Annotated in this window: 52 protein-coding genes; 47 read left to right on the plus strand and 5 right to left on the minus strand. The window is 45.4% G+C overall.

Features of this window, described 5'->3' with window-relative positions:
* The first annotated feature begins 154 nt into the window (after positions 1 to 154).
* The 3 genes from HMPREF3093_RS01220 to HMPREF3093_RS01230 all read left to right on the plus strand — a co-directional run bounded on the left by HMPREF3093_RS01220 (position 155) and on the right by HMPREF3093_RS01230 (position 3859).
* The gene (locus tag HMPREF3093_RS01220) at positions 155 to 796 is read left to right on the plus strand and encodes an HD domain-containing protein (RefSeq protein WP_070755218.1); all 642 of its coding nucleotides are present in this window, start codon (positions 155 to 157) and stop codon (positions 794 to 796) included.
* A 3-nt stretch (positions 797 to 799) separates the two neighbouring features.
* Entirely contained in the window at positions 800 to 1981 is a 1182-nt protein-coding gene (locus HMPREF3093_RS01225; RefSeq protein ID WP_070755219.1) for a class I SAM-dependent rRNA methyltransferase, read from the plus strand.
* Between the two features lie 90 nt (positions 1982 to 2071).
* Positions 2072 to 3859 (plus strand): serine hydrolase, encoded by a 1788-nt coding sequence (locus tag HMPREF3093_RS01230; RefSeq protein ID WP_070755220.1) that lies wholly within the window; start codon positions 2072 to 2074, stop codon positions 3857 to 3859.
* A gap of 64 nt (positions 3860 to 3923) precedes the next feature.
* On the opposite strand, the gene HMPREF3093_RS01235 is transcribed toward HMPREF3093_RS01230, so the two are convergent.
* Positions 3924 to 4433: an FUSC family protein gene (locus HMPREF3093_RS01235; RefSeq protein ID WP_070755221.1), complete on the minus strand. Its 510-nt coding sequence runs from the start codon at positions 4431 to 4433 to the stop codon at positions 3924 to 3926.
* 133 nt (positions 4434 to 4566) lie between these two features.
* On the opposite strand from HMPREF3093_RS01235, the gene HMPREF3093_RS01240 reads away from it, so the two are divergent.
* The 4 genes from HMPREF3093_RS01240 (at position 4567) to HMPREF3093_RS01255 (ending at position 8048) form a co-directional block, all read left to right on the plus strand.
* Entirely contained in the window at positions 4567 to 5085 is a 519-nt protein-coding gene (locus HMPREF3093_RS01240) for a hypothetical protein (RefSeq protein ID WP_070755222.1), read from the plus strand.
* Between the two features lie 37 nt (positions 5086 to 5122).
* The gene (locus tag HMPREF3093_RS01245) at positions 5123 to 5815 is read left to right on the plus strand and encodes a glycoside hydrolase family 73 protein (RefSeq protein ID WP_070755223.1); all 693 of its coding nucleotides are present in this window, start codon (positions 5123 to 5125) and stop codon (positions 5813 to 5815) included.
* A 76-nt stretch (positions 5816 to 5891) separates the two neighbouring features.
* On the plus strand, positions 5892 to 7025 hold the full coding sequence (locus HMPREF3093_RS01250; protein WP_070755224.1) for an ATP-grasp domain-containing protein: 1134 nt from the start codon (positions 5892 to 5894) through the stop codon (positions 7023 to 7025).
* Between the two features lie 186 nt (positions 7026 to 7211).
* Entirely contained in the window at positions 7212 to 8048 is an 837-nt protein-coding gene (locus HMPREF3093_RS01255) for a DUF368 domain-containing protein (RefSeq protein WP_070755660.1), read from the plus strand.
* A gap of 31 nt (positions 8049 to 8079) precedes the next feature.
* On the opposite strand, the gene HMPREF3093_RS01260 is transcribed toward HMPREF3093_RS01255, so the two are convergent.
* A complete protein-coding gene (locus HMPREF3093_RS01260; protein WP_070755225.1) occupies positions 8080 to 8910 on the minus strand; it encodes an AraC family transcriptional regulator in 831 nt (276 codons plus the stop codon).
* A 259-nt stretch (positions 8911 to 9169) separates the two neighbouring features.
* Here HMPREF3093_RS01260 and HMPREF3093_RS01265 point away from each other — a divergent pair, with 259 nt between their 5' ends.
* From HMPREF3093_RS01265 to HMPREF3093_RS01395, 27 genes are all read left to right on the plus strand, one after another.
* Positions 9170 to 11380, plus strand: coding sequence for an alpha-galactosidase (locus tag HMPREF3093_RS01265; RefSeq protein WP_070755226.1), 2211 nt, complete (start codon positions 9170 to 9172; stop codon positions 11378 to 11380).
* 218 nt (positions 11381 to 11598) lie between these two features.
* Positions 11599 to 13710 carry a transglycosylase domain-containing protein gene (locus HMPREF3093_RS01270; protein WP_070755227.1) on the plus strand — a complete coding sequence of 704 codons (2112 nt, stop codon included), beginning with the start codon at positions 11599 to 11601 and terminating at the stop codon, positions 13708 to 13710.
* 177 nt (positions 13711 to 13887) lie between these two features.
* Positions 13888 to 15228 (plus strand): Mur ligase family protein, encoded by a 1341-nt coding sequence (locus HMPREF3093_RS01275; RefSeq protein WP_070755228.1) that lies wholly within the window; start codon positions 13888 to 13890, stop codon positions 15226 to 15228.
* Positions 15229 to 15247: 19 nt separating this feature from the next.
* Positions 15248 to 15919 (plus strand): type 1 glutamine amidotransferase, encoded by a 672-nt coding sequence (locus HMPREF3093_RS01280; protein WP_070755229.1) that lies wholly within the window; start codon positions 15248 to 15250, stop codon positions 15917 to 15919.
* Between the two features lie 264 nt (positions 15920 to 16183).
* Positions 16184 to 17275, plus strand: a complete 1092-nt coding sequence (locus HMPREF3093_RS01285) for a PTS sugar transporter subunit IIC (protein ID WP_035363925.1) — start codon at positions 16184 to 16186, stop codon at positions 17273 to 17275.
* Positions 17276 to 17303: 28 nt separating this feature from the next.
* Positions 17304 to 18335 carry a branched-chain amino acid aminotransferase gene (locus HMPREF3093_RS01290; protein ID WP_023391101.1) on the plus strand — a complete coding sequence of 344 codons (1032 nt, stop codon included), beginning with the start codon at positions 17304 to 17306 and terminating at the stop codon, positions 18333 to 18335.
* 199 nt (positions 18336 to 18534) lie between these two features.
* Complete coding sequence (locus tag HMPREF3093_RS01295) at positions 18535 to 19110, plus strand: thymidine kinase (RefSeq protein ID WP_070755230.1); 576 nt, start codon at positions 18535 to 18537, stop codon at positions 19108 to 19110.
* Between the two features lie 11 nt (positions 19111 to 19121).
* Positions 19122 to 20201, plus strand: a complete 1080-nt coding sequence (gene prfA, locus HMPREF3093_RS01300; RefSeq protein WP_070755231.1) for a peptide chain release factor 1 — start codon at positions 19122 to 19124, stop codon at positions 20199 to 20201.
* Positions 20185 to 21048: a peptide chain release factor N(5)-glutamine methyltransferase gene (gene prmC, locus HMPREF3093_RS01305; RefSeq protein WP_070755232.1), complete on the plus strand. Its 864-nt coding sequence runs from the start codon at positions 20185 to 20187 to the stop codon at positions 21046 to 21048. The genes prfA and prmC overlap by 17 nt, the downstream gene beginning before the upstream one ends.
* 19 nt (positions 21049 to 21067) lie before the next feature.
* Positions 21068 to 22090: an L-threonylcarbamoyladenylate synthase gene (locus tag HMPREF3093_RS01310; RefSeq protein WP_070755233.1), complete on the plus strand. Its 1023-nt coding sequence runs from the start codon at positions 21068 to 21070 to the stop codon at positions 22088 to 22090.
* A 50-nt stretch (positions 22091 to 22140) separates the two neighbouring features.
* Positions 22141 to 23370 (plus strand): serine hydroxymethyltransferase, encoded by a 1230-nt coding sequence (glyA, locus tag HMPREF3093_RS01315; RefSeq protein ID WP_070755234.1) that lies wholly within the window; start codon positions 22141 to 22143, stop codon positions 23368 to 23370.
* A 30-nt stretch (positions 23371 to 23400) separates the two neighbouring features.
* Positions 23401 to 24039, plus strand: coding sequence for a uracil phosphoribosyltransferase (upp, locus tag HMPREF3093_RS01320; protein WP_070755235.1), 639 nt, complete (start codon positions 23401 to 23403; stop codon positions 24037 to 24039).
* A gap of 165 nt (positions 24040 to 24204) precedes the next feature.
* Positions 24205 to 25380 (plus strand): ATP-grasp domain-containing protein, encoded by a 1176-nt coding sequence (locus HMPREF3093_RS01325; protein WP_070755236.1) that lies wholly within the window; start codon positions 24205 to 24207, stop codon positions 25378 to 25380.
* Between the two features lie 3 nt (positions 25381 to 25383).
* Positions 25384 to 26124: an esterase family protein gene (locus HMPREF3093_RS01330; protein WP_070755237.1), complete on the plus strand. Its 741-nt coding sequence runs from the start codon at positions 25384 to 25386 to the stop codon at positions 26122 to 26124.
* A 300-nt stretch (positions 26125 to 26424) separates the two neighbouring features.
* Positions 26425 to 27309, plus strand: coding sequence for an ROK family protein (locus HMPREF3093_RS01335; protein ID WP_070755238.1), 885 nt, complete (start codon positions 26425 to 26427; stop codon positions 27307 to 27309).
* Between the two features lie 12 nt (positions 27310 to 27321).
* Positions 27322 to 28155, plus strand: a complete 834-nt coding sequence (locus HMPREF3093_RS01340) for a MurR/RpiR family transcriptional regulator (RefSeq protein ID WP_070755239.1) — start codon at positions 27322 to 27324, stop codon at positions 28153 to 28155.
* Positions 28152 to 29450, plus strand: coding sequence for an ABC transporter substrate-binding protein (locus tag HMPREF3093_RS01345; protein ID WP_083316227.1), 1299 nt, complete (start codon positions 28152 to 28154; stop codon positions 29448 to 29450). Before HMPREF3093_RS01340 ends, HMPREF3093_RS01345 begins: the two co-directional genes overlap by 4 nt.
* Before the next feature lie 221 nt (positions 29451 to 29671).
* Positions 29672 to 30553, plus strand: coding sequence for a carbohydrate ABC transporter permease (locus HMPREF3093_RS01350; RefSeq protein WP_070755241.1), 882 nt, complete (start codon positions 29672 to 29674; stop codon positions 30551 to 30553).
* A 19-nt stretch (positions 30554 to 30572) separates the two neighbouring features.
* The gene (locus HMPREF3093_RS01355; RefSeq protein WP_023391088.1) at positions 30573 to 31406 is read left to right on the plus strand and encodes a carbohydrate ABC transporter permease; all 834 of its coding nucleotides are present in this window, start codon (positions 30573 to 30575) and stop codon (positions 31404 to 31406) included.
* Positions 31407 to 31414: 8 nt separating this feature from the next.
* A complete protein-coding gene (locus HMPREF3093_RS01360; RefSeq protein ID WP_023391087.1) occupies positions 31415 to 32101 on the plus strand; it encodes an N-acetylmannosamine-6-phosphate 2-epimerase in 687 nt (228 codons plus the stop codon).
* 32 nt (positions 32102 to 32133) lie between these two features.
* Positions 32134 to 32457, plus strand: coding sequence for a hypothetical protein (locus tag HMPREF3093_RS01365; RefSeq protein ID WP_023391086.1), 324 nt, complete (start codon positions 32134 to 32136; stop codon positions 32455 to 32457).
* A 29-nt stretch (positions 32458 to 32486) separates the two neighbouring features.
* Positions 32487 to 32930, plus strand: a complete 444-nt coding sequence (locus HMPREF3093_RS01370) for a NanQ anomerase/TabA/YiaL family protein (protein ID WP_070755242.1) — start codon at positions 32487 to 32489, stop codon at positions 32928 to 32930.
* A gap of 17 nt (positions 32931 to 32947) precedes the next feature.
* A complete protein-coding gene (locus tag HMPREF3093_RS01375; RefSeq protein WP_070755243.1) occupies positions 32948 to 33865 on the plus strand; it encodes a dihydrodipicolinate synthase family protein in 918 nt (305 codons plus the stop codon).
* A 114-nt stretch (positions 33866 to 33979) separates the two neighbouring features.
* Complete coding sequence (locus HMPREF3093_RS01380) at positions 33980 to 37501, plus strand: sialidase family protein (protein ID WP_070755244.1); 3522 nt, start codon at positions 33980 to 33982, stop codon at positions 37499 to 37501.
* A 152-nt stretch (positions 37502 to 37653) separates the two neighbouring features.
* Complete coding sequence (locus tag HMPREF3093_RS01385) at positions 37654 to 38301, plus strand: hypothetical protein (RefSeq protein ID WP_083316228.1); 648 nt, start codon at positions 37654 to 37656, stop codon at positions 38299 to 38301.
* 16 nt (positions 38302 to 38317) lie between these two features.
* Entirely contained in the window at positions 38318 to 39079 is a 762-nt protein-coding gene (locus tag HMPREF3093_RS01390) for a purine nucleoside phosphorylase YfiH/LACC1 family protein (protein WP_070755245.1), read from the plus strand.
* A 16-nt stretch (positions 39080 to 39095) separates the two neighbouring features.
* The gene (locus tag HMPREF3093_RS01395) at positions 39096 to 39680 is read left to right on the plus strand and encodes a uracil-DNA glycosylase family protein (protein ID WP_070755246.1); all 585 of its coding nucleotides are present in this window, start codon (positions 39096 to 39098) and stop codon (positions 39678 to 39680) included.
* Between the two features lie 25 nt (positions 39681 to 39705).
* Here HMPREF3093_RS01395 and HMPREF3093_RS01400 read toward each other — a convergent pair whose 3' ends face one another.
* Positions 39706 to 40221 (minus strand): NusG domain II-containing protein, encoded by a 516-nt coding sequence (locus HMPREF3093_RS01400; protein WP_070755247.1) that lies wholly within the window; start codon positions 40219 to 40221, stop codon positions 39706 to 39708.
* Positions 40222 to 40384: 163 nt separating this feature from the next.
* Here HMPREF3093_RS01400 and HMPREF3093_RS01405 point away from each other — a divergent pair, with 163 nt between their 5' ends.
* The 3 genes from HMPREF3093_RS01405 to serS all read left to right on the plus strand — a co-directional run bounded on the left by HMPREF3093_RS01405 (position 40385) and on the right by serS (position 42859).
* On the plus strand, positions 40385 to 40663 hold the full coding sequence (locus tag HMPREF3093_RS01405; protein ID WP_070755248.1) for a hypothetical protein: 279 nt from the start codon (positions 40385 to 40387) through the stop codon (positions 40661 to 40663).
* Positions 40664 to 40750: 87 nt separating this feature from the next.
* Positions 40751 to 41278: a tRNA (uridine(34)/cytosine(34)/5-carboxymethylaminomethyluridine(34)-2'-O)-methyltransferase TrmL gene (gene trmL / locus HMPREF3093_RS01410; RefSeq protein WP_070755249.1), complete on the plus strand. Its 528-nt coding sequence runs from the start codon at positions 40751 to 40753 to the stop codon at positions 41276 to 41278.
* Positions 41279 to 41578: 300 nt separating this feature from the next.
* The gene (gene serS, locus HMPREF3093_RS01415) at positions 41579 to 42859 is read left to right on the plus strand and encodes a serine--tRNA ligase (protein WP_070755250.1); all 1281 of its coding nucleotides are present in this window, start codon (positions 41579 to 41581) and stop codon (positions 42857 to 42859) included.
* A 100-nt stretch (positions 42860 to 42959) separates the two neighbouring features.
* Here the strand turns inward: serS and HMPREF3093_RS01420 are convergent, their stop codons facing one another.
* On the minus strand, positions 42960 to 43466 hold the full coding sequence (locus HMPREF3093_RS01420; RefSeq protein ID WP_023391075.1) for a PTS sugar transporter subunit IIA: 507 nt from the start codon (positions 43464 to 43466) through the stop codon (positions 42960 to 42962).
* A 131-nt stretch (positions 43467 to 43597) separates the two neighbouring features.
* Between HMPREF3093_RS01420 and HMPREF3093_RS01425 the strand changes: the two genes are divergently transcribed.
* On the plus strand, positions 43598 to 44440 hold the full coding sequence (locus HMPREF3093_RS01425; RefSeq protein WP_180363248.1) for an undecaprenyl-diphosphate phosphatase: 843 nt from the start codon (positions 43598 to 43600) through the stop codon (positions 44438 to 44440).
* A 50-nt stretch (positions 44441 to 44490) separates the two neighbouring features.
* Here HMPREF3093_RS01425 and HMPREF3093_RS01430 read toward each other — a convergent pair whose 3' ends face one another.
* Positions 44491 to 45516: a lactonase family protein gene (locus HMPREF3093_RS01430; RefSeq protein WP_070755251.1), complete on the minus strand. Its 1026-nt coding sequence runs from the start codon at positions 45514 to 45516 to the stop codon at positions 44491 to 44493.
* Between the two features lie 119 nt (positions 45517 to 45635).
* On the opposite strand from HMPREF3093_RS01430, the gene HMPREF3093_RS01435 reads away from it, so the two are divergent.
* The 9 genes from HMPREF3093_RS01435 to HMPREF3093_RS01475 all read left to right on the plus strand — a co-directional run bounded on the left by HMPREF3093_RS01435 (position 45636) and on the right by HMPREF3093_RS01475 (position 57668).
* Entirely contained in the window at positions 45636 to 46841 is a 1206-nt protein-coding gene (locus HMPREF3093_RS01435) for an AI-2E family transporter (protein WP_070755252.1), read from the plus strand.
* A 7-nt stretch (positions 46842 to 46848) separates the two neighbouring features.
* A complete protein-coding gene (locus HMPREF3093_RS01440; protein ID WP_070755253.1) occupies positions 46849 to 48288 on the plus strand; it encodes a DUF4352 domain-containing protein in 1440 nt (479 codons plus the stop codon).
* A 183-nt stretch (positions 48289 to 48471) separates the two neighbouring features.
* Positions 48472 to 49014: a biotin transporter BioY gene (locus tag HMPREF3093_RS01445; protein WP_070755254.1), complete on the plus strand. Its 543-nt coding sequence runs from the start codon at positions 48472 to 48474 to the stop codon at positions 49012 to 49014.
* Positions 49015 to 49110: 96 nt separating this feature from the next.
* Complete coding sequence (gene mutY / locus HMPREF3093_RS01450) at positions 49111 to 50274, plus strand: A/G-specific adenine glycosylase (protein ID WP_070755257.1); 1164 nt, start codon at positions 49111 to 49113, stop codon at positions 50272 to 50274.
* Positions 50271 to 51962: an ABC transporter ATP-binding protein gene (locus HMPREF3093_RS01455; RefSeq protein WP_070755258.1), complete on the plus strand. Its 1692-nt coding sequence runs from the start codon at positions 50271 to 50273 to the stop codon at positions 51960 to 51962. Before mutY ends, HMPREF3093_RS01455 begins: the two co-directional genes overlap by 4 nt.
* Positions 51959 to 53677, plus strand: coding sequence for an ABC transporter ATP-binding protein (locus HMPREF3093_RS01460; protein WP_070755259.1), 1719 nt, complete (start codon positions 51959 to 51961; stop codon positions 53675 to 53677). Before HMPREF3093_RS01455 ends, HMPREF3093_RS01460 begins: the two co-directional genes overlap by 4 nt.
* A 129-nt stretch (positions 53678 to 53806) precedes the next feature.
* Entirely contained in the window at positions 53807 to 54358 is a 552-nt protein-coding gene (locus HMPREF3093_RS01465; RefSeq protein WP_023391066.1) for a nucleoside tri-diphosphate phosphatase, read from the plus strand.
* A 657-nt stretch (positions 54359 to 55015) separates the two neighbouring features.
* Positions 55016 to 56821 (plus strand): glutamine--fructose-6-phosphate transaminase (isomerizing), encoded by a 1806-nt coding sequence (glmS, locus tag HMPREF3093_RS01470; protein WP_035363909.1) that lies wholly within the window; start codon positions 55016 to 55018, stop codon positions 56819 to 56821.
* Between the two features lie 340 nt (positions 56822 to 57161).
* Positions 57162 to 57668, plus strand: coding sequence for a hypothetical protein (locus HMPREF3093_RS01475; RefSeq protein WP_070755260.1), 507 nt, complete (start codon positions 57162 to 57164; stop codon positions 57666 to 57668).
* Positions 57669 to 57671: the final 3 nt, after the last annotated feature.

Below are 57671 nucleotides of genomic sequence, written 5' to 3' on the forward strand. Positions count from 1 at the left end.
AAGCGACAGATGAAGACTAAAGCCTAGTCAAAATCCCTCAGCCTTCTTAGCAAGGACTGAGGGATTTTTTCTGCTTAAGCAAGTAAACACTAGGGGCTAGCTAGCCTTGAGCAGGACTCTTGTGCTAGAATACAAGAAAGGAGTGTGACAGGGAATGGAGTTAGGAATCATTGAAGCTTTTGTGCGTCAACGTATGGCGCAAGATAAGACGGGGCATGATATTCAGCACCTTGAGCGTGTGGTTGCCAATGCTCAACGTTTGATGGCAGCTGAATCACAGCCCATAAAAACCTCCATTGTGCTAGCTGCCGCTTGGTTGCATGATGTCATTGATGATAAGGTGACATCGAATCCAGCTCAAGCGCGTAGAGAAGTAGCAGAGCTTCTAATACAAGCAGGAGCAACTTTACCGGAACGAGATGCTATTTTAGAAATTATGGACCGCCAGTCTTTTAGTAAAAACCTGCAAGAAAGGCAATCTCTATCACTTGAAGGGCAAATCGTACAGGATGCAGACCGATTAGATGCCTTAGGGGCAATTGGTATCGCTCGTACCTTCTATTATGGAGGTTCACGAGGACATGATCTCTATAATGACTTGCCTCCTCGTGATTTGTCCCAGTTAAGTCAAGAAGATTATCGTCAAAATCAGAGCAGTCTTGCGCATTTTGATGAAAAATTATTAAAGTTGGCTGACTTGATGAATACCGCATCAGGCCGTGCTCTAGCCCAAGAGAGAACTGCTTTTATGCGCCAATACCTGGCACAATTCTGGGCTGAAATCAAAGGAGAATAATAGATGGATACACTAATCGTGAAGAAGAAAGCCAGTCAAGGGCTAAAAAAGGGCAAGGCGCTGATTCAGTTAGCTGACGTCATGGAGCCAGAAGTAGCTGAGCGTCTAGCCGAAGGAAGCATAGTAGGCTTAAAGTCGGTGTCGGGGCAGTGGCTGGGACTTATGCTAGTCGGGCGCCAACAGAAGGGCTTAGGCTGGTTGTTAACTCAGAATAGTCAGCTAGACGCTAACTGGTTAGAGCAACGGGTTCAAGCTGCCTTGTCTCAGCGTCAGTCCTATTTTAACCGTTCAGACTTAACGGCCTTTCGCCTTATCAATGGAGAAGGAGATGGCTTGGGCGGAGTAACAGTGGATTGGTATGCAGGATTTATCCAACTTAACTGGTATTCTCAAGGGATTTATCATTACCGCGATGAGCTAGTATCAGCTCTTAAAGCTAATATTCTCAATATCTTAGGAATCTATGAAACCCAGCGCTTTGATCAACAAGTGGCTGAACAAGCTATTAACCATCTTGAAGGGCAACTTGCACCTGCCCCAGTCATTATTCGTGAAAATGGTATTCACTATGCTATCCATCTCGGACAGGAATGGATGACCGGACTCTTCTTGGATCAACGACAGGTGCGAGACTACGTCATGCAGGGAGCTGCTGGCAAAAGTCTCTTAAACCTCTTCAGTTATACAGGTGGTTTCTCAGTAGCGGCCGCAATGGGGGGCGCAAGCCAAACCGTTAGCGTAGATGTGGCTAATCGTAGCCTAGCTAAGACCCAGGAAAACTTCGCGCTGAATGGGATAGAGACGCCTAGCCAAGCGCATGAAATTCGTGTCATGGATGTCTTCGACTATATCCGCTATGCTAAGCGAAAAGGACTGACCTTTGATCGAGTTGTATGTGACCCACCTAGTTTTGCGCGAACGAAGAAATATACCTTCTCTGCCCTTAAAAATTATGGCCGGCTTGCGGCAGATCTTTGGTGTTTGGTGGCCCCAGGTGGTCAATTAGTCTTATCTACCAATCACTCAGCCTATTCTTTAGAGGACTTTAAAGCAGATTGCTTGGCAGCTTGTCCAGACGCTGAACTATTGGCTAGTTTTGGCTTGGGAGAGGATTTCCCGCGGTCAGAAGATGAGCGCAGTGACTACTTGAAAGTATTAGTCCTGGCCAAGGGGACCAAGGGCTAATTATTGTGATAAGGCGCTTTAATTTTTAGCTATTCTATGATAGAATTGTAGGGAATAGGTAGCAACCTAATTAGAGGAGGGATTTAAGATATGCAATGTCCAAACTGTGGCAAGCCAGTCAGAAGTAAGACGCACTGTGCCCGTTGTGGTTATTCATTTGCGGATAAAAAAGTGGTGAGGGAACCACATTATGAGAATGATGAAGCATTCGATTCGAATACAGTTCTGCCTCATGATGATTTACACCAGACAACGGAGTATGAAGCGTGGCGTAATACCCAAGAAATTCAGAATTTTGATTTTTCATCCCAAGATGATGAGGAAGAATTAGTTCCTGAATTCAAACCAAAACGTCGTCGTGGTTTCATGCGAGTTATCTTCAGTATTCTACAGATGGTGCTTGTTTTAATTCTTTTATTCTTGGCTTTCTTATATGGTCCGGAGTTACCTAAGTACTTACCACAAGCCTTGAATGCCGTGGGAATTAAATGGGGAAATCAAAATACTGAAACACCAACATCATCAAGCTCTAGCCAAGTAGCGCAGGAGTCCAGCAAGGAAGAATCAAGTAGTACGCCAAACCTTCAAGCCAAAAGTAAACAAGCAGATCTTTCTGCCTATCCTTTTGTGACGGTCACTTTGACTTTTGAGCAACCATTAGAGAATTTGACCCGTGATACATTCAAGTTTTCCGTAGATGGTAGCGACTTAACAGACTACTCTTTAGTCAAGGAAGCTAACAATTTAGTCTTACGTTATGTGGACCCAAGCTATCAAATTACTAAAGCAACTGGTAGTAAGGTGTCCTTGGCCATCAAGGCAGACAGCCTTAACTACACCGAACAACTTGAATATCAAACACCGGATTTAGGTCTGAGTCAAGATCAAGTGAAAGCTTTAGAGGCAGCCTTCAAGTCCGATGGTAAACAAGTCCTGGCTCTTCAAGAAGTCGGTGGCAAAGCTCCTTACTTATCAAGTACTAAGTCTAGTGACGCATCTAACCTTTTTGCATGGTTTGTATTAGCACGGACCTATCAATTGATTGATGAGAAAAAGTTTGAACTAACAACTGAAGTTGAAATTCAAGAAGCTCTCCGTGTAGGGACGGGAGAGACAGCTATGGCAACACACGCTATTGGTTCGAAGATTACTATCCAAGAATTAATTGATGCAGTAGTGGTAGCCCAAGATGCAACAGCCATGAATTACTTAATTCAACAAGTAGGTGGCGCAAATGAATTGAATCTCTGGCTTAATAGCCAAGGCTACTATTCAACAAAGATTAGTGCTAATCTAGCATTGAATGAGGCGGGTGATATTACAGGTGTGACCACAAGTGCCTATGACTTGGCTAATTTGTTGAATCAGCTGGCCCAAGATAAGTTAGTTAATAATAAGGTGAGTGCAGCGCTTAAAGAAGCCGTTCTTAAGACTCCGGTTTCCACCAAGTTCCCAACAGACCTGAAAGATGTAACACGACGTTATGAAATGACGACACCTGATCAAGTGGGGAGTATGCACCATTATGCGGCAATTATTGAGATGAACGGAAAATCCGTGATTGTTGTAGTTCTTGGTGCACCTGGCGAAGGAGAAACCGCGAATACTAATGTGGCTTCAATCGTGAAGACCTTAGTGGAGTTTGCCCAAGGCCAAACTAATGCAACTGAATCAAGTGCTTCAAGTAGTGAATCATCAACTGCGAGCAACTCATCTGCTCCTGAGTTGCCTACTCAGGCTGAACTTAACAACCCTAACGTAGAACCTGCACCTGTTTTTGATTATTTCGATGATGATGGTGACGGTGTCCTCGATTCTACTCCACGTCAAGGACGTTGGTATTGGGATACAGGTCGCGGTACCTGGCTCTATTACTAAGATAAAAAGCTGAGACAGTAGTAATAGCTGTCTCAGCTTTTTTTAGTCTAAGTTGGCAAATTCTCTAGGCCTCTTTCTTGACATGAGGATTGGGAAGCAAACGGTTGACTATAATGGCAATGGCGGAACCGATGATAGCGTCCAAGATGCGATTAGCGCCATAATCTAAGAGGTGTTCCTTGGGGGTGTTAAGGAAGACGACGAAGAAGGTAGCACTTGAATTAACGACACTAGCGGGGTGGTTGAAAGCATTACAAAAGACGATAACTAAGAGAATCCCCAAGCTAGCTCCTAAAACCCGATAGATAGGTAAGGGCAGATTCATCCAGAGGGCAATCTGAGTCAGCAGAATAGCAATCACTACACCTAACGTATTGCCGAAGAGGCGGATGCGCCCAAATTTAACAGAGGTTTCATGTTCGGTCCTCAAGGTGAAAACTGCTGCAATAGCCGCCAAAACGGCAGGTTGACGATTCAAAAGTTCGAAAAGAGTGATAGTCAAACCAACCGCAATAGTAGTCTTGAAGGTCCGCATGCCCACTTTAAAGGATTTGAGGTCGAGATTAAGTTTCATATAGGGTATCTTCCTTTGTCAGACTTTCTTAGGCTTAAGTGTACCAAAAAAAGAACTTAGGGACAAACCATTTGATAGTTCACCTAAAAGGTGTATAATGGAAGGCAAGTAATCCATTAACGAGGTGATAAAAATGAACCAGGCCCTTATCAGCATTGTACTCAATGCCGTCAAAGAAAAATATGTAACGGAGAAGGCCTTTTATACAGATAAACTCGGTATCAGCGCTCAGAGCTGGGATCGCTTCAAAAAAGGGGAGCAAGGTCTCAAATATGAGAATGTTAAAATTCTGTCGACCCTTTTTACAGATTATGAATGGATGCTAGTTCAAAAGGTGGTTCGTAATGCTGAACGTCTGAGTGATGTCATGGCCAATCCAGTCAAAGAATACCAGTACCTCAAGTATCAGATAGCCCGCCGTTGGATTCATCAAGGCATGGCCCGTATGGAGTGGCACCACAGCGAACCTAATGAGGAAAGCTCAAATCGCAAATCCAACATGATGATTTTACAAGTAATTGCTGATTATCATATCTGGGGTTATAGTGATGTCTTAGAATTACGGTTACCAGGCATTATTCGTCAGCAAATTGAGGGCGATGAGATTAAACTCTTGGAATGGTTTGATAACCAATTGAATGGACAGCTGTAGCAACGATTAAGTAAATCAAATCCCAAGGAGGTGACCCATGACTAAAAGAGGTAAAAGCTACTATGCTAAAAAGAAAAAGAAGAGTAGCAAGTGGAGCTGGAAAAAAATAAAGACTCGTTGGCGCAAATTCCGCTTAGCTCTCTATCAAAAATTAGGCAAGGGAACCGTTATGGGGATTGGACTCATGCTGGTATTGTTCTTGACCTATCAAGTTATCCAAGATCGAAGCGGTCAACCTGACAACAATACTCAGATTCAACATGTTAGCCGTGAATCGTTTGTTCAAAAGTTAGTTCCTACGGCTCAACGTTTACAGAAAGAGTATGGAGTTTTGGCTAGCGTTTCCTTGGCCCAAGCCATGGTTGAGTCAGATTTCGGCCAGAGCCAGTTAGCGGCTAATTACTACAATCTCTTTGGTGTCAAAGCCGCAGCAGACGATCCTAATGGCGTGGATTTAGAGACTAAGGAGTATGTCAATAATGAGTGGATAACCATCGTGGATCGTTTCAAAGTTTATAAATCTTGGGAGGACTCCTTGGTTAAGCATGCTGAACTAATTTTTTATGGAACTTCTTGGAACGCTAAGCAGTACCAGGCGGTCTTAGAGGCAAAGGACTATCAGTCCCAGGCTCGCGGTCTGCAGTCGTCAGGTTATGCGACGGATCCAGATTATGCTGATAAATTAATTGCAATGATTGAAGAATGGCAACTAACTCAATATGATCAATAATTTTAAAATTGTGTAGGTTTCAGTTATAAAGTATGGTAAACTAGTAAGGTGTGAATGAGATAAAGGAGGTGGCATTGTGCCAGAAAAACACTATCCAGGTGAAACAGTAGGGATAATTGGTTCTAGCATTCATGCTGCCCTTCTGGCTCAAGCGGCAGGGAAATTAGGCTACCGTGTAGCGAGCTTAGTTCTAAATCCAGATAATTTAGTGCGGCAATTTGCAACTTGGCAGACAGTGGCCGAAGCATATGATGAAGCAACCTTGAGATTTTTCGCTGGGCGTATTGATACCGTAATTGTAGAGCCGGGACTCTTGTCTAATTTGGCATTTAAGGTTTTAGCCGATATTACGGATGTTACGCTATCGGAAGACTTGCGGGCTATTGCCACAGACCGTCTGATTGAAAAGGCCTATCTAGATGAGAAACGTTGCTTGGTGGCGCCTTTTGCTATGGTGACTTCGCTAGAGGATGTCAAGGAGGCAGTGGAGTTTATCGGCTTCCCTTGTTATCTCAAATATACCCAACGGCACATTGAAGCTGTGAGCAGCCATCTCATTCTTTATAGCGAGGCTGACTATGAAGCTGCTCAAGACAAAATTGCCTTGGGAACCTGTATACTTGAGGCTTGGATTCCTAGCGAAAAAGTAGTCTCCTTGTCGGTGGTTCGGAACGAACGAGGGGAACTCCTGGTCTATCCACCATTTGAACAAGTTCAATCTAGTGCGGTGAGTGGAACGCAGGTCCGCTACCCAGTCAAACTCCATGAAGAAGTTGAGCGAGAAATCCGTCGCTTGGGGCGCTATTTAGTCGAGACTTTAGCCTTAGTGGGCTGTATGACCATTGATTTTCTGGTGACTTCTGCTGGCGTGGTCTATATTAATAGTGTTGAGATAGGCGCTAAGGACGCAGCCATGTTTACTCTAGGCGCCATGTCCTTGTCCTGTTATGAAGCCATGGTGCGCTCAGTAGTCGGATTACCTCTGCCTAGTCTAGTACCTTTGGCTGATGCGGCCATCGCCTTACCTCTAGAAGCCTTAAATGCTGAGCAAGTCATGACCCAATACATGTTACGGACTGACTGGGGTTTCGCTCTCTTTAATCCAATGGGACGTAATCCTCTGGATTTAGAAGGACAAGTCATTGTCACGGGGGAAAGTTTGGCTCATTGTCAACGTCAGATTGAGTTGACGGATATCTTGAAAAAATAAGAAATAGGTAGCCTTATGGCTACCTATTTTTGTTTATAAGTGTCAAGAAGTCATTTCTAGCCTTAAGAAAAAATCCGCCAAACTTAGCCCCAGCCTTGCATTCTGAGCTAATTCACGCTAGACTAGAGAACAGGGGTTTCAGGTCCAGCCTGGAGCGACAGATTGTATAAGGAGGGTTTCCATTTGGTGGAACATCAAGAAGAAAAACAACAACCTTTTCTCTATCGCTTTTTGGTAGGGATACTGATTGGCTCTGGCTTTATTGTGCCAGGAGTTAGTGGCGGGGCGCTTGCTGCTATCTTTGGAATCTATGAGCGCATTCTTGGTTTCTTGGCCAACTTAACCAAGAACTTCAAAGAAAATATCCTCTATTTTATTCCGGTAGGACTGGGGGCGCTTTTCGGTATTGTCCTCTTCTCCTTTGGGGTCAGCTACCTATTAGCTAACTATGCTACTATCGTTTCTTGGTTCTTTGTCGGCTGTATCCTTGGATCCGCGCCTGCTTTATGGCGGGAAGCTGGTAAAGAAGGGCGCAGCCACAAGGACTTATGGGTCTTAGCTGGATCTTTTATCTTTGGGATTGTGCTTTTACAGTTTGGTAGCCATCTCTTTAATGGCCAAGTCGAGGCTAACTTCATTTCTTGGTTTATCTCCGGGGCGCTGATTGCTTTAGGGATTCTAGTACCTGGCCTTAGCCCATCTAACTTTATCCTTTATATGGGACTCTATGAAAAAATGGCGACAGGATTTAAGCAGTTAGACTTAGCCGTTCTGATTCCAATTGGCTTGGGTGGCTTGGCGACCATTATCTTGCTTTCTAAGTTAATTGAGCGTATTTTCCGTAGTCACTATAGTGTCTTCTTCCATTTTATTTTTGGGATTGTCCTTGCTTCAACGATTGAGATTATTCCAAGAGAGTACATTGGCTTTGGTTTACTCCAATACCTACTCTGCTTCCTTACTCTACTTTTGGGGACAGGGATGGGTTGGTGGATGGCCCAGCTTGAAGAAAAATATAAGTAAAACAAAAGCCCGGGAAACCGGGCTTTTTTCTTTAGGCATAGAGCTTGCGCCAATCGTAGGGAGCCAAACTTTTGACGCGTTTAAAGGCAGCAGAAAAGTTGAATTGATTGGTATAACCGACTTGCTGGGCAATAGATTGGATGGATAATTGGCGATTAGTTAGGAGCTGGCAGGCAATATTCATGCGGTAGTTAAGAATAAATTGAGAAGGAGTTAAGCCCATTTCCTGTTTGAATAATTTACTAAAGTAATTACGATTCAGGTTGCAATGTTGTGCGATATCATCAATCGAGATAGACTCGGCAAAATGATCTTGAATAAAACGAATGGCCTCGCGAATATAAAAGTTGTGAACATCATTCTGAGGTAGCAATTGCGTATGATTAGAGTAACGAATCAGGGCATCCATGACTAGGTAGAGTTGGCCAATTAAGAAAGACTCATGTTGTTTAGGGTTATTAATCAGTTGCATGAGGGGGGCCATGATGTTATCTTGCACAGACTGCTGCTTAGGTTTAAAGAGATAATTAGAAGCATTAAAGCCCGCTTCCTGTAAGAAGTGCTTAGCTTTTAGCCCATTAAACTCAATCCAACAATAGGTCCAAGGGTCGGATTCATCCGCTTCATAGGCACAAATGCAGTCGGGCGTCATCAAGAAACCCTGCCCAGCAGAGAGTGTTTGTGCCTTCTGACCTACCAGTGAGAAGCGCCCTTGGCCAGATAGAATGTAATGGAAGAGATAGTTATGGGTTTGCGTGGGTCCCATGCGATGCAAGGGGGCGCAAGCCTCGCGACCAAATTGAATAGGATAAAGTTCAATAGACGTTTTGTTGTGGAAGACATAGAATTCTGCTCGGCTCATAGGGATCCTCCTTTTCTCAATTATAGTAAACGCTTTAATAATTAGTCAAACTTTATATTCGCTAAAGCGCTATTATATATCTGAAAATCATCTTATAACTTAAAAACGAATAAAGGAAGTGACATTTAACTATTCGATGGCTTGGAATGACATGTTATAGTTAGCTTAAACAAAGTTCATTATGACAAGGACTTACTTATCAATTATTCTTGGATTAGGCAACCCTAGAAACTCATTTTTTGAAAGGAGCACATAAACAATGGAAGTTATTTTCGATAGTAGTCAACAAGTCTTCCACTTACGCAATAAGAAGCTGTCCTATCTGATTCAGTTGGAACGTTTTGGTTATGTCACTCATCTCTATTTTGGCCAGCGCTTGGAACATTACAGTGGCATAGCGGCTTATCCACGGATTCATCGCGATTTTGAAGTGGAGTCGGTCGAGTTTGGAGCAGATGTACGTGATTTCTCGGTTGGGAATTTGCTTTATGAATATAGTCAATATAATCGTGGGGATTTCCGGCACCCAGCCCTAGTCTTACGTCATGCTGATGGCTCCACGGTCAGTGATTTTCGGTATGACCGTCATGAAATTGTGGCGGGCAGTCCAACCTTGGAAGGTCTCCCTCATGCGAAAGTAGATGGAGGTCAAGAGGCCGTCACCCTCAAAATCTACCTTAAAGATGCACTTAAATCGCTAGAGCTCGTCTTGTCCTATACGATTTTTGAGGGGCAGACAATAGTGGTGAGGTCAGCTACTCTTCACAATAAGGGCAGTGAGACAAGTCGGATTGAGAAAATTTCCAGTTTTCAATTGGATTTGCCGCCAAGGCAAGCAGAACTTATCCACTTAAACGGTACCTGGGCTCGGGAGCGATTCGTGGAGCGTGAGGCCATCCATCACGGCATCAAAGTTCTAGATAGTAAACGAGGAACCAGCAGCCACCACCAGAGCCCTTATATGGCCATCGTAGCGCCTGAGACGACTGAACATTTAGGTCAGGCTTTGGGTGCCCAGCTCATTTACAGTGGCAGCTTTGAGATGTCTGTTCAGATGGACTCCTATAATCAAATTCGGCTTCAGGCAGGCATACAATCGCTAGGATTGGATTGGGAGTTGGCTCCTGGGGAAAGCTTCCAAACTCCACAGGTTGTCTTGGCTTATAGTAATCGTGGTTTGAATGGCTTATCCCAAGCTTACCATGATTTTGTCAGTCAGCATTTGATTCCTAGTCGCTTCCGTGGTGTGGAAAGACCGATTCTCATAAATAACTGGGAGGCAACCTATTTTGACTTTGATCAACCTAGATTGCACGCCTTGATTGACCAAGCAGCTGACCTCGGAGTAGAGCTCTTCGTCCTAGATGATGGTTGGTTCGGGCAACGAAACCATGACAATAGTTCGCTGGGTGATTGGTTTGAACAGGAAAGTAAATTGCCACAGGGCTTGGTAGGTTTATCGGATTATGTCCATGGAAAAGGGATGAAGTTTGGACTCTGGTTTGAACCTGAGATGATTTCAGAAAATAGTAATCTCTTTCGAGAGCATCCTGAGTGGGCCATCCAGACACCCGGTCGAAGTTTGACACCTGGTCGTCAGCAGTTAGTCTTGAATATGGCCAATCCAGATGTCCGAGATAACCTATTCCAACAGATTAGCAAAATCCTGAATCAAGTACCGATTGACTATATCAAGTGGGATATGAACCGTCATCTTACTGAAGTCTATGCTCTACATTTACCTGGCCAAGCTCAGGGACAGGTAGCTCATCGTTATACTTTGGGGGTCTATGATCTCATGGAACGGTTGACTAAGGCCTATCCTCACATTCTATTCGAAAGTTGTTCAGGTGGGGGAGGTCGTTTTGACTTAGGCATTCTCGCCTATATGCCACAAACCTGGACGTCGGATAACACGGATGCTGTAGAGCGCCTGAAGATTCAGTACGGGACCTCTATGATGGTGCCGCAGCACACCATGGGAGCGCATGTATCCGCAGTTCCTAACCATCAGACACATCGTGTGACCCCTCTCGCGACTCGGGCTCAGGTCGCCTACTTTGGTGATTTTGGTTATGAGCTTGATTTAACCAAACTGCCAAAAGAAGAACTTGAAAGCATTCGACAACAAGTGAACTTCTACAAGCAACATCGTGCTCTCTTCCAGTTTGGTCGCTTTAGTCGCCTGCTAAGTCCTTTCCAGGATAACCTGACAGCCTGGATGGTTGTCAGCCCAGAGCAAGACCAGGCAATGGTCTTGTTGGCTCAGACTCTAACTCAAGCTGCCATGCCTTTGCAGGTGCTTAAGTTACAGGACTTGTGTCCAGAAAGGCGCTATCAAGTGAAATCAGAGGAGCAGGAATTTGTCGCTACTGGGGCAGAACTGATGCAAGTAGGCTTCTATGTCTTTCCACAATTGGTGGGTGACTATGCAAGCCGACTCTACCACGTCAAGGCATTAGTAGATTAAGAATTAGACATTCAGCACCTGATTTCAGGTGCTGTTTTTTTAGGTCTTGAGGTAAAAATAAACTTCCCATTATATCATATATGATATAATGGGAAGTTTTCTTATTAGCCGTTTTCTAAGAAATACTTAAATTTTCACGCTTAGCAGTCAAAATTCATAAGAAATTCGTAATTTTCCAGTATAATAAGGGATATGAATGAAGTAATGAGGTGATCATAATGGCCAGTCAAGCAAGTTTTAGAAGCCGGATTTGGCAAGGCTTCAAAGGCATCTGGCGGTATTACCGTGGCTGGAAATGGTTAATCCTTATCGGCATGTCAATCATGCTAGTCATGTCGACCTATCTGGTTTTTATCGCTAAGACGACCAATGTGGCTATGCTACAAGATGCACTCAAGACGGTTACGACCATCTATGATAAGAATGACCAAGAAGCTGGGACACTGAGTGCCCAGAAGGGAACTTATATAAATTTAGACCAGATGTCTACTACTATACGTGAAGCGGTAGTGGCAACGGAAGACAAGCGATTTTATCAGCATAACGGATTTGATGCCCAAGGGATAGGGCGCGCTCTAGTGCGATTTGTAATCAATCGCAATACTTCTGGCGGGGGCGGCTCGACCTTGACCCAGCAACTGGTTAAGAATGCCTTCTTGACCTTAGACCAAACCTTGCAACGTAAGCTTAAGGAATTCTTCCTAGCCTTGGAAGTCGAGAAGCAATTCAGTAAAGACCAGATTCTAGAGATGTACCTTAACCATGCCTACTTTGGTAATGGGGTCTGGGGTGTCGAAGATGCCTCGCAACGTTATTTTGGTCACTCGGCAGCTAGCCTGTCTTGGAATGAGGCAGCGGTTCTGACAGGTATTCTCAAAGGGCCGTCGCTCTTTAACCCTATTGATGACTACGAGGCGGCAATCGAACGCCGTAACGTAGTGGTTGGCCTCTTGGAACAGGAGTCAGTGATTGATAGTCAAACGGCGCAGTCAATTAAATCTTCAGGTATTGAACTTCATGATGCCTATGTGGCTAAGGAGCAGGACCAATATCCGGCCTATTTCGATGCGGTGTTAGATGAGGCGGTAGCTGAAACAGGGATTCCTGAAGCGGACTTGCTAGCTAAGGGCTATAAGATTTATACCTACCTGAATCCTGAATATCAAAATGCGTTGGATTCAGCCTATCAAGTGCAGGGGATTTTCCCAGATGATAATACGGGCACCCCCTTAGTACAGAGTGCCTCAGTTGTGGTAGAACCTTCAACAGGTGGTGTGATGGCCATCTACGGTGGGCGAGGTGACTACGTTCACCGTGGTTTTAACCGGGCAACTGACATGAGACGCTCGCCGGGTTCTACAATCAAGCCACTGGCGGTCTATGAGCCAGCGCTTGAAGCAGGTTATAAAATTAATAGTCAGGTACCTGACCAGGTAAGAGCCTATGGTAACAATCATTATGCACCCGAGAACTATGATCGTCAGACGGATCCATCTGGTCAAGTCCCACTTTATTATGCCTTAGCCCAAAGTAAGAACACTTCGGCCGTCTATTTAATGGACAAACTGGGGATTGGTAAGTCAGTGCAAAAATTAGATCAATTTGGTCTCAAGATTCAAGCTCAAGATCAACAACTCACCTTGGCCTTGGGAGCTCTCAGCCAAGGAGTATCGCCTTTGCAGATGGCTAGTGCCTATGCAGCCTTTGCCAACAAGGGGATTCGTAATGACAGCTACTTAATCCGTCAAATTAAAGACGCCAGTGGCCATATTATCTATCAGAATACTCGCCCAACTAAATATATGGTAATGACACCACGAGTAGCAGCCGACATGACCAGCATGATGCTGGAAACTTATGGTGGTAATGGGACCGGTTATGGTGCCGGAGCTAGTTTTGGTCAAATCGCGGGTAAAACAGGGTCAACGGAAGTATCGGACGGCAACATGGCAACTCGTGATAAATGGATGATTGGCTATACACCAGATTTTGTTATTGCTTCTTGGGTAGGCTTAGATAAGTCTGGGGAGCAATCACTGGATGATTTAATGCCTAGTGGTATGCGCCAGCTCTTCTCTATTCAGACTACTAATCTCATGTCGGCATCACCACAGACTTCATTTGGTCTAGAAATGGCTTCACAGATGACAACTGATACCAACCCAATTGCTGATGCGGTTCAGCACTATAATGTTGGAGAAACAATTGATCAGGGCGCTAAATGGGTTAACCAAAATGCAGGTAACCTATGGGACGACATTGTCTTCACCACCAAGGAAGCTGTGCGTGGTGTGGGTGATTGGTGGCGCTCGATTGACTGGCCATTTTAAGAGAAAGAGTCAAAGAAAGCAGGGACCTCGGTCCTTGCTTTTTGCTGGCTAGGGGGATAAAATAGAAAATGAGTTTTGCGTCTCAAATTCTATGATGCGCTTGTCTTATTAGGTCCCTCTGCAGGCCTATTTATTAGCTTAATGAATCCAAAATTTTGAAGTTGAAGGAGTCTCTTTATGACCTTACGAAGTAAATTAGCGACCGGAGTAGGTCGCTTAACCCGCTGGGCTCTCACGACCTTTACCAGTGGTGGTTCTAGCCTGCCAGGTAAACTGGCCCTAGCCCTTGATCCGAATCTTCTGGCCGAGTTGGCGAAGAACTATGATGTGGTGATTATTACGGGTACAAATGGTAAAACCTTGACCACAGCTTTGACAGTCCATGCCTTGGCTCAGTCTTACGACCACATCCTGACTAATCCAACAGGTTCTAATATGAAGCAAGGGATTGTGTCCACCTTCCTGTCTGCGTCTGCCTTACCTAAAGGGCAACGAGGTGTAGCCGTTCTGGAAGTCGATGAGGGCTCCCTTAAACACGTGGTTAAGGCACTAGCTCCTAAGGCTTTTGTCCACACCAACGTCTTTCGAGATCAAATGGACCGCTATGGCGAAATCTATACTATTTATAAACTCATGGCGGACGCTGCTAAGCAAGTTCCAGAAGCGACTGTGATTGCTAATGGGGATTCACCACTCTTCAATTCAGTGGCTTTGCCTAATCCTCGAGTATACTTTGGTTTTGACCATGAAGAGGACCATGAGGTAACACCTCACTATAATACGGATGGTATTCTCTGCCCAGAATGTCAGCATATCCTTCGCTATCACAGCAATACTTATGCCAACTTAGGGAAGTACTATTGCCCACATTGTGGTTTCAAACGTCCAGATTTAAGCTATCGTGTAACAGCTCTGGAAGAATTAGCGCTGACGCATTCTCGTTTTGCCATTGAAGGACATGAGTATGCTATTCCAGTAGCAGGGCTCTATAATATCTATAATGCCTTAGCAGCCTATAGTGTGGCTCGTGAATTTGGTGTATCTCCTGAGGCCATTGAAGCTGGCTTTAAGCAAGCAGAGCGAGTGTTCGGCCGTCAAGAGTTCTTTCAAGTAGGGGATAAGAAAGTTTTACTTAATTTGGTTAAGAATCCAGTCGGCTTGGATCAGGTCTTAGCGCTTATTAAATTAGATCCTGAACCTTATAATTTAGTGGCCATTCTCAATAACCGCTATGCGGATGGGACAGATGTCAGCTGGATTTGGGATGGTCATTATGAACAGATGGTTGATTTTCCAATCCAAGAAGTCTATACGGCAGGGATGCGGGTTAAGGATATGACCAAGCGTCTTGAGGTAGCAGGACTTGATTCAGAACGCATCCATGAGTTAGATAGTCTTGAGGCGGTTGTTGCGGCTATTGAAGCGAGCACGACACCACATATTCATATCTTGGCTACCTATACCGCCATGTTAGATTTACGTAAATTACTAGTAGCCAAGGGCTACCTGAAACAATAAAACGGGAGGGCTAGATTGAATGAAAACTTTACGAATCTGCCATCTCTATGGCAATCTCTTGAATACCTATGGAGATAATGGTAATCTCCTCATGCTGCAGTACCATGCCAAACAAGCCGGCTACCAAGTAGAAACCGATTTGGTTAGTTTAGGTGATGACTTTAAGGCGGATGACTATGATATTGTCTTTATTGGCGGTGGGCAGGATTACGAGCAGGGGATTATTGCGCGCGATATTGGTCGTCTAAAGACTGAACTAGAACGTTACATTGAATCGGATGGTGTCTTACTCGCAATTTGTGGTGGCTTCCAATTTTTGGGTCAATACTATATGACAGCAGAAGGGCAGAAAATTGAATGCCTAGGTATTTTTCCACATAAGACAGAACGCCAAGAAGGCACTCGCTTCATCGGGGATATTGAAATCTATGATGAAGTCAATCAAGTGACTTATTATGGCTTTGAAAATCATAATGGGGTGACCACGCTAGGTCCCAATCAAGCACCGCTTGGTCGCGTAGTGACCGGTCATGGGAACAATGGCCAAGACAAAACCGAGGGTATGCACTATCGCAATACTTATGGTAGCTATTTCCACGGCCCGCTTCTAGTACGGAATGAAGGTTTAGCAAAACATTTGGTAGCATTGGCTATTGCCAATCATGAAGCTAAGAAGGCTTCAAAAGTCTGAGCCAGCTATAAAGGATTAAAGAGAGACTAGTTGCCTAGTCTCTTTTCTTGTGCCTTAAGTAAGAGGTGATGGCGGATCTCTGAAGAAATTTCACAAACATAATCTCAGGATGTAGGTGATTAAATGAGAAGTTCGTGATAACTATTTACTAGCTTTGACTTCTGTGTTCGTCCTTCTAGGGATTATTTTCAGAAAAATGAAAAACTACCTTGCAATAAGATTAGAAATACGTTAAAATTATGGCATCCTAAAAAGAAAAGAGGTATCTCTATGACGAATGAAAAGACCAAATCGTCTGCCTATAATTTTATAAACAATGTATTGAATGGGACAGCCATTGCTATCGTAGTAGCTTTGATTCCTAATGCAGTCTTGAAGGCGGCGCTCACAGCCCTTCAGAGCAATTACCCTGCTATTAAGCCATATTTAGTGGACTACTTAAATATTATTACCATCTTCCAGTTCTTCATTCCTGTTATGGCCGGGTTCTTGATTGCACATCAATTCAATATGAAGCCAATGCAGATGATTGCGGTCGGTGGGGCTACCTTTATCGGGTCTGGCGCTTGGAAAGCGGTTGAAGCAACCATCGGTGACAAGACAGGCCAAATCTTCCAACTTGCCGGGACAGGAGATTTGATTAATGCTATGGTAACGGCAGCTCTTGCGGTAGCTGTCATCCAGTTAGTGGGTCACCACTTCGGTGCGCTAGAAATTATCCTCTTACCAATTGTGGTAGGTTCCGGAGTCGGTTTACTTGGTTACAAGCTCCTTCCATATGTTAAACAAGTGACAGATACGATTGGTCACGTAATTGAAACCTTCGTACAATATCAACCATTCGTAATGAGTATCTTAATTTGTATGTCTTTTGCTATCTTAATCTTAACCCCAATTTCAACCGTCGCGATCGGCTTAGCTATTTCCTTGACTGGCCTATCAGCTGGGGCGGCCTCTATGGGGGTCGGGACTACGGCTCTATACTTAGTCTGGGCAACTCATAAGAAGAATAAGCCAGGTGTTCCAACAGCGATTGCTTTGGGGGCTATGAAAATGATGATGCCTAACTATCTGACTCATCCAATTATGTCAGCCGGGCTTCTCTTATCTTCAGCTATTACAGCTGTTTTGGTTCCAGTCTTTAACTTGACAGGGACACCACAAACCTCTGGTTTTGGTTTAGTTGGTTTGGTTGGCCCAATCGCTTCCTTACCAAGTTTAGGAAATAACTTCTTGCTCATGCTCCTCATCTGGGTGGCTGTGCCAGCAGTGGTAACTTTCCTAGTTCACTTCCTCTTCACCAAAGTCTTGAAACTCTATGATGAAGAAATTTTCGTATTCAAAGGTTCTAACTAATCTCATTATTATATTGGAGGAATAGACAATGACAACACCAGAACAAATGGACTGGAATAATCTTGGTTTCGGCTATACCGATACCGGCAAACGTTACCGTGCATACTACCGCAATGGTGCTTGGGAAAAGGGCGGCATTACAGAAGATGCCACCATTACCATGAGTGAAGCGGCTAACGTTTTACACTATGGTCAAACATGTTTTGAAGGTTTGAAGGCTTACCGCACCAAATCTGGTGAAATTAACCTTTTCCGCGTTGATCAAAATGCGGCGCGTATGCGCCGTTCTGCTGAGCGTCTCTTGATGCCGGCCTACCCAGAGGATTGGTTTGTTGAAGCAGTTAAAGAAGTGGTAGCAGCTAATGCGGATTGGGTGCCACCTTATGAATCAGGCGCGACACTTTATATCCGTCCTTTCCTCATCGGCTTGGGTGCATCAATTGGGGTTTCACCTGCAGATGAATACCTCTTCGGAATTTATGTATCTCCTGTAGGTGCCTACTTCAAGGGCGGCTTAACTCCAAGTAACTTTGTTGTATCGGATTATGACCGTGCAGCGCCACAAGGGACAGGGGCTGCTAAGGTAGCAGGTAACTATGCTGCCAGCCTCTATCCAGGTAAGAAGGCTAAATTAGATGGATATACTGACGCTATCTATTTGGACCCAGCAACCAAGACTAAGATTGAGGAGGTTGGGGCAGCTAACTTCTTCGGGATTACTAAGGATAACAAATTCGTTACGCCATTATCTCCTTCTATCTTGCCATCTATTACCAAGTATTCACTCTTATACTTAGCCAAAGAACGCTTGGGCTTGGAAGTAGAAGAAGGCGATGTCTATGTTGATCAATTAGATCAATACGTAGAAGCTGGTGCTTGTGGGACGGCTGCCGTTATCAGCCCAGTTGGCTCAATCACAGTTGGTGATAAGAAGTATGTCTTCCATTCTGAAACAGAAGTGGGGCCAATCACTAAACGTCTTTATGATGAATTAGTGGGCATCCAATACGGAGATGTTGAAGCTCCAGAAGGCTGGATTCAAAAAGTACCAGTTAAATAATCAGGATTAGGGGGCAGGAACTCAAGTTCCTGCCTTTTTGCTATGGAAAAATTATAGGTTCAGAAGAATAGAATTTCAGATGGGTTGAGCTAGCTAGCTTTGCTGATTCTTTGATTGACTATTGAGCTCTTTTCCCTTATCATTACTAGTTGGGACAGTGAAATTTGCGCTTAAAAATACCCAAGAAAGGATGCTTAGTGTGGCACAGTTTTATTTTAAGTATGGCGCCATGAATAGTGGGAAATCGATTGAGATTATTAAGGTGGCCCATAACTACGAAGAACAAAATAAACCGGTTGAACTTTTTACCAGTGCCATTGATACGCGCGTTGATATAGGAATTGTCAATAGTCGGGCAGGTTTCCAACGCCAAGCCACGCCTATTACAGAGGACATGGACCTATTTGAGACCATTAAGGATTTGACGCCTAAGCGTTACTGCATCTTAATTGACGAATCGCAATTTCTCAGCAAAGAACACATTTTGCAGCTAGCGCGAGTAGTGGATGAACTTGATATTCCAGTCATGTGCTTTGGCCTTAAAAATGACTTTACCAATGAACTTTTTGAAGGGTCAAAATATCTCTTGCTCTACGCTGATAAGATTGAAGAAATTAAAACCATCTGTTGGTTCTGCCACCGCAAGGCCATAATGAATTTGCGGATTTCAGATGGCAAGCCTGTTTATCAAGGTGAACAAATTCAAATCGGAGGCAACGAGTCTTACTACCCGGTTTGCCGTCGCTGTTACAAGAATCCCGGATTAATTAAGTAAAGGAGACCACTATGTTTGAACAATTGGATGCCCTCATTTTTCGTTTTGAGGAATTACACGAATTACTCAGTGACCCAGAAGTCATCTCGGACTCCAAACGTTTGCGGGAACTGACTATTGAAGAATCGGACCTGAGCCCTAAGGTAGCAAAGATCAAACGCTACAAGCAGGTCCAACAAGAAATTAAAGATACCGAAGATATGCTAGGTGAAGGCTTAGACGCTGATATGGCTGAATTGGCTAAAATGGAATTGGCAGAATTAAAGGCTGAAAAACCTCGTCTAGAAGAAGAAATTAAAGTCATGATGTTGCCTGAAGATCCAAATGATGGCAAAAATATTATCATGGAAATCCGTGGTGCAGCGGGTGGGGATGAAGCGCAACTCTTTGCCGGTGACCTACTCAATATGTATACGCGATACGCTGACAGTCAAGGTTGGAAGGTTGAAGTCTTAGATGCTAATATTACTGGTATCGGAGGCTATAAGGAAGTCAGCCTCATGATTACAGGGCATAAAGTTTATAGCAAGCTTAAATTCGAAAACGGGGCTCACCGTGTTCAACGGGTACCCGAGACGGAATCTCAAGGCCGCGTGCACACCTCTACCGCAACCGTAGTCGTGATGCCTGAGGCAGAAGAAGTCGACTTAGACCTCAAGGATGCCGATATCCGGGTAGATATCTATCATGCTAGTGGGGCCGGCGGTCAGCATGTTAACAAGACTGCCTCTGCTGTTCGCTTGACTCACTTACCAACTGGGGTGGTCGTTGCGATGCAAGATGAGCGGAGCCAACTTAAGAACCGGGAGAAGGCCATGAAGGTCTTGCGTGCTCGTGTCTATGATATGCTCCAATCAGAAGCTCAGGCAGAATATGATTCTAACCGTAAATTAGCTGTCGGTACTGGTGACCGTTCTGAACGGATTCGGACCTACAACTACCCACAAAACCGGGTAACAGACCACCGCATTGGCTTAACTATTCAACAACTCGATGCCATTATGTCGGGGAAATTAGATGAAATTATCGACGGGTTAGTTCTGTTTGACCAAACCCAAAAATTGGAGGAGCTAAATGGCCCTCAAATCTAATGCAAGCCTGGCTGAAGTACTCAAGAGTGCTTCAGTTTTTTTGGAGGAAAGAGGGTTTGATGGCACCCTAGCCCAGTCTTATTGGTTGCGTGTCTTTGATTGGACTTTAACGGACTTGGTCAGACAGCTTCATCAGGTTCCTAACCAGGAGGTCTATGAGGCCTTTCAAGAGGTTTTAAATCGCCTAGTGACACATGAGCCCTTGCAGTATATTTTGGGTTATGAAGACTTTGATGGTCACCGTTTTAAGGTGACACCTGCCGTCTTAATTCCCCGAGAAGATACGGCAGGCATCTTAGATTTGGCGGCCACCTGGTTAGAAAAGCATCCAGATGCTAGTCAAGCTCTGGATTTAGGGACGGGATCTGGTATTCTAGCTATTAGCTTGGCTTTGCGCCATCCACAACTTCAATTGACCGCGGGCGATTTATCGCCTGAAGCCTTAGCTATTGCCAAAGAAAATGGCATAAATCTTCAGGCCACTGTGGATTGGCTAGTAACGGATGTCTGTCAAGGTTTGCCTCGAGATAGAGCTTATGATTTAGTAGTATCAAATCCTCCTTATATTAGTGAGACAGAATTAGATTTAATGGATGAGTCGGTTAAACGTTATGAGCCATCTATGGCATTGTTTGCTGAGCAAGGGGGCTTGGCTTTCTATCGCCAACTGGCTAAGCAAATTGGGTCCTATCTCAAGCCGAGTGCTTGCTTGATTCTAGAGATTGGTTTTCGACAAGGTCAGACGGTCGTGGACATTTTTCGTCGAGCCTTCCCACAAGCCAAGGTTAGTTGCCATCAGGATTTGAATGGCCGAGACCGCTATGTCCAAGTAGAGATTAATGAATGAAAGGAGATGACCGCCTAAAATGTTAACCAAGAAATTTCGTTTGGGAGAATTGGATGAAGCGGCCGCTCTCTTAAGAAGAGGAGAGCTAGTCGCCTTTCCTACCGAGACAGTTTATGGTTTAGGCGCCATCGCGACTAAGGAACAAGCAGTTGCTAAGGTCTTTCAAGCAAAAGGTCGTCCTAGTGATAACCCACTCATTGTTCATGTCAAGGATGCACAACAAGTCTTTGACTATGCGGCAGAGGTGCCTAAATTGGCTAAGGATTTAATGGAGCGCTTTTGGCCAGGCCCTTTAACCATTATTCTGCCTGTTAAGCCTGGTGTTTTTCCGGCAAACGTTAATAATGCCCAAGAAACGGTTGCTTTCCGCATGCCTAACCAGCATTCAGCCTTACGTCTAATCGACTTAGTGGGGGCGCCGCTAGTTGGGCCAAGCGCTAACTTATCGGGCAAACCTAGTCCAACAAGCGTCGACCATGTCATGCAGGATTTTGATGGAGTCATCGCTGGCGTAGTGGCAGGGGATACGGATCAAGCCCAAATCGGAGTGGAGTCGACGGTGGTCCGCCCTATGTCAGACCGTTTAATCATTCTGCGGCCAGGTGCTATCACCCAATCCATGCTGAAGCAAGTATGTCCAAAGGTTCAAGAATTTTCAGTAGCAGAGCAATTAGCTGCTCCTCAGATCCAATCACCAGGCGTTAAATATCGCCATTATAGCCCTAAACAAGCTGTGTTTTTGTTTGAGTCTTCTGAAGATCTCGCCAACCTTCATGCAAAGCTAGTTGCTAAGGGAGGAAGAGTCGGTTTGTTGGCAGATGAGTCTATTATCCAAGCCTTAGGTCAGCAAAGTCCAGTTGTAGCGACCTACTCTTTAGGTCAGCCTAATGATGCGGACAGTGCTACCCGTCAACTATATGCCGGCCTGCGGGCTTTGGAGGCGAGTGATTGTGACTGGATTTTAGCTCAAGCAGTGCTAGAATCAGAAAAATATCATGCCTATATGAATCGGTTGAACAAAGCAGCCACAAGTATGCTATAATAGAAAGCAGAACATAGGTTGGCGGGAGTCAACCAAGAAGGAGGTTACCTATGACTGAGAGATTACATGATGCCTTGGTTTTTGATACTATTGAACGTGAAGAACGGCGACAATTAGAAGGAATTGAATTGATTGCCTCAGAGAACTTTGTTTCACCTGCAGTCCTTAAGGCACAAGGGAGTGTCTTAACCAACAAATACGCCGAAGGTTATCCAGGTCGACGCTATTATGGTGGCTGTGAATACATTGATGTCATTGAACAAGCAGCGATTGATCGAGCGAAAGAACTTTTTGGTGCAGAATACGCCAACGTGCAACCCCACTCCGGTTCATCTGCCAACCTTGCTGTTTATCGGGCTTTCCTTAATGTAGGCGATCGTGTCTTAGGTATGGACCTATCACAAGGTGGCCACTTAACTCATGGTTCGCCTGTTAATTTCTCTGGCCAGTCTTATGAGATGCATGCTTATGGTGTAGACCCTGTTACTGAATTGATTGATTATCAAGCGCTAGAAGCTCAGGCTGAGGCTGTCAAACCTAAAATGATTATTGCAGGGGCATCTGCTTATTCTCGGACCATTGACTTTGAACGTATTGGTCAAATTGCTAAGAAAGTAGGGGCTATCTACTTTGTGGATATGGCCCATATTGCTGGCTTAGTTGCGGCAGGTCTCCATCCTAACCCAGTGCCTTATGCGGATGTGGTGACAACGACTACTCATAAAACCTTGCGGGGTCCTCGTGGTGGCTTGATTTTAGCTAAGGCCCAGTATGCTAAGCAACTCAATATGGCTATTTTCCCAGGAATTCAAGGAGGGCCACTGGAGCATGTAGTAGCCGCTAAGGCGGTTGCCCTCTTGGAAGCCTTGCAACCAAGTTTCAAGACTTATGCAGCGCAAGTTATTAAGAACGCTCAAGCCATGGTGGAGGTTTTCTTAGAAAGTCCTCTGCGTGTCGTATCTGGTGGGACGGATAACCACCTCTTCAATCTTGATGTGACACCACTGGGTGTGACAGGGAAAGAGGCCCAAGAGCGTCTGGATCAAGTAGGGATTACCGTTAACAAGAATTCGATTCCTAACGACAGCCGTTCCTTTATCGATCCAAGTGGTATTCGGATTGGGACATCTGCTATTACGACGCGCGGCATGAAAGAAGCGCAAGCTCAGACTGTTGCCCGTCTGATTCTCAAGACCTTAACAGCTTCTGACGACCAATTGGCGGCTATCCGTCAAGAAGTCAAAGAACTCGTTGCTGGTTTACCACTTTATCAAGCTTAAATTGATTGACTCAGAAAAGGAGAGACTAAGATGGCAAAATGCGTAGTAATTAACCACCCACTGATTCAGCACAAACTAACCATTATTCGTGATAAAAATACCTCTACCAAGGCTTTTCGCGAAGTAACCAACGAAATCTCTATGCTTATGGCTTATGAGATTACACGTGATTTGCCAGTAGAAGATGTGGTCATCGAAACGCCCTTAGTTGAAACCACTCAAAAGCGGATTGCCGGGAAGAAAATGGCGATTATTCCAATCCTAAGAGCTGGCTTGGGCATGGTCGATGGGATTTTGGACTTAGTGCCTGCTGCACGTGTGGGGCATATTGGTCTCTATCGTGACCACGAAACCCTAGAGCCAATTGAGTACTTTGCTAAATTACCACAAGATATCGAAGAACGTCATGTCTTTGTGGTGGATCCAATGTTAGCGACAGGTGGTTCAGCTATTGCTGCGCTAGACCTTCTGATGAAAAAGTATGGCGTCAAGCCAGAAAATATCACCTTTTCTTGTTTAGTTGCTGCACCAGAAGGGGTAGCAGCTTTACAGGCGGCGCATCCAGATGTGGATATCTATATGGCGGCGCTAGATGAACGCCTCAATGAGCACGGCTATATCTTGCCAGGGCTTGGAGATGCGGGTGACCGTATTTTTGGTACTAAATAAGGAAGAAAGGCTAGGAAGAGATTTCCTAGCCTTTTTATTATGCAATTTGTTACGCGTTCCGAACATTTGGATCAAGAAATTGGCCTTTTCTTACTTTAGTACTTGTATTCATTCAAAATACATGATATTCTAATTTATATTTAATAATTATACTGAGGTGAAACTATGAATTACTTGATGATGTCCCCCCATTTCCCTAAAAACCTCCAGAATTTCGCAATTCGACTTAAAGAGCGTGGTGTGAATGTATTGGGGATTGGCACAGAGCCCTATGACTGGCTCTCACCAGAGTTACGTGAAAGCCTCACTGAATACTACCGTGTCGAGGATATGGAGAACCTTGATGAAGTGAAGCGTGCGGTAGCTTTCTTAATTTATAAGCATGGACCAATCGATCGTCTAGAATCTAATAACGAATACTGGCTAGAATTAGACGCTGCCTTGCGCGAGCAATTCAACGTACCTGGGGTCAAACCTCGTGACTTAGAAAAAACCAAGTATAAGTCAAAAATGAAGAAATTATTTGAGAAAGCTGGCGTTCCAGTGGTGCCAGGCTATCTAATCAAGAATGAGAGTCAACTCAATAAAGCTTTGAAGGAAGCTGGCCTCCCTGCAGTAGCAAAACCTGACCGTGGGGTAGGGACTGCAGCAACCTATCGACTTGAGACCAAAGAAGATGTTGCAACCTTCTTGTCCGAGTGGGACCAATCCATTCCCTATTTTGTGGAGCCTTATGTCTTGGATGCGGAACTCTGCACATTTGATGGTTTAGTTGATGAAAAAGGACAGATTGTCTTCTCAACGAGCTTTGTTTATTCCTTGCCAACCTTAGAATTGATTGAGGGCCAGTGCGATTACACCAACATTGTCCAAAAGGATGTAGAGCCTAAGTTGGCTGAATACGGCCAGGCAGCAGTTAAGGCCTTTGGGATGAAGGAACGCTTCTTCCATATCGAATTCTTCCGTCGTAAAAAGGGAGACTATGTAGCCATCGAGTATAATAACCGACTGGCTGGCGGTTACACAATCGATCTCTATAACTATGCTTATGGTTGTGATCTCTATGCTATCTACGCCGATATCGTAACTGGAAGGCTAGAAGAAACTCCAAGCTATGATCGACATTACGGGGTAGGTATCTCACGTCGTGACGAGTTGGCGTATGAACATAACGTTGATGAGATCCGAGCAAAATACGGTGACCGTGTCAAAATGGTTGATCGCTTGCCAGATGCTTTTTCGGCTATTATGGGGAATGAGTTCTTAGTCATTCTAGCGGATACGCAAGAAGAAGTTGAAGAAGTAGGTCATTATGTACACAAGAAACAAGGAGGACAATAATAAATGCACGTAGAATGGTTAAGTCACTGGAGTGGTCAACTCAATCGCGAAATGCCCCTCAACCGCTATGGTCATGCTGGACTACCAATTGTGGTTTTTCCTTCATCAGGCGGAACCCACAATGAATATGCCGACTTCGGCATGATTGATGCCTGTCGCGATTCCATTGAGGCAGGACGGGTTCAATTTTTCACCTTGGCTAGTGTGGACAGTGAGAGCTGGTTGGCTGACTGGAAATACCCTCACGATCGGGCTGAAATGCATCGGGCTTATGAGCGTTATGTCATTAGCGAGGCGATTCCTTTTATTAAGCATAAAACGGGCTGGTTTGATCCAATGATGACGACAGGTTGCAGTATGGGGGCCTACCATGCGCTCAACTTCTTCTTACAGCATCCAGATGTTTTCCGCGGGGTGATTGCCTTGAGTGGGGTCTATGATGCACGTTTCTTTGTAGGGGAATATGGCGATGACGTGGCAATCTATTCTAATTCGCCGAGTGATTATGTCTTCAATCAACACGATCCTTGGTTCCTGGACCAATATCGACAATCCAATATTATTGTCTGTACCGGGCATGGGCCTTGGGAACACGATGGTCTGCCATCCTTCTATAAGGTAAAGGAAGCCCTAGAAATGAAGGGAGTGCCTGCTTGGTTTGACGAGTGGGGCGGCGATGTGGCCCATGACTGGCCATGGTGGCGCGTGCAGATGCCATATTTCTTAAGTCGTTTAGGTTTATAAGATAAATGAGGCTAGGGGTCTTTCCTAGCCTTTTTAGTTTGCCTCTTTATTCTTAAAATAGGGTAGTTAATCGGCTGATTTGGAAAAGGAAGATAAAAACAGCTAGAATAACGGATGTAAATCAATGAAAAATAGATGGAGATTTCATGTAAATGCCATGGCTACAATATCTAAAAATGGAGCTGTCAGAAAAATAGGAATGAAAATAATTTTCTTCATAAAAACACTTGAAAAATATTTTCTTTGGTGTATAATGAAAGCGTAATCAGTTGAAAGACAGAAAGAGAGGTGACAAATTGGATGAATTACTTGTGCTTTGATATTGGCGGGACCTTCATTAAATATGGTCTCTTCAATGAAAAGGGGGAAGCGCTAGGCCAGACTCAGAAGGTCAAAACTAGCGTTGACCAGTATTCTAATCAGATATTGCAACAAGTTCTTTCGATTACAAAGCAGGTTCAATCCCAGGAAAGCCTATCGGGCGTGGCGATTTCAACTGCTGGAGTGGTTGATTCTCGTGACGGGTCTATACGATTTGCAGGGCCCACTATCCCAGGTTATACGGGGACGCCACTGAAAGCTGAAGTGGAAGCACTCACTGGTCTGCCTTGCTATGTGGTAAACGATGTGAACGCAGCTTGTTTGGGTGAATGCTGGCAAGCCAGTCGAACAGGCCAGCCACCTAAGTCCATGATATGTTTTACGATTGGTACAGGTGTAGGGGGAGCCATTGTTTTAGATGGACAACTGCTAACCGGTGTGAGCGACATGGCCGGAGAGGTGGGCTACTTGCCTATTGGCAAAGCAGCCTTTCAGGAATTAGCCTCAACAACCGCTTTGTTAGAACAGGCGGCTCAAGCGACAGGCGAAAATCTCAGTGGGGAGGCCTTCTTTGACCGCTTGGAAGCAACAGGAGATCCAGTCTTAAGCCAAGTACTCGACCAATTTCTAAATCATTTAGCCACCGGACTTTTATCAGCGATTTATCTGCTGAATCCAGAAGTCCTTGTCCTAGGGGGAGGAATTCTAGCGCGTGCTGATCTCATTATGCCACGTCTAATGGCAATCTTGGAGCAACGTGTGATTGATCCTCGCTTCCTCATAACAGAGATTCGACCAGCCCAGTCAGGTAATGATGCTGGAATGTTAGGTGCGCTATCTCAACTCATTAAGCTAACTCAATAAGGATGTGATCCCATGGGAGTATTAGAGCGAATTGAAGCCAACTTCGTTCATCTATCACCAAAGGAACAGCTCCTTGCAACCTATATTATGCAAGAAAGTCCCTATTTTACTAACATTACCATTAGCGAGATGGCCAAAGAAACGGGTGTTTCAGCTGCAACGATTACGCGCTTTTGTCGTAAAGTAGGGTGTGAGAGCTTTGTCGATTTGAAAATTCAACTGCAAGCCAGTGAAGGGGAGTCGGCAAGTAATCACCAGAAACATGATATGTTCGATACGGTTAGTGAATTCTATAACCGTATCATTCAACGAACGTCAGAATTACAATCAGAATATCAGCTCCGTCAGTTAATTCAAGTTCTCTCTCAGGCCAACCGAATCATGGTTTATGGGATGGGATCCTCGGGGTTAACGGCTCGGGAATTGGCTATTCGTCTTTCGCGTATGGGACTACCAGCCACGAGCGAGACGGACTCACATATGATGATTATCTCCAGTACGGTGACACGTTCCAGTGACGTGGTAATTGCCATTAGTAATTCTGGTGAAACAAAGGATGTGATTGATGCTTTAGGCAATGCCAAGCAAAATGGCGCTATTTTGGTGGCCATAACTAGCATGAAGGGAAGTAGTTTGGCTAAGCTAGCTGATGAGACCCTTCTGGTACATAATAGCCGGTTTGTCAATAGTGAGTTTTTTGTCAATACGCAACTACCAATTTTTTTCCTGATCGACATCATTACCCTGATGATGTTGGAAGAACCAGTCTTCAATCAGAATATGCAGAAGACAATTCAAGAAATTACTTCTATCAATCAAAAATTACAAATGGGGGAACCATCATGAAATTATCAAAAGTTTTTGCAGCTGCCTTATCTTGTGGGATTTTATTAAACACAGTTGTGACAGCGGTACCAGTCGATGTGCGTGCTGAAGAGACAGTAACCATCAAATACTGGAACTTCCCTAACTTTACCAGCGACTCAGAATTCAAGACTTCTGAAGAATACGATGCAGCCTTGATTAAAGCCTTTGAAGCTAAGAACCCAGGTATCAAAGTAGAATACCAAAAAATCGACTTCACAGACGGTCCAGCTAAAATTGAAACAGCAATCCAATCTAAGACCAACCCTGACGTAATCTATGATGCACCAGGTCGTATCATCGACTGGGCAAGCAAGGGTTACTTGGCACCATTCAAAGACGTTGACACTTCAAAATTAAATGAATCAGCTGTTAAGGCTAGCTCCTTCGAAAACGAATTATATCTCTACCCTCAAGGGATTGCGCCATTCTTGATGGCAGTTAACACTAAGTTGACTGATAAGTTAGGCGTGACAGACCTCTTGCCATTCGAAAAAGAAGGACGTAACTGGACGCCTGAAGAATTCCAAAAATTCTTAGAAGCTGTTCATGAAAAAGACAAAGACTTAATTCCAACCGTTGTGTATGCTAAATCTGCAGCTGGTGACCAAGGTCCTCGTGCCTTTGTCTCTAACCTATACGGTTCTTGGATTACGAACGATGAAGTAAATAAATACACCATCAATGACGAAAACGGGGTAAAAGCCCTTCAATGGATTCGCGAACAAGCACCTAAAGGTATTATCGGCCAAGGGGCCGCTTTAGAAGCAAAAGATGCTTTGGAATACTTCAAGTCTGGTAAGTCTCCATTAAGTATCTTGGCAAGCCCAGGTCTCTACGCTCAATGGAAATCAGTAGAAGACTTAAACGTTCGCTTCTTACCATTCCCAAATGCTAACAAATCACCTAAGTATGAATACTTAGTAGCAGGTCCTGCAGTCTTCGATAACGGTGACGACAAGAAGATTGAAGCCGCTCAAAAATTTGTAGACTTCATGATCAACGACCCAGAATGGGGTACTCGTACCTTGAAGGCAACTGGTAACTTCTCTGCTCAAAAAGGCGTGAAAGGCCTCTATGACAACGAAGAGTTGAAGTTTGCTGAAGGCTTATCAGATCACTTCGGTGCTTACTACAACACCATTCCAGGTTACGCTAAAATGCGTCCACTTTGGTTCCCAATGCTCCAAGGGGTATTGTCTGGCCAAGGTGATGTAAAAGAATTAGTGGACAGCTATGTAGAACAAGCGCAAGCTACCTACGAAGAAGCAAAATAAGCCACACTATAATCTGAATTCAGAGAGTGCTCGATTTACTGGGACAAATCTAGCGCTACCCGGACCAGGTTCTCGCGTGCGACTAATATAAACATCCTACTCCCAAGCGCCCAATATTTTGGACTAGCGGGAGTTTGGGAGTAGTCGTTTATAGTGATCGCGACCTAGGGTAGCCGATTTGTCCCTTTTATTATGAATTATTCTCTCGAAAGGAGATCTCTATGTTAGCCAAATTAAGAAGAAAGTACGACTTTAGCGCCTATCTGTTCATTGCACCTGCTATGGCCTTCTTCCTGACTTTCGTACTCTATCCAATGTTACGCGGGATTTACATGTCCTTGCTCAAGTATAGAGGGCGGAGAGTTAGCTTTGTAGGCTTAGACAACTACACTAAGCTCTTAGGCGACCAGACTTTTATTAAGTCCTTAAGTAACACTATTTTTATCGTAGCAATTGCAGTGCCAATTGTAGTAGTCTTATCCCTCTTCATCGCCATTAACATCTATAACAAATCAGCTCATGTACGGAGCTTCTTCCGTGGCGTTTTCTACTTGCCAGCTGTATCCTCAGTTGTTTCGATTACAGTGGTATGGTTGTGGATTTATAACCCAGACTTTGGGATTCTCAATTATATTCTCAAATCCATGAATGTCATTGAAGGTAATGTCCAATGGTTAGGAAACGCCTCTACTGCTATTTATGCAGTCATTGCCGTTCTAATTACGACCAGTATTGGTCAGCCGATTATTCTCTATATTGCAGCTTTAGGGAACGTTCCAGTGGAACTGCTCGAGTCTGCTAAGATTGACGGCGCCAACAACTGGACCATCTTCAAAAACATTATTTGGCCATTGATTATGCCAACGACCCTTTATATCGTGGTTACAACCACCATCAACAGTTTCCAAATCTTTGCCTTAATCCAATTGATGACTTCTGGTGGTCCTAACTATGCGACAAGCACTATCATGTACCAAGTCTACGAGATGGGGATTAAACAGCAATCCTTTGGCCAAGCCTCTGCATGGGGTGTTGTGCTAGCCTTGATTATTGCTTTAATCTCGGCTGTTCAATACAAATACTTCAACCGCGATATTGATTAGGAAGAGGTGACGATTTAACATGGAATTCAAAAAATTCGGTCTCTACAACATTATTTCCTTCACATTGTTGGCATTCTTGACCATTTTCTTCATCTTCCCATTCTATTGGATTGCAACAGGTGCCTTTAAGGTTCAAGACGTCGCCATTGCCATCCCACCAGAATGGTTCCCGATGAGCCCAACTTTAGATAACTTCAAATCCCTCCTAGTGCCGTTAACTGCACGTTGGTTCTTCAACTCTGTATTTGTTTCAGTGGTAACAACCATCTTGGTCTGCACGACGGCTTCCTTAGCTGGCTATGCCTTAGCTAAGAAACGTTTCCCAGGCGCTGGCTTACTCTTTGCCGTATTTATCGCGGCCATGGCCTTGCCAAAACAAGTTATCTTGATTCCTTTGCTTCAATTGATTACTGATCTCAAGCTTATGGATACCTACCGCGCCTTGATTTTGCCTGCTGTCGGTTGGCCATTCGGGATCTTCCTCATGAAGCAATTCTCCCACTCTGTACCTGATTCTCTCTTAGAATCTGCAGACATTGACGGATGTGGTGAAATCAAGAAATTCGTCAATATCGTCTTACCAATTGTTAAACCAGGTATTGGTGCCTTGGCTATCTTCACCTTCATTTCCTCTTGGAACGACTATTTCTCCCAATTGGTATTCACTAACTCAGAAACAATGAAGACTTTGCCTTTAGGTTTGGCGTCTATGGCTCAATCTGCTGAGTTCTCCCTGAACTATGGGGTCCTCATGGCTGGCGCGCTCTTGGCTTCCTTGCCAATGATTATTGTCTTCCTGATGTTCCAAAGCTTCTTTGCCCAAGGTATTACGGTCGGGGCGGTGAAAGGATAGTGAGCACAATGCATCCAACGATTGAACGATTAAAAGGAAAACTAATTATTTCCTGTCAGGCTTTACCTGGCGAACCGCTCTACCGAGAAGAAGGTGGGGTCATGGTTCTCATGGCCAAAGCAGCTATTGAGGCTGGAGCTGTCGGTATCCGGGCCCAAGGGGTTACAGATATTGCCCAGATTAAGGAAGCCTTTGATGTGCCAGTGATTGGGATTATTAAGCGAGCTTATCCAGGCTATGGTTCCTACATTACCGCCACCATGCAAGAAGTGGATGAGCTAGTAGCAGTTGGTTCTGATATTATTGCCCTCGATGCTACCTTACGTGAGCGGGCAGGGGAGACCTTGGATGAGTTCATCGCTCAAATCAAGGCAAAATACCCGAATCAATTGCTGATGGCCGATATTTCCACTTTGGAAGAGGGACTGAATGCTGAACGCCTAGGTTTTGACTTGATTGGGACTACCATGAATGGGTATACGCCTTATACGGAAGGTCAAACAACCGGTCCTAACTTTGAGTTAATGAAAGCCTTAGTGGAACAAACCCATACTCCAATTGTGGCTGAAGGTAAGATCCATACACCAGAAGACCTAGCAACAGCTTTCGCCCAAGGGATTCACACAGCCGTTGTAGGCGGCGCTATTACGCGACCACTAGAAATTGCTAAACGCTTCGTTAGCGTAGTAAACTAAAGAAATGCAAGAAAGAGAAAGGAGTGCCTGATATGACCTTGGAGCAACTGATTATTGGTTGGTTCTTCTATGGTATCTTCTTCATGGGCTTGTCGGTTTTGGCAACCTATCTGATTAACCGAGTAGCTAAGCGTTACTATACGGCGCCACTCATTATCAATGCGGTAGCCATTATTATTCTCATGGGGATGGTCGCCTTAAAACAATTTACGGCAGACATGTTCCTACAGAATTACCTCTTTACTTACATGCCAATTGTGGCGGCTAGTGTCACCTATAATCTGGTACTCTTTCTCATTCGACGCGGGCGACCTCTGCACGATCCTCGCGAAGAAGCCTTAGATACAGATAAATAAGCAATTGTCGGTAAAGAGGAGGTGAAAAGATGATTGTAGATCAATTACAAGGTCTTCAAGAATACAGCGACCGAATTCCCCATATTAAAGCAGCACTCGAAACATTCAATAGCTTAGCTCAAAAAGCTATCGGACGATATGATTTCGAGGGAGGATACTTCTTCATCCAAGATGGAGAGCTAGGTGCAGTTGATGAATCTCATTATGAAGCCCATCAGAAATGGTTAGATATCCATGTGCCGCTTGAAGGCCATGAATATCTCATTGTGGCCCCTACATGTCAGCTGAATGAAGTCACCGCCTACGATGCCGAAAAGGACATTGCCTTTTTGGATGGTCCAATCCAGACCATTGTTAAACTCTATCCTGGACAAGCCTGTGTGGTATTTCCAGAAGATGCACATAAGCCGGCCCGCCATTTGGGCCAGGTTAGTGCTTATAAAAAGTTAGTTATTAAATTACCGGTTGCATAACCAAAGGAGTCTTAAACGTGTCAAAATTCGATAAGTACAAAGGAATTATCCCAGCCTTCTATGCCTGCTATGACGATGAAGGCAATATCAGCCCAGAACGTACCCAAGCCCTAGCTAAACATTACCTAGAAGTAGGGGTCAAAGGTCTCTACGTTGGCGGTTCGTCTGGCGAGTGTATCTACCAAAATATAGAAGAACGTAAACTAGTCTTAGAACATGTTATGAAGGCAGTTGGTGGCAAGATGACCATCATTGCCCACGTAGCGGCTGCCTCCACACGTGATTCAGTTGAGTTAGCTAAGCATGCGGAAAGCTTAGGGGTAGATGCCTTAGCAGCCATCCCACCAATTTACTTCCGCTTGCCAGAACATTCCATTAAGGATTACTGGAATGCTATGATTGATGCCACAGAGCTTGACTTCATTATTTACAACATTCCGCAACTGTCAGGCTATGCCTTAACTCCTAGCATGTTCAAGTCAATGTTGGAAAATCCTAAAGTGATTGGGGTTAAGAACTCTTCCATGCCAGTCCAAGACTTAATCACTTGGAAGTTGACGGCTGGTGACCGCGAAGTAGTCGTCTTCAACGGTCCAGATGAGCAATTCATCGGTGGTCGTGTCATGGGGGCTGATGGGGGAATCGGTGGTACCTATGGGGTAATGCCAGAACTCTTCTTAGCAGCTAATGCAGCCCTAGAAGCAGGCGATCTAGCCCTAGCCTTTACGATCCAAGGTCGCATTGATGAAATCATCTTCACCTTGGTAAGTGGTAAAGCTAACCTTTATGCCGTACAGAAAGAAATCCTCAAGCGTGAAGGACTCAACTGTGGTTCTGTCCGCCCACCATTAACAGGTGTAGGGCCAGAAGACTTAGCCGTTGTTGACAAGGCGCACGCTATGATCCAAGCCGCTCGGGCGGAATTTGTTAAATAATCACTCACACTATGCAAGACCTGACTACTAGGGAGCTAGTTTTATGCTAGCTACCCTGGTAGCCAGATTTTGTCGTATCAGCAACCCAAAATCCCTATAATTTGGAGGCTTAACATGAGTAAACAAGCAAAAGATCTTTTTGATCGCCGGTCTCGCTTCGCCATTCGTAAATTAGCGACGGGAGTCTTCTCAGTTGTTATTGGACATGTCCTATTTTTATCACCTCAAACGAGTGTTGCGGCTCAAGAAATCACTCAAACAAGCCCAACAGAGGCTATTAGTCAGCCTGAAAATGTAAACGTTTCCGAAAATGGTGATGTACTTTCTGAAACTAATAGACAAGATGTAAATGCTGTGTCTGAAAGGGAAGAGGAAAAACCTAGTGATAATACAACAGATACTGGGCTAGGTGAGACACAAGATGAACAATTGCGACGAGATGAAATTGTTCGTGATGTGGGACGAGAGAATCAAGTTTTAGAGCAAGACGATTTGGAGACAAATAGTGAAAACAATCAACGAGTAGATTTATCCCAACATCTTGAAACTCTAAAAAAACTTACTAACGCTACAATCCATATGGAATTTAAGCCTAGTGAACAGGCTCCGCAGTTCTACAATCTTTTTTCTGTTTCTAGCAATAAGTATGCTAATGAGTATTTTACTTTAGCAGTTAATAAAGGAACGGCTGTAGTCGAGGGGAGAGGACGACAAGGGGAACAATTCTATGGAAGTTTTAATGATGCTCTCCTCAAGGTAATCCCAGGTAAATGGAATTCAGTGACCTTCACCGTAGAAAGACCGGATCCTAGTCAGGCAGCAGGTCAAGTACGTCTTTATGTCAATGGCGTACTATCTCGAACGAGTCCGGTCTCCGGGAAATTTTTGAGCGATATGCCTGATTTAACTGATGTTCAAATTGGGAAGACGCGTCGTGCTAAAGATCTTCGTTGGGGTAGTGATTTGAAAGTTCGTAATTTAACGATTTATAATCGAGTATTGACGCAAGATGAAGTGGCAGAACGCAGTCAATTATTACAAAGAGAACCATTGAAAATGACTCCTGCACCAGGGGCAGAAATTTCTGACAAGCAGGATGTCTTCTCAAGTGGCAGAAATGGGCGACCAAACTCAGACGGGATTGCCAGCTATCGAATCCCGGCCTTGCTTAAAACTGATAAGGGGACTTTAATTGCTGCAGCCGATGAGCGTCGTCTTCACGCTTCTGACTGGGGCGATATTGGGATGGTTGTTCGTCGTAGTGAAGACGGCGGTAAGACTTGGGGTGACCGCATTCATATTGCCAACTTGCGCGATAATCCTAATCCAGAGCGCGCAGATCAAGCATCCCCAGTTACCATTGACCAAGTGCTAGTTCAAGACCCAACCACTAAACGCATTTTCTCTATTTACGATATGTTCCCAGAAGGCCGAGGTATCTTCGGTATGTCAGAACACAAGGAAACTATGTATCAGACCATTGACGGTAAGACTTATCAAGTTCTCTATCGAGAAGGGGAGCAAGGTCTCTACACTATTCGCGAGCAAGGGTATGTCTATGCACCTGATGGAACCAAGACAGACTATCGAGTAGTAGTAGATCCGGTAAAACCAAAATATGAAGACAAAGGGGACATCTACCAAGGTGAGAATCTCTTAGGTAATGTCTACTTTACTAGCAACAAGACCTCACCTTTCCGAGTAGCCAAAGACAACTATCTCTGGTTATCATACAGTGATGATGATGGTAAGACCTGGTCAGCGCCACGTGATATTACGCCAATGGTTAAACCTGACTGGATGAAATTCTTGGGGGTAGGTCCAGGAACCGGGACTGTTTTGCGTACAGGACCACACGCAGGACGCTTATTAGTTCCAACCTATTCAACCAATTTTGCTTCTCATCTCAGAGGTTCACAATCATCCCGACTTATTTATTCTGATGATCATGGAGAAACCTGGCACATGGGAGAGGCGGTTAATGATGGACGCCAGGTTGACGGTAAGACCTTAGATTCAAGTACTATGGATGATTACTGGCATCAAAATACTGAAGCGTCTGCTGTTCAACTCGATAATGGTCAAGTTAAGCTCTTTATGCGTGGTCTTTCAGGAGATCTTCAAGTAGCGACTAGTCATGATGGTGGCCGTACTTGGGACAAGACAGTTACTCGTTACCGTGATGTACATGACTCATATGTCCAATTAGCAGCCATATCAACCCACTACCAAGGTCAAGAATATATCGTACTTACTAATGCTAATGGGCAAGGTAATTCTCGAACTGAAGGAACTATTCGACTTGCCCGAGTAGAGACGGATGGTAGTCTGACCTGGCTTCATCATCGTCTGATTCAATCGGGGGCATATGCATATAATTCTGTACAAGAAATAGAACCGGGTACTTATGGAATTCTCTATGAGCACAAAGAAGGGACTCAAAATGACTTTACCCTGTCTTATAAGACAGTGAATTGGGACTTCATTACTAAAGATCCAAGTCAATCCCGTCTCGTTAAAGCACTAAATACAGAGAATTTCGATGGTAATATTTTTGCGGTTAACTTCGATCATGAAGTCTTAGTTAATGATTCTCCTGTATTGACACTTTCAAATGGGAAGACGGCACACTTCTATACTCAGCTATCTAGCAAGACATTGCTTTTCACAGCAGAGGCAGTAACTGACAGAGTAAGTATCATTGGCTTACAGTCTGGACATATTGAAAGTTTGCATGGATTACCTGTTGAGGTAGAAGGAATTACCTTGCCGTATACTTCAACAGAACCAACCAACCCAGTGACACCAGATCCAGTTGAGCCAACGCAGCCAGTGACCCCGGATCCAGTTGAGCCAACCAACCCAGTGACCCCAGATCCAGTTGAACCAACGCAGCCAGTGACACCAGATCCAGTTGAGCCAACCAACCCGGTGACCCCGGATCCAGTTGAGCCAACCAACCCGGTGACTCCAGATCCAGGAACTTCGGATGTAACAGTTCCTCTTTATCGAAGTCAGGGGGTTAATGTCACCTATAATCAGGATGGAACAGTGACCTTTGAAGATAATGACAAAGATACTGGAGTCAGTGTGACAATTCCACCTGAAGGATTGGGCAAAGAGGTAGTGGCATTGCATGTGGGACGCGTTAAGATTCCAGGTTTAGCTGAAAATGTCTTGGTTTATGAGATTCATTTCCAAGACAAGGCTGGCCAAGGTGTCCAAATTGAGCGACCAGCCCAAGTATCGATTCCGGTTAGCGGTGTTGTTTCAAAAGCCTATCACTTAGATAACCAAGGAAAGGCGATAGAATCTGCAGATTTCCGTATGTCAGAAGATGGACGCAAGGTCATCTTGACTGCGCCTCACTTCTCACTCTATGCAGTTGAGGTTGGATCAAGTCAGCAAGGACCTAGTCAAACAACTCAATCACAAGCACAAAGTCAATTACAGCCAACACCAACTAGTTCGATAATTGCTTCAGCCAAGCAAAGTCCCGAGGCTTCGTCGAATATGGCTAAACAGGGGCAATTGCCAGCTGCTGGGGAAGAGAGTAATTTCTTCTTTAGTGCTGCAGCACTCAGCCTCTTAGCTGGTTTAGGGCTTGCAAGCTATAAGCCAAAAGAAACAGAATAATCTTGATAGCTCGGGGGTAGGCTCACCCTTTGGAGCATAACGAATTAAAGACACGACCTTTTCTCCTTTGGTCGTGTCTTTTGTAATTTTGAAGCGCCAAGCTAGGGGGACTAAGTCATAATTTGATATAATAGGGTAAAAGGGGGAGTGAGATGATGAAGTGGGAACAGTCGCTGACAGACTATCTGACCTATCAAGATCAGCACTATCGTAATCCAGCTAAACTAGATAATCCAGTAGAAATTGAGGACATGGAATGCCTCAAAAGAAGTGGCCAGGCAGCTCGTCAGGCTTTTTCGAAATTGGCGACTGCCTTCGGGCAAGCTTTTCCAGATTGGACTCAGGGGCGAGTAAGTGCCTGGATGAATCAAGCTCAAGTGACTCGACCTCATTTTTGGGTCTATTATTTTCCACCAGGAAATCGGCCGGCTAATCCAAGCTTTGCCTTGAGACTAGTATCGGATCAAGGGGTGCTCACCGTCTGCTTGGAGTTAAGTTTCATTGAACGAAATCGCCAAGAGGAGACGCTAGCCCAACAGGCGCGAATCTTAGAAGTGCCAGCACCACAAGAGGCCTATTACTGGGTTCAGGATTCAGATAAGCAAACGCGACGCATGACCACAAGTGAAAGTCACCGGCAAGAGCTGGTACAAGCCTATGAGGCGGGGCAGGTACGCAAGGTACTATTGCGTCAAGATATGGAGCCATTGGCGGACTATGGCGACTTAGAAGCTTTGGTTCAGGACTTAGTTAAGGCAGTAGCTGGCTTTTGGCTCCTTTATCAAGTTACCCAAAGCTAGGGAAGGAGACATGAAAATGGACTATGAGCATATAAAGGGACCTGACTACGACTACTACACGGTGCCGGCTTTGCTTGAAGCGGGCTTGGAGCATCGTTTTATTGGTAAGCCACTTAATTTCAAACCTGATTTTAAGGAGGCATCCGTAGAAGTTGTCAATCGAACTTTTCTAAAAGCCGATATGCCTCTAGCAGAGGTGCACCAGGTTCACGGAACTAATATCTGCCAAGTAAGGACCGGCCAATTGGGGACGGGGTGGGGGTTACGCTCTCTAGGCGACTACGATGGCTTGGTAACAGAGGCAAGCGATTTGGCCTTAATGGTCAAGATTGCGGACTGTATTCCAATTATTCTTTTTGACCCGGTTAAAAAGGTGTTTGCCCTAGTTCATTCTGGCTGGCCGGGCACACTCCAATCGATTGGCCAAAAAGCCTTAGAAGTTATGATGAGCCAATATGATGTGAGGCCATCTAATCTGCTGATTGCCTACGGACCTGCCCTTAGCATGGAAGATTTTCAGGTACAGGAAGATGTCTATGGTCGCTTCCAACCCTTAGAAGCGAGTCATCCCCAGGCCTTCAGGCAGGAGGATGAGCATCATTGGCTAATAGATACCAAAGGGATTAATAAGGAGCGTTTCCTAGCTATGGGGGTGCCTTTAGAGCAACAATATGATGTGGCTGTGTCGACCAAACAAGCCTTAGGCTGTCATTCTTACCGACGCGATGGACGGGAAGGCTATGGCCTCAATGCAGTTGTCGCCTATCTAAAATCCTAAGAGGAGGGAATAGAGTATGGTCAAAGATAATTTAAAGATTTGCGATGCTATCATGCAAGCGCCAGAAAACCAGGTTTACAGCAAGGCGGGGATTGAGCCACTTTTTACGGCGCCAAAAACTGCACGATTAGTAATTGTTGGGCAAGCCCCGGGCTTAGCTACCCAAGAAGCCGGTCGCCCTTGGGATGATCGCTCTGGCGATCGCTTGCGGGAATGGTTGGGGATGGATTGTTCGACTTTCTATGATTCGGATCTTTTGGCAATTCTCCCCATGGATTTCTATTATCCTGGCAAGGGTAAATCAGGCGATTTGCCACCACGCAAGGGATTTGCAGCTAATTGGCATCCTCAGATCCTAGCTCAATTACCAGAGGTTAGATTGACTCTATTAGTCGGACGTTATGCCCAGGACTATTATTTAGCTAAGAGCAAAAGAAGCAATTTGACAGAAACAGTCGCCCATTATCAGGACTATTTGCCGGACTATTTTCCCTTAGTTCACCCCTCGCCACTCAACCAACGGTGGCTGAAACAGCATCCCTGGTTTGAGCAAGAAGTAATACCAGATTTACAAAAGTTGATTCACACAATCCTCAAGTAAAAAAGGACTGGAGATTCTCCAGTCCTTATTTTGGTAAAACTAAATCTTCTTCTTGGCTTGAATTAGCGCTAGTTGATTGACTAGTGTCAGTGCGGCCACCGGTTGAACGTTCGCCATGAATCTCGATAATGAGTCCGTGGGGCAAGCAAATGGAAACCTGACCTGGTCGGCCCACCCAACTAGTTTTAACCGCAATTTGATCAGGGCTGTTATCTTCGCGCACGCGAATTCGTTTGCCATCACGCTCAATAATGTTATACTGTCCCGGATGTGGGTAGTAGGTTTTATCTTCATGAGGAGCGTCTTCCGAGAGGTCGAAACGGTCCACTTCCTTGCCGTCTATTTTGATGAGGGCATAGGTGGAGGAAGATGCGAGAGTGGCCTTAGTGCTAGACGCTTCAGTAACTTGGCCGACTTCCTCCGAATTATTCAAGCCTTGGTAGTGGTAGAAGGTCAGGATATTGGGCAAGAAAGATAAGGCAATGACCCCTAAAATAATCAGGTAATCAAAAGGTTTTAATAAGCTAAATAACCGTTTCATTGAGGAATCACCACCTTGTCTGAGCACAAAACTAGTACTATTGTATAAAAAAAGGGTAGAATAAGCTAGCAATTTGTGCCGTTTTTTGGTAAGATACCATTATGCCAATAAAAAGCGCTAGCCGCTTTATAAAAAAATGCAAGCAAAAGGAGTTTTAAATACCATGTCATTAAAAGCAGAATTACGCGAAAAAGTGGGCTCTGGCTCAGCTAAAAAAGTACGTGAAGCTGGTTTAGTTCCAGCAACTTTATACGGGAAAGGTTCAGAAGCTGTTTCTTTAACAGTTAACCGTCGTGAACTCGATGTTGTCTTGAAAACTCAAGGTTTGAGCCAAGCTTTTGAATTAGAATTCGACGGCAAAAAAGAAAATGTTGTCGTTAAAGCTGTTAACAAGGCTGCTTTGGCAGACGAAATCTACAGCGTAGACTTCAAACTCGCTTAATTTTAAATGATAAGTCCCGCTAGTCAGTTCTTGGCAGCGGGATTTTTTGTGGGACCCTCTGCAGGCGACCACTAAGAAGGAGAGCCTATGAAAAATCATATTGCCTTATATCAACCGCTAATGCCGGCTAACACGGGAAATATTTCCAGAACTTGTGCAGCCACCAATACCCCGCTTCATCTAATCAAGCCCTTGGGTTTTTCGACCGATGATAAGATGCTCAAGCGTGCGGGTCTAGATTACTGGGAGCATGTGGAAGTTCACTACCATGAAAGTCTGGAGGATTTCTTAGCTTATGTGGGTGAGCGACCACTCTACTTGATTACCAAGTTTGCGCCGCGCATTTATTGTCAGGCGGACCTAGCTCAAAATAGTGCTGGCGAGCAATTCTTCCTTTTCGGTAAGGAAACAACCGGTTTGCCCGCTGACTTGATGGAGGAACGCAAGGCGGACTGCTTGCGCATTCCGATGAATGACCAGCATGTTCGGAGTTTGAATTTGTCCAATACAGCCAATATCGTCATTTATGAAGCCTTGAGACAACAAGCTTTTGAGGGATTGGATGTCACCCATCACTATCGTGACACGGACAAGGCTCGTGATCTCAACTGGTAGACTTGCGCCCGTTACTGATTCGTGATAGTATAGAAGCAGATAAATGATGCGACGGTTTTGACTAGTACAGGATAGGACGTCTTCAGAGAGATGATGGCTGGTGTGAATCATCACGGACTAGCCCTGGAATCCACCAGAACCCTGCAGCCTATGACTCAAGTAGTGCCGGTTGCCCCCGTTACAGGCCTTAAGTGCAGGAATAATGTCCTGAAATCGGGTGGTACCGCGAAACCAAGAAGAGCCTTTCGTCCCAATAAGACGAAGGCTCTTTTTGTTATTTGGCCAAAAGGAGGAAATGAAATGTTAGATCGTAAATTATTGCGTGAACAATTTGAATGGGTGGTAGAGAAATTAGCCACTCGTGGTGTAGACCGGGAGGTATTAGAGAATTATCGCCGCCTAGATAGCGAACGCCGTGAACTTTTGATCGACGTTGAAGGGGCTAAACAATACCGTAACCAAGTGTCTGGAGAAATCGCCCAACTCAAACGCAACAAGGAAAATGCGGATGATAAGATTGCTGAAATGAAAGAAATCGGTGATCGCATTAAGCGTGACGACGAGCGTTTGGCTCAAATCGAAGCAGATTTAGAGGCCATCGAGCATCGTTTGCCTAACCTTCCAGCTGAAGGGGTACCAGTGGGGGCCGATGAAGAGGATAATGTGGAAGTACGTCGTTGGGGAACGCCGCGCAAGTTCGACTTTACGCCACTTAATCACTGGGAAATTGCTGAAAAATTAGATATTATCGACTTTGAACGTGGAGCTAAGGTGTCTGGAAGTCGCTTCGTCTTCTACAAGGGCTTGGGGGCGCGTTTGGAGCGGGCCATCTATAACTTTATGTTGGATACTCATACCCAACACAATGGCTACCAAGAAATTATCCCGCCATACATGGTGAATGACCAATCTATGTTCGGGACAGGTCAATATCCTAAATTCGTGGAAGACACCTTCCGGGTTAATGACGAACGCGGTTTGACCCTGATTCCAACAGCTGAAGTCCCATTGACCAACTATTATGCTAACGAAATCTTACCACTTGAGAACTTGCCAATTAAATTCACTGCCTTGAGCCCTTCTTTCCGTTCTGAAGCGGGGAGTGCGGGTCGTGATACACGTGGTCTTATTCGTTTGCATCAATTTAACAAGGTGGAAATGGTTAAATATGCGCATCCAGATCATTCCTTCGAAGAATTAGAGAGCATGACCCAAAATGCTGAAGGTATTTTACAAGCCTTAGGATTGCCATACCGTGTTATTACTTTATGTACTGGTGACATGGGCTTCTCAGCAACTAAGACCTATGACTTAGAAGTCTGGATTCCAGGCCAAGACACTTATCGCGAAATTTCATCTTGCTCAAACTGTGGCGACTTCCAAGCTCGTCGTGCTAAGATTCGCTTCCGCAATGCTGATGACAAGGTGGAATATGTTCACACCTTGAATGGCTCAGGTTTGGCGGTAGGGCGGACCTTCGTGGCCATCCTAGAAAACTACCAACAAGCGGACGGGTCTGTTAAGATTCCTGAAGCCTTGGTACCTTACATGAACGGTATTACCGAAATTCCAGCTAAATAATAAATAGTAAGAGGCTAAAACAAAAGTTTTAGCCTCTTTTCTGATAATCAACAAATCAAAAAAGAGCTAGAGATTATCCCTAGCTCCTAATAGCTTGCGCTTATTTTAAGATTAATTTACCAATTTCTTGGCCACGGCTTACTTGACCTGAAGCAGTGAGTTCGAAGCTTTCTACTAAATCATTACCGTTAGTGAAAATCACGATCATAGCATTATCTTTGCCTTCGGCTGCTAATTGGTCTAAGTCAACGCTTGATACTAGGGTGTTAGCATCAACGTGTTGAGCGTCAGAAACCTTGGTGTCGAATGGACCACCGTTAAGTGCTACAGTATCAATCCCCATGTGGAGCAATACTTCTAAGGCACCAGACTTGAAGCCAACTGCGTGTTTAGTAGGGAAGACATTGACCACTTCACCTGCAACAGGCGCAGAAATTTCACCATTAGAAGGGACGATTGCGAAGCCATCACCCATCATTTTTTGCGCGAAGACGATGTCGTTTACTTCTTCGATGTTAATCAATTGACCATCAGCGACAGCGTAGAGTGTTACTTCTTTTGAAACGGGAGCCGCTTCTTCTTTTTTCTTTTTGAAAAATCCAAACATGATCCTATCTCCTTTGTGTTTGAAATTTATTTCTTGTCCTTATCATACCACATTCTTTGCGAGAAGTTCAATGCATTTAATGCCAAGATGGTGTATAATGGGTGATAGCTTATAGAGAAAGGACCTAAAATATGAATGGAATTATTGAATTAGTGAAGGTAATCATCCTTGGGATTGTTGAGGGGATTACCGAATGGCTACCGATTTCTTCGACTGGCCATATGCGTTTAGTGGATGCTTTTATGCCACTACAACTGGAAAAGACCTTTACCGATATGTTTTTCGTGGTCATTCAGCTGGGGGCTATCTTGGCAGTAATGGTGGTCTTCTTCCACAAACTTAATCCGCTGTCGCCAAGCAAGTCAGCAGCAGAAAAGAAAAACACCTGGCTTTTATGGTCTAAGGTGATTGTGGCGACTATGCCAGCCTTTGTTCTGGGTTTCCTCTTAGATGACTTAATGGACCAATACTTCGACCAGCCATGGGTCTATGCTATTACATTTACCGTCTACGGTTTAGCCTTTATCTGGGTGGAATCCGGCAAGCGTAAAGCTAAAGCAAGCCGTATCAATAGTTTAGAAGCCATTAGCTATAAAGATGCTGCCCTCATGGGGCTATGGCAGTGCTTGGCCTTGGTGCCAGGGACTTCTCGTTCTGGGGCTACTATTATCGGGGCGCTCTTAATGGGAACCAAACGCTATGTAGCGACTGAATTCTCCTTCTTCATGAGTATCCCAGTCATGTTTGGGGCAAGTTTCCTCAAGTTAGTGAAGTTTGGCTTCCACTATACAGCGGCTGAAGCGACTTATCTAATCTTAGGGATGTTGATTGCCTTCGGGGTATCACTCTTAGTCATTAACTTCCTCTTGGGTTATATCAAGAAACACGACTTCAAGGTTTTTGGTTACTACCGTGTAGCCTTAGGGATCTTAGTAGCGGTACTATACTTGCTAGGAGTATTTAAAGGCAAATAAAAAAATGTCTGGGACCTATTGAGGGTTCCAGACATTTTTTATTATCAAAGTTAGATAGGATAGATACAGACACATTCAGGCGCCTGGGTCTCTGCCTCGATGAAGGTGACAAGTCCACTGTCAGCATTGCGACTGAAGACAGCGATATGGTCACTGTCTTGGTGGGGCACAAGGAGGTAAGTCTGGTCTTGGCTTAGGACGAAGTCCCGTGGAATCTGTCCGCCACTGGCAATTTCTTGAATCTTAAGAGGCTGCTGAGGGTCGGCCAGAGAAAAGACGCAGATGACATCATGGAAGCGGCTGGAAGTATAGAGAAAACGACCGTCCTGGCTGATGCGAATGGCAGCACTAGCGGCAGATTCTAAAAATTCAGGATCTAGCAGGGCTTGCTCATGGACCAAGCTAAGTTGACCTCTTGAATCAAGGGCTAGGGTTAGAAGGCTATTAGCCAGCTCGCCAATGACATATACTAGATTTTGACTCGGATGAAAGACTAGGTGACGAGGACCAGTTCCCGGTGGACAAGTAAAGGTCTGAACCAAACTGAGAGCTCCAGAGCTAGGGGTTACGTCATAGACATAAATTTTGTCACTGCCCAAATCGCAGACATAGAGCAGGTCGCCCTCAGGATTTAAGCCCACAAAATGGATATGGGCACTGGCTTGATTAGGGTGAACGCTAGATCCCACATGTTCGTGGCGTTCGAAAGGACTTAAGACAGCCTGGTCATAATGGTAGCTATCAACGGAGCCTTCATGGTAATTAGCAACATAGACGGTCTGACTAGCTTCATGGACGGCTAGATGGCAGCCAGGGATTTTGGTATTGAGTAGGCGACTGACCTCCTGCCAGTCCTTACCCTGGTGTCTAAAGGCTACCAAGCCACTTTCTTCCTGACCGCGGTGAAGGGCGAAAAGGGTGCCACTTTCCTTGGCATAGGCTAGAAAAGTAGGTTGATTGAGTTTAGCAATCAGCTGTGGCTCGCTTAAATGGCCAGTAACAGGGTCAAAGTCAAGGCTTGAAATTCCTTGGTTGCGCCCCTTAGTGTAGCCACCTAGGATATAGGTTTCCGTCATAAAATCAGGTCCTTTCGCAAATGATTTGAGTTTTATAGCCTTGGCCGTGTATAAATCTAAGACAAGGCACCTATCCTTATGGTAGAATAAGATGACAGAAATTTCAAGGAGGGAGTTCTATGCAAGAACACACACCAAAACGCCAGTCGTCTTGGTTTACCCGTCAATTCCTAAATAGCCAGATGGTAGTCAGTCTTCTGATTTTGCTCTTGGTTTTATTAATTATTTGGGTCTTTACTAGAATTACACACGTTTTCGCGCCAATCGGGGTGGTCATTGATGTGGCGGCTTTCCCTATCATTACCTCAGGTGTCCTCTATTATCTGCTTTATCCACTAGTAGATCGATTGCAAGCGCGGGGAATGAATCGCCAGTGGGCCATTTGGGCTATTTTTATTGGCTTAATTCTATTGTCAGCTTGGGGAATTGCCTCCCTTATTCCGACCCTACAGACTCAGATTCTAAGCTTTGCTCGTAGTCTGCCCAAGTACTATGATGAAATCTATCATATGTTGTATCAGTCACCTTTTCTGACTGAGAATAAGGAAGTCACCCAACGACTACAGTCCTTCCTAGATGGTTTTGATTTCCGCAGTATGGCGGAGCAGCTGAGTCGTTTCGCTTCTTCGACCTTCGGTAGTTTAGGATCCGTGGTAGGGGCAGTGACCTCCGTCATTATGGGGCTCTTGACCGTGCCAATTATTCTCTATTATCTCTTGGCAGATGGTCAGCATTTGGGCGATTATATTCTGAAATTCGTGCCGACTAAGCACCGTGCCATGGCATCTCGTATGATGTATCAAGGACACTATCAAGTGGCTCAATATATTCGGGGCCAAATCATTGTGGCAATCTGCGTTGCCATTATGTTCTCTATTGGTTACAGTATTGTCGGGCTAGACTATGCTATTGCCCTTGGGGTCGTGTCTGGTTTCCTCAATATCATTCCCTTCCTAGGATCCTTCATCGCAGTGATTCCGGCCTTTATCATTGCCTTGATTACCAGTCCTGTGATGGTCCTGAAGGTGGCCATTGTCATGATGGTCGAGCAAACCATCGAAGGGCGTTTTATTGCCCCACAAGTTCTGGGGAATAACCTCAAGATTCATCCGGTAACCATTCTGATTGTGCTCTTATCAGCTGGTAAGGCCTTCGGGTTAGTCGGGGTCATCCTAGGGGTGCCAGGTTACGCCGTTATCAAAGTAATCGTGGGTGAGTTTTATGAATTATATCGTGAGCGTTCTGGGGCATATGGTCCCAAAGAAGCTATCCAAGCTCCAACAGACCAAACTAGCCAAGAACTTGCTAGCAATGAAAGAAAGTAGTGATAGGATGTCAGTAAAACAAGTATTCAAACGTGTGACCCTATTGGGTCTAGCCCTAGCGACCGGCTTGAGCCAAGGCGCACTCTTAGTGAGTGCTCAGACTGAGTCGTCTTCCAGTGGCCAAGTCAAGATGGTAGATCCTGCCGAGTCTAGTTCTTCCTACCAAGAGGCGGATACCTCGGTTAGCCGTGAGGCCTACAATCAATTAGAAGAATTGCTTAAACAAAATAGCCAGGTTAAAATTAATCCCCAAGCCTTCTACCAAACAGATGATGATTTTAAGGCAGACCAACAGAACTTTGCCGTGACAGTGGATATGTTGCGACTCTACACAGTTAATAGTTTTGCCAAAGAATTAGAGAATGAGTTCAACTTTGAAGAAGGTGGCGGGGGATTAGTGGTCATGCACGTCTCTATCACCAACAAGACCAAAGAAACCGTTCATTATCCGATTGAGGAGCTTAAGTTATCTTATAACGAGGCTAGCTTAGAAGTATCGCCAAGTTACCAACTCTACCCTGCAGAGGATGGCAACCTAGCTCAAACCTTATCTGACAATAAGGGGACCATTGATGCCGGTCAAACAGTGTCTGGCTACCTGGTCTTTGGTTTAAGTGCTAGTTCAGTCAAACGTGTTCAGGAAGATGGCTACTTCTATATCAAGGTAGTTTCTCCTAAGCGTAGCGAATCTGATATTACCGGGATTAGTGTTAATAGTTTAGGTGACGAGCAGTTACTTTATCTGCCAGCCAATGATGAAGCGGCTAAATCGCTCAAAGAATCTGCTACTCATGTACCAGACCGTCTAACTACAGAATACTGGGGTACTAAGAGAGTCTTGGCTGACGATAAGCCTAAGCTTAAGGAAAGTGATGAAGGTATCGATGTGACGATTACGCGTTTGGAAGTCAGTGATTTCCAACCAAATAGCTACAACGAAGAATCCTTCCGTAACTTTAAATATGGGGCCGTGATTGTTTCCGTCGAATATGATGTGACCAACAAGTCCCAAAAGACGCTCTTGCCAGTTGACGGCAATACAGTCCTAACTATTAATGGAGATCCGATTAATAGCGACTATGTCTTAACCAACCAGGTTTACGGTAAGGAATTGGCGCCTGGTCAAACCTATCATGTTATCAAGACTTTCGCCTTGGACAAGAGTCGCTACCAAGAACTCTGGCAAGGTCATGATTATAGCCTAACCATTTCCGTTCCTGAAAAGAAACTAGTAGTGGATTCTGCAAGCTCAAGCCAAGAGGGGCAAGAAGGTCAAGCTGATTCAGAAACTCAAGGAGCTCAAGTGCAAGGCCAAACTGCCAACCCAGCGCCTGAAGTGACCACCTATAGTGTTACCTTCAATTTGGTGCCTAAGTTGATTCAGACGCTTAGCGAAGACCTGAAGCTTCAACCTGCTAATAGCACAAACAATAGTCAAAACCCATAGTAGGGAAGGGTTGGGATCTAGGTCTCAGCCTTTTTCTTATGGTTAGGGTGGGTGGCCTGTTCTTTTTTTGTTTTTGCGTCAACCTTACCCTATCGATAGGTTGACATTAAGGGGCGAATTGCCTATACTCATAACATAGCTATTATTTTAGGGGCCACATCCCCAAATAAAGGAGTTTTTCTAATGTTCAATGATTTTAAAGATGTTCGTGTCTTAACCCGCATGGCCTTAGGTTTGGCAGTCTTAATCGTCTGCTCCTATTTGTCCTTCCCCTTGTGGGGCTTCCCAGCACCTATTACCATGCAGACTTTTGCCCTCTGCTTGATTGGTTTGGTCTATAAACCTAAACAAGCCTTGGCGATTATCTTACTCTACCTATTGCTAGGGGCTGTAGGCTTACCGGTATTTGCTGGTGGTCGCGGTGGATTTGCTTCTTTTGTAGGGCCAGCAGGGGGTTACCTCTTCTCCTTCCCAATTGCCTATACCTTGTTGTCTGTCTTCAAGGGCAAGAAGCCAAGCTTTGTCTCTTATGCTTTGCGGACCATCATCATCACCGTTCCAATTGTAACGGTCATGGGGATTTGGGGCTTCGTGCAGTTCGCGCAAATGGATTTAACTAAAGCAGTGACGACTGCCTTGATCTTTGTACCAGGTGACATCCTCAAAGCAGTTGTATCAGGTTTCTTAGCAGACCGTCTGCAGGTGGTAACACGTCATTTTAACTAAGCATCTTCCTGCCCGGGAAACAAGTGATTGAACTTGGTTCTCGGGCTTTTTTTGGTTATAATAAATGAGAATGTGAGTAGGAAGGAACGTCTCTATATGACTAATTCTAGAAGTAGCTGGCCTCAAGCTATGGCAGCTTGGGATCAGACCCGTGTCCAGGCCTTTCGGAAAGACCTCCTAGCCTGGTACGATAAAAATAAGCGTGATTTGCCCTGGCGTAAGAGTCAGGATCCCTATGCCATCTGGGTTAGCGAGATTATGTTGCAACAAACCCAGGTGGCTACTGTTATTCCCTATTATCAACGTTTTATGGCGGCCTTGCCCACAGTGGCCGACTTAGCTCAAGCACCAGAAGAGACCCTGCTCAATCTCTGGCAGGGACTGGGCTACTATAGCCGAGTCCGTAATATGCAGGCAGCGGCTCAACAAGTTATGGCTGACTTTGGCGGTCAGATGCCTGATCAAGTTGACAGCCTCTTAAGTCTCAAAGGCATTGGCCCCTATACGGCGGCTGCCATCGCCTCCATGGCCTTTGGTCGGGTGGCGCCGGCCCTGGACGGCAACCTCTTCCGGATTGTAGCTCGCCTCTTCCGCCTTAAAGATGACATTGCCCTGCTTAAAAGTCGTAAGGTCTTTATGGAAATTCTGGATATTTTGATTGACCCAGATCGGCCAGGAGATTTTAACCAGGCCATGATGGATTTGGGAGCCTGCGTCATGACGCCAAGCAATCCCCGGCCAGACAATCATCCCTTGGCGGCATATGATGCTTCCTATCAAGTTGGGGATTCTGACCAATATCCGGTCAAGAGCAAAAAAGTCAAACAAACCCGGCATGATTTGACCGCCTACTTTCTTGTGGATAGCCAAGGCAATTGGCTCCTGCGCCGACATGGGGAGAATGAACTCCTGACAGGACTTTGGCACTTCCCAATGCTGGAACAAAGTATGGTCTATGAAGAAGTGACGGCGGCCGAATTGACTGAGCCACTCTTAGATTGGCTAAGGGAAGAAGCTCTAGTAGAGGGGGATAGTCCCCTAAGTAACCAAGTATTGAGTACAGGCCTAGGCCAAGTCAAGCATGTCTTCAGCCACCGAATTTGGCAGGTGCAGTTGGTAGGCTTGCGGTTGGATACAAGCAGTCCCCTCCAAGAAGGCTGGTGCTGGGTGGCGCCAGAGGCTGTTGGCCAGCTACCTCTGTCTACCTTGCAGGAAAAACTCATGCAGGTCCTAGTTCATGAAAGAGAGGCCGTCCGATGAAATCCTTATGGTCTTTTTTTAAGGGCTACCGTGGGGTGGCCCTTTTGGGGCCCTTGCTTAAGTTGGCGGAAGCCCTACTTGAATTAGCGGTACCCTTGGTAGTGGCCCAAATTATTGACCGCATCTTGACGGGTGACGGTGCTATTTGGGGATCCATTGTCTTGCTGTTGGGCTTGGCCCTGGCGGGTGTCCTCATGGCCATTACGGCCCAGTATTTTTCAGCCAAGGCGGCCATTGGCTATACCCGGCAATTGACCCAGGCCCTCTATCAAAAGATTAGTCGTCTATCAGAGTCGCAACGTCAGACTATAGGGGAATCCAGTCTGATTACGCGAGTGACCAATGACAGCTATCAAGTGCAGACGGGGCTTAATATCTTCTTCCGTCTCTTCTTGCGGTCACCTTTTATTGTCTTCGGGGCGGCCTATATGGCCTGGCAACTCAATGCCCAGTTGGCCAGCTATCTCTTAGTCATGATTCTGGTTCTATATCTGATTTTGGCGGTCTTAATGGGGCTGACAGCGCCTGGCTATGTCAAGATTCGCCAAGCTACTGACCGAGTAGTCCAAGTCACGCAAGAAGGCATGGCGGGTTATCGAGTCATCCGGAGTTTTAATCAGGTAGATGGCTATCTGACTACCTATAACCAGGTTAATCAAAACTTGCTTGGCCATCAATTAAAGACCGGCTTCCTGGCAGCTCTTACTAATCCCTTGACTTACCTAGTAGTCAATGTCACCACAGTCTTAGTCCTCTGGCAAGGGGACTGGGCTATGGGCCAAGGCTTGCTAGCCAAAGGGGCGCTGGTGGCTCTGGTCAACTATTTGACCTTGATTTTAGGTGAGTTGATTAAAACAACCATTGTCCTAGGCAACCTCAACAAGGCCTGGATTAGTGCTCAGAGAATTCAAGCAGTCCTGGCTATACCGGAAGAGGACCCAGGCCAGAAAACAAGTAGCCAAGTGACGCGAGACACTTCCGTTTCGACCTGGCAGGCGCAGTCTATGTCCTACACCTATCCAAGTAGTCCCATGCCGACCATTAAGCAGGTTAGCTTGCAACTTCAAGAAGGTCAATGGCTGGGCCTGACCGGGGTAACCGGGGCAGGTAAGACTAGTCTAATCAAACTCCTACTGGGCATCTTACCGGCTGACCAGGGTAGCCTAGTGGGGCCAGATGCTGAAAATTTAGCCTGGGTGCCTCAACAAGCCCAACTCTTCAAAGGGACCATTCGCTCTAATCTACTCTTGGCCCAAGACAAGGCTAGTGACCAGGACTTATGGCAGGCCTTAGCCCTGGCTCAAGCAGACGACTTTGTTGCCGAAAAGGGTGGGCTGGATGCCCAAGTCACAGCCTTTGGTCGTAATTTCTCAGGTGGCCAACGGCAAAGACTGACCGTGGCCCGAGCCTTGCTTAAGGCCAAAAAAGGCCTGATCCTTGATGATGCGACCTCAGCCCTGGACTATGCCACCGAAAGTCGCCTCCTATCTGGCCTAAAGGCGGCGCGACCTGACCTCATGGTCATCATGGTTTCGCAGCGTTTGAATGCCTTGCGTTTTGCTGACCAAATCTTGGTCTTAGAAGATGGCCAGACCACGGGTTATGGCCCAGCCCAAGACTTGGCCCAATCCAATCCATACTACCGGACCCTAGTCCAGACCCAAAGCCAGGGAGGTGACCGCCAATGACACAAGGTCAAGTAATGAAACGTCTACTTAAAGGCTTGGCTAGTCGACCATGGCTCATGAGCCTAGCCTTGCTGTCTACCTTAATCCAGGCGGGTCTCGTCCTCTATCTACCCGTCCTGATTGGTCGGGCCATTGACTGGATTGGGACAGGGCAAGCGCAAGTCCTGCAAGGTTTGCTGGTCCAAATGTTAGTGCTTATTGCCATAACCATTGCCTTCCAGTGGCTCAATCCATGGCTCTACAATCAACTAGTCTATGGCCATATGGCCGAGCTAAGACAGAAGGTCATGGCCCAGCTTCAAGTTAGTCCGGTGCCTGCCCTTGATGGCTTTGGCCTGGGAGACTTGGTCAGCCGTCTGACCAACGATTTGGAGCAATTAACGGATGGCCTTATGATGCTCTTCACTCAACTCATGAGTGGTCTCTTCACTATTGGCGTGACCTTCTATCTCATGGCAGGTATGGACCTGGTTCTCTTTGGCTTGGTAGTCATTCTGACCCCAGTCTCCCTCTTCATTGCCCGTTTTATCGCCAAACAAAGCTATCACCGCTATCGGGATCAAGCCCAGACCCGGAGTGACCAGGCTCAGCGGGTAGAGGAGACCATTCGCCAAATGACCTTGCTGCAGCAACTAGATGCCCAGGAGTTCCTAGCTGACGAGTTCCAAACCTTGAACCAGGCCTATAGCCAGGCAAGCTTGGGGGCGACCTTCTATTCTTCAACGGTCAATCCTATGACCCGCTTCGTCAATGCCTTGATTTATGCCCTCTTAATTGGAGTGGGGGCTAGTCGGGTAGTAGGCGGCCAGTTTACGGTAGGGGAATTGGTGACTTTTCTGGCCTATGCCACCCAGTACACCAAACCCTTCAATGATATCTCCTCCGTCTTATCGGAACTTCAGGGGGCCATTGCCTGTGCCGAACGTCTCTACCAAATTCTGGATTTGCCAAGCTTGGTCGAAAATGCCACGCTTGACCTATCAGGAGACCAGGTTCAAGGCGCTGTTGACTTTGTCGACATGGCCTTCTCCTATGACCTAGCCCAACCCCTGATCCAAGACTTCAATCTGCATGTGCCGCCTGGCAGTATGGTAGCCGTAGTGGGGCCAACTGGTGCCGGTAAATCTACCATGATTAACCTGCTCATGCGCTATTATGAGCCAAGCTCTGGGGCCATTGAGCTAGATGGCCAAGCTATTGCGGCCTATCGACGACAATCTTGGCGGGACCAACTTGGCTTGGTGCCCCAGGAAACCTGGCTCTTCACTGGGACGGTCCATGACAATATTGCCTTTGGTCGACCAGAGGCCAGTCGCCAGGAAGTAGTCGCTGCGGCTAAGGCGGCCAAGGCCCATCATTTTATTGAGCTTCTTCCCCAAGGCTATGACACCATTCTATCAGGACAGGGTGGGGGACTGTCGCAAGGTCAGGCCCAGCTGCTAGCCTTGGCTCGGATTTTTATTAAGCCACCTAAGGTTTTATTGCTGGATGAGGCGACCTCGTCCATCGACGCTTATACCGAGCTCAAGGTCCAAGTGGCCTTCAACCAGCTCATGGCTGGCCGGACCAGTTTTGTCATTGCCCACCGCTTGGCTACTATTCGCAGCGCGGACCTGATTATTGTTATGAATCATGGGGACATTGTGGAGCAAGGGACTCATGAACAACTCATGGCCAAGCGCCAACTTTACTACCAAATGCAAGAAGAAGTCTAAGACTTTTCAGAAAAATTTGATAAGTCCGCATAAAGCCTTAGCATAATAGGTGAAATTGTGCTATAATATCGGAGTATTGGTTAACGGTCGAAGTACCGGTTCAATTTGGAACGGAAAGTAGGTTCAGTGATGAAACAACCCAAGGAAGGCGAGTTCATCACGATTAAAAGTTATAAGCATGATGGGTCTTTGCATCGGACCTGGCGCGATACTATGGTATTGAAGACCAGCGATCAATCCATCATTGGGTGTAACGATCATACTTTAGTAACGGAATCGGACGGTCGTCGCTGGGTAACCCGGGAAGCAGCCTTGCTCTATTATCACCAGCATTTCTGGTTTAATATTGTAGCCATGATTCGCAAACGCGGCGTTACTTATTACTGTAACTTGGCTTCTCCTTATCTGATTGATAATGAGGCGCTCAAGTATATCGACTATGATTTAGATATTAAGGTATTTCCTGATGGGGAAAAGCGGCTGCTGGACTTGGACGAGTACGAGCTCCACAGCAAGCGATACCGCTATCCGGAAGAAATCGATCGTATCCTCAAATATAATATCCAAGAACTGGTCCGCTGGATCGAAGAGAAGAAAGGTCCCTTCGCACCAGAATTCGTGGATATCTGGTATGAGCGGTATTGTCAACTGACTCATCGACGTAAATCTAAGCATAACTGATTAATCGTGATGCCAATTGATTAAAGAAGAGGCTGGGAGTTTCCCAGCCTCTTCTTTTGTTTGGTATTGAGCCCCAAATCTTTCAGATTTGGGGGGCGGCCTTTGCTTGTGCTAGCCTATGAACTTACTAGCCTTGCCTATTTATAGGTTACACCTATAAATAGGGTTTGAGCGCGACTTTTTTACGGGGGAATTTGGCTAAATTTCACATAGTCAGGCCAATTTCACAAGAATGTTCGTGTTTTTAGCCGAGAAGGCTGATATAAAGGGCTTCTGTATGGAGCCCTTATGAAAAAGCCCTTATATAACAAATGTATATTTGCCTATAAATTTTGTCAGCCTTAGCTTATAAGTGCGTTCAAGCCCGGTCTAATCAGGAGTTGAGAATTTTTGACATTACAAATACTTTATAGTAAAGTATAAGGAGCTTTTAGAGAATTCAAAGTTAAGGAGGATAGTTGTAGATTAATGGATAGCGCCAGCCCTTCACATGAGAAGGGGACGAGGAGCGGGTTTATCGAATTTTCGGCGGATGACCCGGGGCCGTGCAGTCCACAAGAGAGAGCATAAAACTGGGGATGTAAATCCCAGGACAGAGACTCTGTCTAAGCACCTAAAAGCAACTTAATTTATGATAATAAAGGAGTTGTTACCCCCATGTGTGGAGTAGTAGGAATGATTGGCGCGGGCAAGGTTCAAGAAACCTTGATTACCGGCCTAGAAAAATTAGAGTATCGTGGTTATGATTCAGCAGGTATCTTTGTGCGCAACAATGAGACCGTGGGCTTCTTCAAGGAAGTAGGGCGCATTGCTCAACTCAAGGAAATTGTAGATTTCGATTTACCTGCCACTGTTGGGATTGGGCACACCCGTTGGGCTACCCACGGGCCAGCTACCCAATACAATGCTCACCCACATTTATCCGCTAGCGGCCGTTTTGCCTTAGTGCACAATGGTGTGATTGAGAACTTTGCTGACCTTAAGGCTAACTATCTGCAAGACGTCGACTTCAAGTCTGATACTGACACAGAAGTCGTAGTTCAATTGATCGAGCACTTTGCCTTAAAAGATGGCTTGTCAGGTAAGGAAGCCTTCAAGAAGGCCCTGAGCTTGATTCATGGTTCTTACGCCTTCGGTTTAATCGACAGCGAGACCCCAGATACCCTCTATGCAGCTAAGAATAAATCACCGCTCTTAGTGGGCTTAGGCCAAGGCTACAACCTGATTGCGTCAGATGCCATGGCAACCATTCATTTAACTTCTGACTACCTAGAAATCAAGGACAAGGAATTCGTAACCTTGACCCCATCTGCTGTGACCATCGAAACCTACTCAGGTCAAGTGGTAGAGCGTGCTGCCTTCAAAGCAGAATTAGACGCGGCAGATTTAGAGAAGGGCGCTTACCCTTACTACATGATCAAAGAAATCGACGAGCAACCAACCGTTATGCGTCGTCTGATTCAAGAATACCAAGGCGACAAGGACCACTTCCATGTATCTGAAGACCTTTTGGCTGCCTTAACAGAAGCGGACCGCCTCTATGTGGTAGCCTGCGGGACTAGCTATCATGCTGGTTGGGTCGGCAAGAACTTGATTGAGAAAATGGCTGGCAAACCAGTCGATGTCCTCTTGGCCAGCGAATTTGCCTATGACCTGCCAATCTTTAGCAGCAAACCGCTCTTTATCTTCTTGACCCAGTCTGGGGAAACGGCAGACAGCCGTCAGGCCTTGGTTCGTGTCAATGAGTTGGGTTACCCATCCTTGACCATTACCAACGTTAAGGGTTCTACCTTATCTCGTGAAGCAAGCCATACCCTCTTGCTGCACGCAGGACCAGAAATCGCAGTAGCCTCTACCAAGGCTTATACCGCTCAAATCGCAGTTATGGCCATCTTGGCAGACTGCCTAGCCCGACACTTAGGTAAGGAAACAGACTTCGATATGGCACATGAGCTGAGCTTAGTGGCTAGCGCTATGGAATCTATCTTGGCAGAGAAAGACCAGCTTGAAGCATGGTGTAACGCCAACTTGATGGAACCTCGCAACGCCTTCTATATCGGCCGTCTCTTGGACTACTATGTGTCCATGGAAGCTGCCCTCAAGCTCAAGGAAATTACCTATATACAGACCGAAGCCTTTGCAGCCGGTGAATTGAAGCACGGGACCATTGCCTTGATTGAGGAAGGGACGCCTGTCTTGGCCTTAATCAGTGATCCAAGCGTAGCCGCTCATACCCGCGGTAACGTGGAAGAAGTCAAGGCACGTGGCGCCCAAGCAGTTGTGATTGCAAGCCAAGAAGTAGCCAAAGAAGACGACTTCTTCGTGGTACCAAATGTAACCAAATTATTGAGCCCACTGGCGATGGTGGTCGTGACTCAATTGATTGCTTACTATACTGCCCTAGGCCGTGGCCTAGACGTGGACAAACCACGTAACTTGGCTAAGTCTGTGACAGTTGAATAAAAGATTAAAAGCTTAAAAGGTTGGGATTGTCGTCCCAGCCTTTTTCTAATGATAGGTAAAATGAGTGGCCTATTGACAGGCAAGGTAGGGAGGCGTATACTATCTGCAAGCACTTACATGAAGTTGAAGGCAGGGATAAGTAGCCTAGCCCTAGACCAAGAAATAGCCGAATAATTGAAAGAAGAGAGCGTGAAAGTAAGCCAGTGATAGAACTTGATATGACTCGTCTAGTAGGAGACCTTGCCTGTTAAAGACTCTATGTTGGTGCCTAATCGTCCTTTTAGCCAATGTCAGTCAATCTTAAGGAGAGACTGATACACAGAATGTGGAGGTGTCCGAGATGAAAGCTCTCAAACAATTTCTCATTCCTTTTCTAGCTATTTTACTTAGTTTGGTCACTTGGACCTCGGTGGCAGCCAGTCCGCGCCAAGTGGTCTTCCGCAATGATAGGTCCGACAGCAGTCTAGTAGCCATTGAAATCAAGGACACGACGGTACGACTCTATCTGCCAGAGACCTATCGCTTTAACCGCGACAGTCAGACCGACCAAGTGCTAGATGATTTTTACCAGCTGACCCAGAACCCCCAAAGGGTTTCCTTGGCTGATCCAAGTAAGAAGCAGGAGGCCAGCCAGGAAAGGCTGGACTATGTCGAGCATAGTGACCATGACCAAGACATCACACCGCGTTACTTTGAGTTTAAGAATGTGGAAATAGTAGAAGAGCCATCTTCTATTAAGGTCCTATATGGTAAGACCACGGTCACTCGTTTAGTGGCTCAAATTCTGACCGGCAAGGCCCTGGATTTACAGGGTAACCAATTTTCTATTCAAGAAGTCAAGCCATAAGAC

This window comes from Abiotrophia sp. HMSC24B09 (assembly GCF_001815865.1).
Taxonomy (GTDB): Bacteria; Bacillota; Bacilli; order Lactobacillales; family Aerococcaceae; genus Abiotrophia.

What these genes read in the sequence shown, in the direction of transcription:
- HMPREF3093_RS01220 (WP_070755218.1), top strand. Translation starts at nt 155, where the DNA reads ATGGAGTTAGGAATCATTGAAGCTTTTGTGCGTCAACGTATGGCGCAA.
- HMPREF3093_RS01225 (WP_070755219.1), top strand. Translation starts at nt 800, where the DNA reads ATGGATACACTAATCGTGAAGAAGAAAGCCAGTCAAGGGCTAAAAAAG.
- HMPREF3093_RS01230 (WP_070755220.1), top strand. Translation starts at nt 2,072, where the DNA reads ATGCAATGTCCAAACTGTGGCAAGCCAGTCAGAAGTAAGACGCACTGT.
- HMPREF3093_RS01235 (WP_070755221.1), bottom strand. Translation starts at nt 4,433, where the DNA reads ATGAAACTTAATCTCGACCTCAAATCCTTTAAAGTGGGCATGCGGACC.
- HMPREF3093_RS01240 (WP_070755222.1), top strand. Translation starts at nt 4,567, where the DNA reads ATGAACCAGGCCCTTATCAGCATTGTACTCAATGCCGTCAAAGAAAAA.
- HMPREF3093_RS01245 (WP_070755223.1), top strand. Translation starts at nt 5,123, where the DNA reads ATGACTAAAAGAGGTAAAAGCTACTATGCTAAAAAGAAAAAGAAGAGT.
- HMPREF3093_RS01260 (WP_070755225.1), bottom strand. Translation starts at nt 8,910, where the DNA reads ATGAGCCGAGCAGAATTCTATGTCTTCCACAACAAAACGTCTATTGAA.
- HMPREF3093_RS01265 (WP_070755226.1), top strand. Translation starts at nt 9,170, where the DNA reads ATGGAAGTTATTTTCGATAGTAGTCAACAAGTCTTCCACTTACGCAAT.
- HMPREF3093_RS01270 (WP_070755227.1), top strand. Translation starts at nt 11,599, where the DNA reads ATGGCCAGTCAAGCAAGTTTTAGAAGCCGGATTTGGCAAGGCTTCAAA.
- HMPREF3093_RS01275 (WP_070755228.1), top strand. Translation starts at nt 13,888, where the DNA reads ATGACCTTACGAAGTAAATTAGCGACCGGAGTAGGTCGCTTAACCCGC.
- HMPREF3093_RS01280 (WP_070755229.1), top strand. Translation starts at nt 15,248, where the DNA reads ATGAAAACTTTACGAATCTGCCATCTCTATGGCAATCTCTTGAATACC.
- HMPREF3093_RS01290 (WP_023391101.1), top strand. Translation starts at nt 17,304, where the DNA reads ATGACAACACCAGAACAAATGGACTGGAATAATCTTGGTTTCGGCTAT.
- prfA (WP_070755231.1), top strand. Translation starts at nt 19,122, where the DNA reads ATGTTTGAACAATTGGATGCCCTCATTTTTCGTTTTGAGGAATTACAC.
- prmC (WP_070755232.1), top strand. Translation starts at nt 20,185, where the DNA reads ATGGCCCTCAAATCTAATGCAAGCCTGGCTGAAGTACTCAAGAGTGCT.
- HMPREF3093_RS01310 (WP_070755233.1), top strand. Translation starts at nt 21,068, where the DNA reads ATGTTAACCAAGAAATTTCGTTTGGGAGAATTGGATGAAGCGGCCGCT.
- glyA (WP_070755234.1), top strand. Translation starts at nt 22,141, where the DNA reads ATGACTGAGAGATTACATGATGCCTTGGTTTTTGATACTATTGAACGT.
- upp (WP_070755235.1), top strand. Translation starts at nt 23,401, where the DNA reads ATGGCAAAATGCGTAGTAATTAACCACCCACTGATTCAGCACAAACTA.
- HMPREF3093_RS01325 (WP_070755236.1), top strand. Translation starts at nt 24,205, where the DNA reads ATGAATTACTTGATGATGTCCCCCCATTTCCCTAAAAACCTCCAGAAT.
- HMPREF3093_RS01330 (WP_070755237.1), top strand. Translation starts at nt 25,384, where the DNA reads ATGCACGTAGAATGGTTAAGTCACTGGAGTGGTCAACTCAATCGCGAA.
- HMPREF3093_RS01335 (WP_070755238.1), top strand. Translation starts at nt 26,425, where the DNA reads ATGAATTACTTGTGCTTTGATATTGGCGGGACCTTCATTAAATATGGT.
- HMPREF3093_RS01340 (WP_070755239.1), top strand. Translation starts at nt 27,322, where the DNA reads ATGGGAGTATTAGAGCGAATTGAAGCCAACTTCGTTCATCTATCACCA.
- HMPREF3093_RS01345 (WP_083316227.1), top strand. Translation starts at nt 28,152, where the DNA reads ATGAAATTATCAAAAGTTTTTGCAGCTGCCTTATCTTGTGGGATTTTA.
- HMPREF3093_RS01350 (WP_070755241.1), top strand. Translation starts at nt 29,672, where the DNA reads ATGTTAGCCAAATTAAGAAGAAAGTACGACTTTAGCGCCTATCTGTTC.
- HMPREF3093_RS01355 (WP_023391088.1), top strand. Translation starts at nt 30,573, where the DNA reads ATGGAATTCAAAAAATTCGGTCTCTACAACATTATTTCCTTCACATTG.
- HMPREF3093_RS01360 (WP_023391087.1), top strand. Translation starts at nt 31,415, where the DNA reads ATGCATCCAACGATTGAACGATTAAAAGGAAAACTAATTATTTCCTGT.
- HMPREF3093_RS01365 (WP_023391086.1), top strand. Translation starts at nt 32,134, where the DNA reads ATGACCTTGGAGCAACTGATTATTGGTTGGTTCTTCTATGGTATCTTC.
- HMPREF3093_RS01370 (WP_070755242.1), top strand. Translation starts at nt 32,487, where the DNA reads ATGATTGTAGATCAATTACAAGGTCTTCAAGAATACAGCGACCGAATT.
- HMPREF3093_RS01380 (WP_070755244.1), top strand. Translation starts at nt 33,980, where the DNA reads ATGAGTAAACAAGCAAAAGATCTTTTTGATCGCCGGTCTCGCTTCGCC.
- HMPREF3093_RS01385 (WP_083316228.1), top strand. Translation starts at nt 37,654, where the DNA reads ATGATGAAGTGGGAACAGTCGCTGACAGACTATCTGACCTATCAAGAT.
- HMPREF3093_RS01390 (WP_070755245.1), top strand. Translation starts at nt 38,318, where the DNA reads ATGGACTATGAGCATATAAAGGGACCTGACTACGACTACTACACGGTG.
- HMPREF3093_RS01395 (WP_070755246.1), top strand. Translation starts at nt 39,096, where the DNA reads ATGGTCAAAGATAATTTAAAGATTTGCGATGCTATCATGCAAGCGCCA.
- HMPREF3093_RS01400 (WP_070755247.1), bottom strand. Translation starts at nt 40,221, where the DNA reads ATGAAACGGTTATTTAGCTTATTAAAACCTTTTGATTACCTGATTATT.
- HMPREF3093_RS01405 (WP_070755248.1), top strand. Translation starts at nt 40,385, where the DNA reads ATGTCATTAAAAGCAGAATTACGCGAAAAAGTGGGCTCTGGCTCAGCT.
- trmL (WP_070755249.1), top strand. Translation starts at nt 40,751, where the DNA reads ATGAAAAATCATATTGCCTTATATCAACCGCTAATGCCGGCTAACACG.
- serS (WP_070755250.1), top strand. Translation starts at nt 41,579, where the DNA reads ATGTTAGATCGTAAATTATTGCGTGAACAATTTGAATGGGTGGTAGAG.
- HMPREF3093_RS01420 (WP_023391075.1), bottom strand. Translation starts at nt 43,466, where the DNA reads ATGTTTGGATTTTTCAAAAAGAAAAAAGAAGAAGCGGCTCCCGTTTCA.
- HMPREF3093_RS01425 (WP_180363248.1), top strand. Translation starts at nt 43,598, where the DNA reads ATGAATGGAATTATTGAATTAGTGAAGGTAATCATCCTTGGGATTGTT.
- HMPREF3093_RS01430 (WP_070755251.1), bottom strand. Translation starts at nt 45,516, where the DNA reads ATGACGGAAACCTATATCCTAGGTGGCTACACTAAGGGGCGCAACCAA.
- HMPREF3093_RS01435 (WP_070755252.1), top strand. Translation starts at nt 45,636, where the DNA reads ATGCAAGAACACACACCAAAACGCCAGTCGTCTTGGTTTACCCGTCAA.
- HMPREF3093_RS01440 (WP_070755253.1), top strand. Translation starts at nt 46,849, where the DNA reads ATGTCAGTAAAACAAGTATTCAAACGTGTGACCCTATTGGGTCTAGCC.
- HMPREF3093_RS01445 (WP_070755254.1), top strand. Translation starts at nt 48,472, where the DNA reads ATGTTCAATGATTTTAAAGATGTTCGTGTCTTAACCCGCATGGCCTTA.
- mutY (WP_070755257.1), top strand. Translation starts at nt 49,111, where the DNA reads ATGACTAATTCTAGAAGTAGCTGGCCTCAAGCTATGGCAGCTTGGGAT.
- HMPREF3093_RS01455 (WP_070755258.1), top strand. Translation starts at nt 50,271, where the DNA reads ATGAAATCCTTATGGTCTTTTTTTAAGGGCTACCGTGGGGTGGCCCTT.
- HMPREF3093_RS01460 (WP_070755259.1), top strand. Translation starts at nt 51,959, where the DNA reads ATGACACAAGGTCAAGTAATGAAACGTCTACTTAAAGGCTTGGCTAGT.
- HMPREF3093_RS01465 (WP_023391066.1), top strand. Translation starts at nt 53,807, where the DNA reads ATGAAACAACCCAAGGAAGGCGAGTTCATCACGATTAAAAGTTATAAG.
- glmS (WP_035363909.1), top strand. Translation starts at nt 55,016, where the DNA reads ATGTGTGGAGTAGTAGGAATGATTGGCGCGGGCAAGGTTCAAGAAACC.
- HMPREF3093_RS01475 (WP_070755260.1), top strand. Translation starts at nt 57,162, where the DNA reads ATGAAAGCTCTCAAACAATTTCTCATTCCTTTTCTAGCTATTTTACTT.